The sequence below is a fragment of the Pseudofrankia sp. DC12 genome (genome assembly GCF_000966285.1).
Classification (GTDB): Bacteria; Actinomycetota; Actinomycetes; order Frankiales; family Frankiaceae; genus Pseudofrankia.
The window spans coordinates 1,386,262-1,443,932 of sequence record NZ_KQ031391.1 but is presented as its reverse complement, the minus strand read 5'-3'; the positions used below and the strand labels follow the sequence as shown (position 1 = coordinate 1,443,932).

At 67.9% G+C, this 57,671-nt stretch carries 34 protein-coding genes; 11 read left to right on the top strand and 23 right to left on the bottom strand.

Going from position 1 to position 57,671, the window contains the following annotated elements; all coding sequences use genetic code 11:
• Positions 1-26: 26 nt before the first annotated feature.
• The 3 genes from FRADC12_RS30925 to FRADC12_RS05840 form a co-directional block, all read right to left on the bottom strand.
• The gene (locus FRADC12_RS30925) at positions 27-1,181 is read right to left on the bottom strand and encodes a hypothetical protein (RefSeq protein ID WP_157488718.1); all 1,155 of its coding nucleotides are present in this window, start codon (positions 1,179-1,181) and stop codon (positions 27-29) included.
• Complete coding sequence (locus FRADC12_RS05845; RefSeq protein ID WP_157488717.1) at positions 1,178-1,744, bottom strand: DUF4365 domain-containing protein; 567 nt, start codon at positions 1,742-1,744, stop codon at positions 1,178-1,180. The genes FRADC12_RS30925 and FRADC12_RS05845 overlap by 4 nt, the downstream gene beginning before the upstream one ends.
• A 613-nt stretch (positions 1,745-2,357) precedes the next feature.
• Positions 2,358-2,669 (bottom strand): hypothetical protein, encoded by a 312-nt coding sequence (locus tag FRADC12_RS05840; protein ID WP_084010474.1) that lies wholly within the window; start codon positions 2,667-2,669, stop codon positions 2,358-2,360.
• A 196-nt stretch (positions 2,670-2,865) separates the two neighbouring features.
• Between FRADC12_RS05840 and FRADC12_RS05835 the strand changes: the two genes are divergently transcribed.
• Positions 2,866-3,072, top strand: a complete 207-nt coding sequence (locus FRADC12_RS05835; protein ID WP_045875864.1) for a hypothetical protein — start codon at positions 2,866-2,868, stop codon at positions 3,070-3,072.
• 217 nt (positions 3,073-3,289) lie between these two features.
• Here the strand turns inward: FRADC12_RS05835 and FRADC12_RS34795 are convergent, their stop codons facing one another.
• From FRADC12_RS34795 to FRADC12_RS05820, 4 genes are all read right to left on the bottom strand, one after another.
• Complete coding sequence (locus FRADC12_RS34795) at positions 3,290-3,463, bottom strand: zinc finger domain-containing protein (protein ID WP_502685303.1); 174 nt, start codon at positions 3,461-3,463, stop codon at positions 3,290-3,292.
• Positions 3,464-3,592: 129 nt separating this feature from the next.
• Positions 3,593-3,799 carry a hypothetical protein gene (locus tag FRADC12_RS32865; RefSeq protein WP_232303631.1) on the bottom strand — a complete coding sequence of 69 codons (207 nt, stop codon included), beginning with the start codon at positions 3,797-3,799 and terminating at the stop codon, positions 3,593-3,595.
• A gap of 38 nt (positions 3,800-3,837) precedes the next feature.
• Positions 3,838-6,081, bottom strand: coding sequence for a GmrSD restriction endonuclease domain-containing protein (locus FRADC12_RS05825; protein WP_084010473.1), 2,244 nt, complete (start codon positions 6,079-6,081; stop codon positions 3,838-3,840).
• Between the two features lie 261 nt (positions 6,082-6,342).
• Entirely contained in the window at positions 6,343-7,518 is a 1,176-nt protein-coding gene (locus FRADC12_RS05820) for a protein kinase domain-containing protein (protein WP_052710718.1), read from the bottom strand.
• A 227-nt stretch (positions 7,519-7,745) separates the two neighbouring features.
• Here FRADC12_RS05820 and FRADC12_RS05815 point away from each other — a divergent pair, with 227 nt between their 5' ends.
• Together FRADC12_RS05815 and cutA are read left to right on the top strand one after the other, a co-directional pair.
• Positions 7,746-8,174, top strand: a complete 429-nt coding sequence (locus FRADC12_RS05815; protein ID WP_045875861.1) for a helix-turn-helix domain-containing protein — start codon at positions 7,746-7,748, stop codon at positions 8,172-8,174.
• A gap of 40 nt (positions 8,175-8,214) precedes the next feature.
• Complete coding sequence (gene cutA, locus FRADC12_RS05810; RefSeq protein WP_084011269.1) at positions 8,215-8,538, top strand: divalent-cation tolerance protein CutA; 324 nt, start codon at positions 8,215-8,217, stop codon at positions 8,536-8,538.
• Here cutA and FRADC12_RS05805 read toward each other — a convergent pair.
• Positions 8,513-9,946 carry an NsdA family TPR-like regulatory protein gene (locus FRADC12_RS05805; protein ID WP_198152793.1) on the bottom strand — a complete coding sequence of 478 codons (1,434 nt, stop codon included), beginning with the start codon at positions 9,944-9,946 and terminating at the stop codon, positions 8,513-8,515. The two genes, cutA and FRADC12_RS05805, sit on opposite strands and share 26 nt — an antisense overlap.
• Positions 9,947-10,418: 472 nt before the next feature.
• On the opposite strand from FRADC12_RS05805, the gene FRADC12_RS05800 reads away from it, so the two are divergent.
• On the top strand, positions 10,419-12,185 hold the full coding sequence (locus FRADC12_RS05800) for a DUF262 domain-containing protein (RefSeq protein WP_045875859.1): 1,767 nt from the start codon (positions 10,419-10,421) through the stop codon (positions 12,183-12,185).
• A gap of 53 nt (positions 12,186-12,238) precedes the next feature.
• Here FRADC12_RS05800 and FRADC12_RS05795 read toward each other — a convergent pair whose 3' ends face one another.
• The 3 genes from FRADC12_RS05795 to FRADC12_RS05785 form a co-directional block, all read right to left on the bottom strand.
• Positions 12,239-13,057: an N-formylglutamate amidohydrolase gene (locus tag FRADC12_RS05795; RefSeq protein ID WP_045875858.1), complete on the bottom strand. Its 819-nt coding sequence runs from the start codon at positions 13,055-13,057 to the stop codon at positions 12,239-12,241.
• Positions 13,058-13,299: 242 nt separating this feature from the next.
• On the bottom strand, positions 13,300-13,800 hold the full coding sequence (locus FRADC12_RS28140; RefSeq protein ID WP_052710717.1) for a hypothetical protein: 501 nt from the start codon (positions 13,798-13,800) through the stop codon (positions 13,300-13,302).
• Entirely contained in the window at positions 13,788-14,123 is a 336-nt protein-coding gene (locus FRADC12_RS05785; RefSeq protein ID WP_045875857.1) for a hypothetical protein, read from the bottom strand. Before FRADC12_RS05785 ends, FRADC12_RS28140 begins: the two co-directional genes overlap by 13 nt.
• Before the next feature lie 294 nt (positions 14,124-14,417).
• Between FRADC12_RS05785 and FRADC12_RS05780 the strand changes: the two genes are divergently transcribed.
• From FRADC12_RS05780 to FRADC12_RS05770, 3 genes are all read left to right on the top strand, one after another.
• Positions 14,418-15,278 (top strand): helix-turn-helix domain-containing protein, encoded by an 861-nt coding sequence (locus FRADC12_RS05780; RefSeq protein ID WP_045875856.1) that lies wholly within the window; start codon positions 14,418-14,420, stop codon positions 15,276-15,278.
• Complete coding sequence (locus FRADC12_RS05775; protein WP_045875855.1) at positions 15,279-15,494, top strand: DUF397 domain-containing protein; 216 nt, start codon at positions 15,279-15,281, stop codon at positions 15,492-15,494.
• 533 nt (positions 15,495-16,027) lie between these two features.
• The gene (locus FRADC12_RS05770) at positions 16,028-17,041 is read left to right on the top strand and encodes an effector-associated domain EAD1-containing protein (RefSeq protein WP_045875854.1); all 1,014 of its coding nucleotides are present in this window, start codon (positions 16,028-16,030) and stop codon (positions 17,039-17,041) included.
• 339 nt (positions 17,042-17,380) lie between these two features.
• Here the strand turns inward: FRADC12_RS05770 and FRADC12_RS05765 are convergent, their stop codons facing one another.
• Positions 17,381-18,658 carry a hypothetical protein gene (locus FRADC12_RS05765; protein ID WP_045875853.1) on the bottom strand — a complete coding sequence of 426 codons (1,278 nt, stop codon included), beginning with the start codon at positions 18,656-18,658 and terminating at the stop codon, positions 17,381-17,383.
• Between the two features lie 550 nt (positions 18,659-19,208).
• On the opposite strand from FRADC12_RS05765, the gene FRADC12_RS05760 reads away from it, so the two are divergent.
• The 3 genes from FRADC12_RS05760 (at position 19,209) to FRADC12_RS05750 (ending at position 28,539) form a co-directional block, all read left to right on the top strand.
• Positions 19,209-20,597: an IS1380 family transposase gene (locus FRADC12_RS05760; RefSeq protein WP_045875852.1), complete on the top strand. Its 1,389-nt coding sequence runs from the start codon at positions 19,209-19,211 to the stop codon at positions 20,595-20,597.
• 1,022 nt (positions 20,598-21,619) lie between these two features.
• Positions 21,620-23,056 carry a restriction endonuclease gene (locus tag FRADC12_RS32860; RefSeq protein ID WP_052710716.1) on the top strand — a complete coding sequence of 479 codons (1,437 nt, stop codon included), beginning with the start codon at positions 21,620-21,622 and terminating at the stop codon, positions 23,054-23,056.
• 251 nt (positions 23,057-23,307) lie between these two features.
• Positions 23,308-28,539, top strand: a complete 5,232-nt coding sequence (locus FRADC12_RS05750; RefSeq protein ID WP_045875851.1) for a tetratricopeptide repeat protein — start codon at positions 23,308-23,310, stop codon at positions 28,537-28,539.
• A gap of 95 nt (positions 28,540-28,634) precedes the next feature.
• Here FRADC12_RS05750 and FRADC12_RS05745 read toward each other — a convergent pair whose 3' ends face one another.
• The 11 genes from FRADC12_RS05745 to FRADC12_RS05695 form a co-directional block, all read right to left on the bottom strand.
• Complete coding sequence (locus FRADC12_RS05745) at positions 28,635-30,323, bottom strand: Hsp70 family protein (protein WP_052710715.1); 1,689 nt, start codon at positions 30,321-30,323, stop codon at positions 28,635-28,637.
• Positions 30,320-31,093: a hypothetical protein gene (locus tag FRADC12_RS32010; RefSeq protein WP_045875850.1), complete on the bottom strand. Its 774-nt coding sequence runs from the start codon at positions 31,091-31,093 to the stop codon at positions 30,320-30,322. Before FRADC12_RS32010 ends, FRADC12_RS05745 begins: the two co-directional genes overlap by 4 nt.
• Positions 31,090-32,466, bottom strand: coding sequence for a hypothetical protein (locus tag FRADC12_RS05735; protein WP_045875849.1), 1,377 nt, complete (start codon positions 32,464-32,466; stop codon positions 31,090-31,092). Before FRADC12_RS05735 ends, FRADC12_RS32010 begins: the two co-directional genes overlap by 4 nt.
• A gap of 329 nt (positions 32,467-32,795) precedes the next feature.
• Positions 32,796-38,339 carry a DEAD/DEAH box helicase gene (locus FRADC12_RS05730; protein WP_045875848.1) on the bottom strand — a complete coding sequence of 1,848 codons (5,544 nt, stop codon included), beginning with the start codon at positions 38,337-38,339 and terminating at the stop codon, positions 32,796-32,798.
• Positions 38,336-39,304 (bottom strand): hypothetical protein, encoded by a 969-nt coding sequence (locus tag FRADC12_RS05725; protein ID WP_045875847.1) that lies wholly within the window; start codon positions 39,302-39,304, stop codon positions 38,336-38,338. The genes FRADC12_RS05730 and FRADC12_RS05725 overlap by 4 nt, the downstream gene beginning before the upstream one ends.
• On the bottom strand, positions 39,301-41,379 hold the full coding sequence (locus FRADC12_RS05720) for a hypothetical protein (RefSeq protein WP_045875846.1): 2,079 nt from the start codon (positions 41,377-41,379) through the stop codon (positions 39,301-39,303). The genes FRADC12_RS05725 and FRADC12_RS05720 overlap by 4 nt, the downstream gene beginning before the upstream one ends.
• A gap of 336 nt (positions 41,380-41,715) precedes the next feature.
• Positions 41,716-44,013 (bottom strand): UvrD-helicase domain-containing protein, encoded by a 2,298-nt coding sequence (locus tag FRADC12_RS05715; RefSeq protein WP_045875845.1) that lies wholly within the window; start codon positions 44,011-44,013, stop codon positions 41,716-41,718.
• Positions 44,010-50,714, bottom strand: coding sequence for a DEAD/DEAH box helicase (locus FRADC12_RS05710; RefSeq protein ID WP_045875844.1), 6,705 nt, complete (start codon positions 50,712-50,714; stop codon positions 44,010-44,012). The genes FRADC12_RS05715 and FRADC12_RS05710 overlap by 4 nt, the downstream gene beginning before the upstream one ends.
• Positions 50,711-52,912 (bottom strand): hypothetical protein, encoded by a 2,202-nt coding sequence (locus FRADC12_RS30920; RefSeq protein WP_157488716.1) that lies wholly within the window; start codon positions 52,910-52,912, stop codon positions 50,711-50,713. Before FRADC12_RS30920 ends, FRADC12_RS05710 begins: the two co-directional genes overlap by 4 nt.
• Positions 52,913-53,031: 119 nt before the next feature.
• Positions 53,032-54,417 (bottom strand): ISAs1 family transposase, encoded by a 1,386-nt coding sequence (locus FRADC12_RS05700; RefSeq protein ID WP_198152791.1) that lies wholly within the window; start codon positions 54,415-54,417, stop codon positions 53,032-53,034.
• 294 nt (positions 54,418-54,711) lie between these two features.
• A complete protein-coding gene (locus tag FRADC12_RS05695) occupies positions 54,712-55,488 on the bottom strand; it encodes a TniB family NTP-binding protein (protein ID WP_084011267.1) in 777 nt (258 codons plus the stop codon).
• Positions 55,489-55,717: 229 nt separating this feature from the next.
• On the opposite strand from FRADC12_RS05695, the gene FRADC12_RS05690 reads away from it, so the two are divergent.
• Complete coding sequence (locus tag FRADC12_RS05690) at positions 55,718-57,562, top strand: hypothetical protein (RefSeq protein ID WP_045875092.1); 1,845 nt, start codon at positions 55,718-55,720, stop codon at positions 57,560-57,562.
• Positions 57,563-57,671 lie beyond the last annotated feature (109 nt).

Genomic DNA, 57,671 nt, shown 5'->3' with positions numbered 1-57,671 from the left:
AGCGGACGTCGAGCGGCCGGAGGTGTCTATGCAGGGAAACGGATCTGCGTCTGGCCCACAAGATACCAGGAACGACGAACTAGTGACATTTCACCAGAAGCAATTACCGGCTGTCGCATTTCATGTGCATGAATGGCCAGCTTATACGCGTCGCCTGAGAGATTTATCTTTACGCGCCTCCTAATTTTTCCCAGGAACCCGTCAACGACGACCGTCCCGTCGTCATTTCCGTCTGCGCGTTCCAAGCGGATCACTTGCCCCACGATCTCATTTGCAACAACGAGAGGGCGTTTCTTAAGGGACGCGACAACCTTCTCGACCTGTTCGAGTCGAGGTCGGGGAACTTCAACATGAGCCGGAATATCTCTGTTGAAAGGAATCGATTCGGAGAACAAGAAGGAGAGATCGATGGAGCGCACGCCTTCCTGGCGCCCCATAGATCCGACGGATTCGACCATCTCGGCACTCACGCCACGCTCGACCGCTTCATCCAAAGAAATGTCTCCGCCTGGATCAAGCAGCTCCCGCGTAGCAGCGATACCGTTGGCCAGAGTTTCGACGACGTGACGCGAGAACGCTACTGGAGAATCTCCGGCAGGCGGATCGGAACGTACAACGTCGAGTTCGAAACGACTAGCTAGAGAATCCGCTTGTTCCTCGTGCCGGACGAAAATCGGAAGGATAAATCCATCCTGCATGAAGTGGCCAAGTCGCAGATCATTCATGACAAAATCGGTTGCCGCACCAGGCCGTTTCCCGGGATTGGAAGGGCGTGGCCGAATCGCACTACATGCCGCCACTAGCATGATGCGCGAGATGCCATCGAGAAGAGCTCGCGCCTCGCCCAGGGGAATCGACCCATCGGCATCGGTCTGATCGGTCCGAAGGAAGACGATGTCATTTCGCGCGCGCGCAATTTGAATGGGCAGCTCACCTTGGCTGATCTCGTGAACCAGCGAGACTACCTCAAGGGCATCTCTTAACCGCATCTCGAAGTCACGGAAGGACCTATTGTGAGGAACCATTAGACTTGCATCCAGCGAAGTATTTTCCCAGATGGCACTTCTATTTGGTTGGTACTCGATTCTCCGCCAACCGTGAGTGCGGAGAAAGAATTCGAGATCATCTGGGTTTATCTCAAGAGAAGCGAGGCCCTGGGCCGGGATTGAATCAAGACTCACGGTTTGCCCCCCTTCCCTATTCTTTGTAGTATTCCGAGAAGTTGTTCGACATCATAGACATTTTCTCGCGGCAGCACCACCGTTTTGGATGCCGAGGTGATCGGTTCGCGCCCCTCCAAGCAGGTCCAGAAGGCCCGACCATGAAGCAGCATGCGCTCCGGCTCGGTGACTAGCCACTCCTTGACCTCGGCGGGGACGAGGACGACCACAAGGATCTTCCTCGCGTAGGTGTCAGGGTCTCGAAGCCCATCGTAGTGATCGCGTGACAGCGACCAGTGGACGCCATCCTCCTTGAGGACGTCCTGAGACGTGCACTTCATCTGGACGTCAACCATGGACGAGGTGTACCGCCGATGGCTGGTCGCCTGCCGCACCGTGTAGTCAACGGTCTCCACATCCGATCTCAAATCGGAGATCGTGCATCGTGCCGCCGCAGCGATCGCATGCGTGAAGGCGATGCTGAAGGCCTGTTTGGACTCCGATGCATGGAGCGAGCCGTACGGGATACCTGAGGGCGTCCACATCGGTGGCCACTGGTTCGGTGGCTCACGCTCCCCCGTCACTCAACCCCCTAGGCATACCCAATGCCGGCAGATCAACACTTTACGTGGCAGTGTTGGACCTAGACGACTCGGTCAGCCACGAGCAGTAGGGCAAATCGGCAGGTCGCCACTTCCAGGCACTGCGGTGTTGCGGCGAGGTCGGTCGCCGGTCGTAGCGTCGGCTACTGAACCGATGGCCTGGGACCTGTCAGGGTGACATCGGCAGCAGGACGAGGACGGCTCGCGCGGCTGATCATGGGCCGACGACAGCCCGGTCTACGTTCCGTGACTGTCCTCGGGCCGGCCGCTTTACTGCGGCGGGACGTCCAAGGACGCTGGTGAACGGCGCGGAGCCCGTGACCTGGACCACCAGCAACCGTCCGGGACGGGCGGCCGAGGTCTACGGAACAAGAGGTTCCGCCTCGCCGCGCGTCGGGTCCCCGTGTCCAAAGTGCGTTCCGTCGAGGCGATCCGGCGTAGCCCCGGCGCTATACCCGGGCCGGCGGACGGCTGTGGACGACCGGCGACGTTCACGGACTCTCTGAGCTGGCCGGGCGGACGGCACGGACGCGCGCTACATCGGTGGACGGAGCGCCTCTCCTTCTAATTTCCGGTCGACGGAGGCCGTGGAGGATCACCGGGACAGGCGGAGGTCTTCTTCGAGGGCCCCGATGGCGTTGTAGATGGTGGTGGTAGGCCAGGGAGGTCTGTCGGGGCCCTGCCAAGTGAGATGCACTTTGGCCCAGCCACCGGTTGTCAGCTCGATGATGATGTCGTCCGTGGCCTCCGATCGGGCGATCACCTCGAAGGACACACGGTGCAGCGGGTGGCCGGCTGCCACCTCGTTGCGAAGCTCTGTCGCCAAGGCTTCGCGCTGCCGATGTTCGGTAGGGCTGCCGCAGCGGAGGTCCCACCACGGATCGACAAATACCGGTTGCTCGCTCACGGAGTCATCCTTGTGGCATCCACGCTCCTGATCAATGGTGAGATTCGCCGGGCCTGACCTGCGCCGGCGGACTTTGGCGGACTTAGCGCGTGGAACGTCAAGACAACAGGCCTAGTACGGCAGCGACTTTGACCGGCTTGTGGTCTCTGCGCGGGAGGCCGGCGCGGCCCGATGCGATGCGCGAGGCGGCTGACGCATGGCGCATGGGTGGGACGAGGCGGCCAACCGCGTCGAGCACTATCGACACCACGTTCTCGGCCTTCCTTACGGCACCCCCGCCCAGCCGGGCTCGGTCGACCCCGCCCGCCACGCCCTCGGCGACCGCCCCGCAGATCCGTCCGACGACGCCGCCTACGAATACGCCCGCGACCTCGTCCCGCACAGCGGCGGGCTCGCGCTGTAGCCGGTGGTGGACAGCGAGTCCTGGTCGTTCCTGGTCGTTCTTGGTCGGCGCCGGCGTCGGCGCGAGCGGGCTGGTGGCGACGTGCTGACAGAGCTGCCGTGTGTCGGCCCATTCGACGCGCTGGTCCGCCGCTTCGCGGCGGTACGCGCTGACGGGCCACGACTGCACGGGTGAAGTCAAACGGTCCAAGCGCCGGCTGGGAGGCCCAGGAAGTGCACTACCGCACTCCGCGCCACGGGTACCGGGGGCGGGTTTCGTCCATCCAGTCTCGGAACCGTCGAACGCGTTCCTGGTGGTTGGCTGCACGGGGTTTCGTTCCGTTCAGGCACGGGCTGGACTCCTCCGCTCCGCATTTCGGGCAGGCGACGCGTCTGCCCCGCTCGACGGTCACCGGACCGGACTCGTTGCCACCGACAAGCTCGCGCCACTCGGCATACAGTCGGTTGTATTCGTCGACCTGCCGCTGATATCGGTCCTCGTGCACGAGCGAGATCGGCGGGGTGTACGGCCTTGGTGGCTGCTAGCCCGGGTCGTGGCCGACCTTGGCGATGATCCGCGAGATCGGGCCGTCGTAGTCGCTGCCGATGCTGGTCACGGTATCTTCGAAGGGTCCTGGGCCGTTGATCGTGCGGCTCAGCCAGTTCTCCGGTAGCAGCACACGGTCGCCTGGCTCTAGCGGTTCTGCTCCGTCCCAGAGGTAGGCGTACTTCCCCACGCAGACTTTCATCGCCATGCCGATCCTCCACGAACACCGCTGCGCCGTCGTCAACGAAGCTTTACACCGTTCGTCTCGGCTCTGGTCCGCAACTCGGTTAGCGAGATTCGTTTGCCATCGACCTCGACTTGCCAGAGGTCCATTCCCTTGCGTGTCGGCCGACCACCGGTGATCTCCTGCAGCGCCGTGTCGGGTGAGCTACGGGTAACCCCGGGGAAGAGTTCGATCAGACCTCTGGAAGTGACCTGCGCCTCGTAGCTGGTTCCGTTGTAGCTTATGAACAGCGGCTGCCCGACCTGGATGACGCCTGCCTTCACCATTTTCGCGAGCACGGTGTTCCCTCCCGCAGTCCTGGTCTTGCGGGCCGTCGGCTGGCGGCCAGCGCGGGGCTCGGTTTCGGTTACGCGCGGGGCGGCGTCCGGAACTGCGGCTGGCTTCTGGCCGAACCCGAGCGAAGCCGGATCCCAGATGCGCTCACTGAGCGCCGTATAGAGCTTGCACCGCTCCCGAACAGTTTCGACGACGTCGGGATTCGATCCGAATGACCGGAAAGTCTTCTCCAGTCCATGCGACTCGATGAATCGTCGCTGCGGCGTGTAGTTCCTGCGATGCTCTGGGTTGAGTATGGCGACCAGGTTCGGCTGGCGGACGTAACGCTTGATCTTCTCGCTGTACGGTAAGTCGCTCAGACTTGCGTTGTCGCTGGCGGGCAGCAGGACGAGAGCGCCAATCTGGTTACGTAGCTTCTCGAAGTGGCGTGCTCCGAGGTTCTGGGTACTCGGGTCGAAGGTGACCGGCCAGAGGTGCTCAATCTGCCACCGCTGTGGAGTGCGGCCGGTCCCCTGCAGGTAGTCGCGGATGTCGTGCGGCTTGTCTGTCTGCTCCTCGACGTAGGACATCAGGCGGGCCAGAAGGTACAGGACCTGGTCGGCATTGCTCCGACGGAAGGCGAAGGCCTCCAAGTCCGTAAAGGGATCGTCCTCGCCGGATATCGCGTCGTGAAGCGCCTTCCCGACGTCCGTGACGTCCACGCATCTGCGCAGCGTCGGTATCAACGGGCTCAGCTCTTCGAACAGGTGCCAGTCGTCGACGTGATCACCGTCAATCGAACGGAGCACGTACCGGCGGTCGATGTAGTTAGCCAGCAACCGTGCCTTGGCGCGTACCGAGCTGAGATCGTCGCTGGGCGCGACGGCGGCCAGCAGCAGCGTGTACTGGCATTCCAGCCCATTGACGGCGTTGTAGTAGATGCTCTCGAGCTTGAACTCGGCGCGCGGCGCCTCGGCCGCCGACAAGAACGTCTGGTAGTACCCAGCCATCGCGGTCAGGTTGTTGATGAACGCCGCGTAGTCATCCTCATTCTGCAGTCGGAGGCGGTCTGTGTTCTCCCGAACCCAGGCGTTCGGGTTCCCATCAATCTCCTCGACCTCGTGCTGCGCTCCGCCTTCGAGATGAGCATGCTGGGCGACGAGTACATCGCGAAGAAACCTCTTCGGGACGTCTGGGTCCTGCCGAGCGGAGCCCAGCCGGTTGAGCATCTGCCGCCAGGCATCGTTCAACTCGTCCTGACGGTCACCAGCGCTGGAGAGCAGGAAGCTCTTGACGAGGTCGACCGAGGTCAGCCGTGCGCCGCGGTCGTTCATGGTCTCGAAGATCTTGAAACCATGTGCTCTGTTGACGGCTCGGATGGGGGCCATGACCACGCGGTCGCGGATCCAGTCGACAAAGTAGGGCAGTGCGGTGTCGTGCAGGCGGTCGCGAAGAAGGGCGTCGAGCTGCTGGCCGCGGTCCCAGAGGTTCCGCAGCGATAGCGACGCATTTAGCGGTAGCCGGTACCGCTGGTTGTTCTCGTAAAGGGCACGCAGCGGCCGCTCACGCTCGTCGGCGTGGATCCGGATCCGGAACTGTGCTCCAGAGCCGGGCGGGTGGTGCTCGATCATCGCGTTGAGCGCCCGCGCGGTCGAGTGCTCGCTGTACTCGACCGCGAGCCGGTGAAGGATGATGAACATCAGGTGAAGCGTGGTGAACCGCTGCTGGCCGTCCACGAGGAAGCGTGTCCGGTCCGACTCCTCGTGGTACACGAACGCCCCGAGAAAGTAGGGCTCAACCTCGAGCTGGCGCCTGCGACCGGCGGCGGGGTTCCAGGTCTTGGAGAACTCACTCCATAGATCGTTGACGAGCCGACGCACGTCGCTCTCGGGCCACGAGTACTCGCGCTGGTAGTAGTCGATCGTGTATATGCGGCTTTCGAACAGCTCCCGAAGGTTCTGGACTCCGGCCATGCCAGCGGTCATGCCCACCCCCGCCCACCGACGCGCCCAGGAACATTCTGGCAAGGTCTCTGACCATCCGTGACTAGATCGGCCGTATTCGTGACAGCAATCCGTGGCGGCAGACGTGCTGTACTCGACGTGACGGCGCAGTGACCCGGCTGGGCGAGGCGGGCGGGCGCTGTGGCGGCCGGGGACCGGGGGCAACCCGGGACCGACGAACACGCGGGAGCTCACCGGCTGAGGCGCCAGACACCGAATAGATCGTCACGCTCATGCCAGCGGTTACGTCCGGGTGGTTTGGAGTCGCTGGAGAAGATCAAGGAGTTCGGGGGCTGTCGGGCGGTCGGCGGGGTTCTTGGAGGTCGCGCGGGCTATGAGGGGCCGCAGGGTGTCGGGGAGGGCGGTGAGGTCGGGGGTGTCGGTGGTGACGCGGCGCAGGATGTGGGGCAGTGAGCCGCCGTCGAAGGGGGCGCGGCCGGTGGCGGCGTAGAGGAGGACGGCGCCCCAGGCGTGGATGTCGGCGGCTTCGGTCACGGGGTCGCCGAGGGCTTGTTCGGGGGCCATGTAAGAGGGGGTGCCGATGGCGCCTTGGGTGAGCATCGTGGTGGCGTCCAGGGCGCGGGCGATGCCGAAGTCGATGATCCGCGGGCCGAGGCGCGACAGCAGGATGTTGCTCGGTTTCAGGTCGCGATGGATGACCCCGGCGGTGTGGATGGCGCGCAGCGCGGTGGCGAGGGCTTGTGCGAGCGATTCGAGGTCACCGGCGGGTAGTGGCCCCTGGCTGCGGACGTGGGCGGACAGGGTGGGGCCGTCGATGTATTCGGTGACGAGGTAGGGGCGGGTGCCGGTGGTGTCGACGTCGAGGACGGCGGCGGTGCAGAAGCGGGCGACGCGCTGGGCGGCTCGGGCTTCGTGCAGGAACCGGGCCCGGAATTCGGGGATGCCGGCGAGGTCCGCTCGGATGACCTTGATCGCGACCAGGCGGCGTCCGCCGGGCTGGGCGGGGCCGAGGCGGACGGCGAGGTAGACGCTGCCCATGCCGCCGTGGCCGAGCCGGCCGAGCAGGACGTAGGGGCCGAGTTGGCGTGGGTCGAACTCGTCGAGCGGCGCGACGCCCTCCGGTGGCCCGGTCATCGGTGCGGGCACCGCTGGGAGGCCAGTGTTCCCGGTCTGGCCGGGTGGGTTTTCGTGGGTGGGTTCTTCGCTACCCCACGCTGGGCCGTATTCGGAGAGGTCCGGGACCCAGCCGGTCCGGGTCGGCGGCTTGGAGCCGGGCGACGGGACGGGCACGCTCTCGACCTGGCCGGGCGCGCCGGCGATCTGGCCGCTGCCAGCTCTGGCGGCCCCCCAGCGCCGGCCCGGCCCGTTGACGTCACGCAGCCCGGGCCAGCCGGGCCGCGGGTCGACGCTGCCGGCGTAGCGCGGCGGAACGTCTCGGTAGGCGTTGATTCTCAGCATGACGAAAGCACCACCCGTAATACGGCATGGCAAGGCCACGGACAGAAAGACAAAAGGACCTGGTGCAGGCCGGCGCTGCTACGGCTGGCCTCGATGCAGCTACGATGCTCCGTCTGGCGAGCGCTCGTCGAGCGGTTATCCAATGGTTGGATAGCGTCTTTGGATAAAAAGCGCGCGGTGGGGTTGGTGAAGGTCTTGCCTGTTCCGGTGGTCGATATCGTTGCTCAATGGCAGGTGACGAGGGTGGGACGGTTCCCGTGCCACGGGAGAACTGGCATGCCGTCGCGCGGGCGCTCAACGACCGGATGAGGGCTGGACGGGTCGGCCAGCAGGAGCTCGCGGACCTGGCCGGGGTGTCGGTGGCGACGGTGCGGGTGTTGCAGCGGGGTGGTGGCGGGCGTCGGGTGCAGGACGCGACGTTGGGTGCGGTCAGCCGTGCGCTGGGCTGGCCGGTCGACTACCTGCTGTGCGTCGCGCTGGGCCGGCCGCTTCCCGAGAACGGGGCCGAGCCGCGCGCGGTCGTCACGGACCCGCAGGTCGAGATCCTCGTCGTCCTGCGGCGCATCGAGCGGCACGTCGAGACGCTTGTTCACGGCCTGATCCCCGCGAGCACGTCAGGTGCGGCCGAGACCACCATCGACGCGGACACGTCCTGAACGGCGACCGGCGGCTGGCGGTTCGGCGAGGATGGGCGGCGTGCCAGATCTCGTCGAGGTTCACGTGACGGTCGCCGACCGGACGGAGGCGGAGGAGATCTGTTCCGCTGTTCTGGCCCGTCGGCTGGCCGCGAGCACGCAGATGGTGACCAGGATCAGCTCGCGTTACTGGTGGCGTGGCTCGCTACAGACGGCCGACGAGTGGCTCGTCTACATGATCACGACTGTGGGTCGTTTCGACGAGCTGGCTGAATGTGTGCGTGGCCTGCACTCGTATGAGGTTCCGCAGATCCTGGCGGTGCCCGTAACGGCCGTGACGGCTGATTTCGCGGAATGGGTCAGGCGGGAGACCCAGGCTGGCTGAGCCGTGCCGACGCGATATCGGCCAGGATCTCCCGCGCGCCGGGGTGACGGCTGGCAGTCAGCGCACTTTCCACCCGGGCCAGATGCCGCAGGCCCCAGGTTGACTCGGCGCGCTGCGCGGACTCGAGCGCCCGTCGGGCGTAGGTCAGACCCTCGGTTGCATCACCGAGGCTGAGCTGGGCGTGCGCGATGTCGGCGTAGACGAGGGAGACATGCTTGAAGCCGGGATCCTGGTCGGCCGCTGCGAGCGCGGCCTGGCCGGCCGCGAGGACCCGGTGCTCGTCGCCGAGCCGCACCCAGGTCGTCAGCTGGAACGCGGAGAACCGGCCCGGGTCGAAGAACCGCGTCCAGGCCCGCTCCCGGTTGGGCCGGGCTGCGGTGTAGATCTCTTCGGCTCGTGCGAGCAGCGTGCTGGCGTTCGGATCGCCGAGGGCGGCGAGTTCTTCGGCCTCGCGGCAGATCAGCCACGAGCGGGTCGCGTCGTCGCCCTTGCGAGGCAGATATTCCTGTGCCTGACGGATGAGCCGGACAGCTGCGGCCGGATCGCTCACCGCGTAGGACTTGTACGCGTAGGCGCAGGCCTCGATGACCGGATGTCCGGCCTCGCGGGCGGCCAGCGCGGCGACCCGGTCGAACGCGGCCGAGTTCGCCGGCTTCTTCAAATCCCAGGCAAGCCACGAACACAGGGTGGCCGCTTCGCCCGCGGTCGCCGCGAGCCGGCGGCGCAGACCGGATGGCGGGTTTCCCGCCAGCAGCGCGCTCAGCTCGTTGAGATGTGTCGTCAGCGCCTGGTAAAGCGCCCGGGCCGGAACCGTGTACTCCAGCCGGTGGAAACCGATCGTCCTTGCTTCGAGCCGTTCGACCGCGTCCTCGTCGAGACCACCGGGACCTGTCAACGCCCGGGACAGCCGTTCCCATGGCTCGGCTGCCAGCTCGCCCGTCATACCGGCTGCGAGTAACAGCATCGTTCGGCGGTCCACCTGCGAATCGAGGCGGCCCGCGACCCACGCGAGCGAGAGAAGATCCGACACCTGGAGGCCTCCATCCACCTCGTGCAGGCCATTAGCGGTCAGCAGGGCTGTCTGGCTCGAATCGGCCGGCGCGGCGGCGCTTGTGAGCACAGGGGCGAGGCCGAGGGTGATGCGGGCCTGGTCCGGCATCCCGAGCCCGTCGGCGATCCGCTCGAAGACCTGCAGCTTCTCGACGAGCCCGGTGCCGTTCATGATCGCGCTAACCCGGCCCTGGCTGAAACCCGTCGCGGCACCGATCCGCGACTGGCTCGCCCCGGCATACCGCCGGACCAGCGCGAACACCTCCGCGATATCCCGCCTGCGCAACGCCGACAGCATCTCGGGCCTCTGCCACAACGCGTCGGGAACGACCACCGGACCGGGCGCCTCATCGACCATCGGGGAAACCTTGCCCTCGCGTAGACCTTGCGGCTACTCATGGTCACTGCCTCAAATGAGTGCAGTCAAGGGGCTGGCCCATCCCACGATGGGATACCAAGACGGGATGGTCGGATCGCTCGCAGTCAAGGCGATCATCGGGCGGACCAGCCGGAGGGCATGGACCTCTGGCTCACCGAAGTCGATGGCCAGCGCCTCTCGCTCGACCAGCTACGGGCACGCGCCGAGAACGCCGGAGTGAAGCTTCGGTAGTTGCGGAACGACTCGGCCCGGCAGCGCGTGGCGATGCCTCGCACGCGGGCCCCGCGTGACTCCAGACGGGAACTGGCACGGGACGAACAACGGACGACGTCGGCGCACGGAAGGCAACTATTTTGTCGTACCTGGGCAATATCATCTGCTCGTTTGTAGATTGGGGGTCGTCGGTCACCGGGCCGCGCGCCGCCCGCGGCAACCCGAGGAGCGTGCCCGCATGACCTTCCAGACACCGGTGACGGCGGAGAACGTACTTACCAAGATCCATTACAAGGAGTACCTGCTGCCCGCGATCCAGCGGGAGTTCGTCTGGAGCGCCGACCAGATTCGCCGGCTGGTCGACAGTCTGATGCGCGGCTACCCGATCGGCTCGTTCCTGTTCTGGCAGGTCAGGCCGGAGTTCGCGAAGGACTACGCCTTCTACGACTTCCTCACCCACTACCACGAGAGGGACGCGCCCTACGCGACGAAGGCGACTGTCCCGGCCGGCCACGGCGTCATGGCGATCCTCGACGGGCAGCAGCGGCTGACGGCGCTCAACATCGCGCTCTACGGCACCCACGCCGAGAAGCGGAAGTACCTGCTCGCGACGCATCCGGACGCGTTCCCGAAGAAGGCGCTCTACCTCGACCTGCTCGCCGCGCCGAAGGACGACGACGACCTCGGTCTGCACTACGAGTTGCGTTTCCTCACCGCAGCCGAGGCCAAGCCCGCCGCCGGAGAACCCGACAAGTGGTTCCGCGTCGGCGACGTGCTCACCCTCCCGGATGGTGGCAAGCCGATGATCGCCGAACTGAAGAAGCGAGGGATCGATCTGGGCCACGATCACGCCTACGACAACCTTTACGCCCTGTACGAGGCGTTGCGGAAGACCCAGTCGATCAACTACTACCTGCTGGACGCGGGGCAGAGCACCGACGAGGTGGTCGACATCTTCGTTCGGGTCAACAGTGGCGGCACGGCGCTGTCCCATTCGGACCTGCTCCTGACGGTCGCCACGAACCTCTGGAGGACCTATGACGCGCGCGAGGAGGTCCGCGAACTGGTCAAGGAGCTGAACAGCGGTGGCGGGCGGCGGTTCGACTTCAGTAAGGACGTGGCACTCAAGACCGCGCTGATGGTCGCGGGCGGGGACATCAAGTTCAAAGTCGGCAACTTCACACCGCGGAAGATGGCGACCGTCGAGGCGCAGTGGTCCGAGACCAAGGACGGGCTGGTTCTCGCCGCGACGTTGCTGCACGCCTTCGGCTTCGAGGCCAAGACGCTGACCGCCGATAGTGTGATCATCCCGATCGCCTGCTATCTGCGGCACCGCGGTCTTGACGACAGCTATCGGACCTCCGTCACGGAGGAAGCGGACCGTGCCCGGCTGCAGAACTGGGTCGTCCGTTCCCTGCTCAAGCGAGGCGTCTGGGGTTCGGGCCTCGACGGGCTGCTGACCCGGATCCGGCAGACGATCGAGGAGCACGGCGCGCGCGGATTCCCGGTCGAGGAAATCGAGCGCGAGATGGCGTCGCTCGGCAAATCGCTCAGTTTCGACGAGGCAGAGGTCGAGGACCTGCTCGGCGCGAAGTATGGTAACCAGCGGACCTTCGCGATCCTGGCGCTGCTCTATCCGGGCCACGACCTGACGATCCAGTACCACCAGGACCACTTCTTCCCCAAGTCCCGGTTCACTCGCAAGCAGCTCGCGGACGCCGGCATCGCGGCGGACAAGATTCCGGCATACGTCGATGCCGTCAACCTGCTGCCGAACCTGCACCTGCAGGCCGCCATCCCCGGAATCCAGAAGAGCGCCACGCTGCCGGCCGAGTGGCTGGCGCAGAAGCACTGGACCGAGACCGCGCGCAAGCAATACCTGGCCTACAACGACCTCGACGGCCTGCCGCTCGGCCTCGCTGACTTTCTGGACTTCATTGACCAGCGCCGCGACCGCATGCGAGCCCGCCTGACCAACCTCCTTGGAGTCCGGGCGCGGCCGTGACACCTGGGGCCTGACAGAAAGCCTTGACGGGCAATCCTATGGCGCTCCTGGGCCTAAGCGGACGTTGCCGTGTCAACAAGCGTCGCGAGTGCCCTCGTGACGGTGTCGACACCCGCATTGACGGCGCCGCCGGGTTCGGTCATGTAGAGGTCTCGACGAATCTCGATCATCAATGCCATCACCTGATCGGTCTGCCGGTAGTGCTTGAGAGGGACGTAGGTGCCGCCGAACGGAGTGTTCACGTCGAGGTCTCCGACGAGGGAGAGCGCCCGGGTCGCGGCGTCGTGCAGCCAGTGGGGAGTGTGGAACGAGTCGACGCCCAGGCAGACGGCGGGACGGTTGCCGGTCGGGTGGAGCTCGTAGGGCAGGGGCCGGCTGGGGTAGGAGTGGACGTCGAGAACCACGGCGCGGCCGACCGCGGCCAGGCGCGCGTCCACGAGGTCGGCCATCGCCGACGCGTAGGGGTGGTAGTGCCGGGCGAGGAGGTCCTCGATGTGGTTGGGATCGTCGGTTCGTAGCGGGACGCCGTGCGAGGTGCGCAGGTAGACGGCGCCCATACCCACCGCCCGCATATCCTCACGGTCATCAGGAAACCTCTCGGGGTCGACGACCAGCCGGGACAGCCTGCTGCTGAAAATCCACGGGGCCAGCCCGGCGGTCACGGCGGCGCGATTGGCGATGAGCCCGGTGTGCGCATCGGTCATGTGATCCAGCTCGGCGGCCAGCTCGGCGTCGTCGAGCAGGATCCGTTCCCTGGCCTGGGCCGTCAGCGTCCGAGATCCATGGGGAACGTGCAGGATCACCGGGGACTCGGCGTCACCGGGAGTGACCTCGAAGCACGCACTGGACCCATCCGGAATTCCGATGATCATTGATCTATTCTTGTCGACACGGCGACCTCCCGCCCGGGCCGCATCAACCTCACCGTTCAGCCCTGAGCATCCCCGTCGTCGTTCATCCCGGCCCCGGGCACGCTGGTAGGTCCCTCCGGAGGCGCGCCGCAGTACGGCGAGCGAATTTTCAAGCGGGCTGGGTATCGGCGCGGCCGGGTCTTGGCCCTGTCCAACCAGATCGGGCGATCGTGCGGGCATCGAAGGCGGTTGCGGTGTGGCTGTCATGCCGCAGCCGAGGTGACCGCCGGATGAGAAACGAGTGGTTCCCAAACGATCAGTTCGACAGCCGCGTCGCCGCCGAGATCGGCGCGGACCTGGTGCCGGATCGCCATACGAGCGCGTCCCATTGGCGGGCGGACCGGGCAGACCACCGGCGGCGGTGCGCCGGCCGTGCGGTGCGCCTGCAGAACTGTGGCGGTGGCGAGCGCGAGAGCGGTCAGGTCAAGCGGGACGCCATCCGGCCAGATGACGATGGGGCCGACCCGGGGATGGTGCTCGGCGAGATCAAGGGCCGTGCGCACCAGACGTGACCGGTGCAGCAAGAGTCCTGCGGGGCCGGGCACCTCCCCGCTAGCGCCGCCGCCAGCCCAGGGCGAGCGGGACAGGACGAGGCCGTCGGATTCGAGCATCGAGAGCGCGGGCAGGCCAGGCATCTCCGCCGTCATTGCCACGTTGCCACGTCCGGCGGCGCTGGTGAGGCTGGTGATGGTCACGGACTGCACGAGCCCTCCTCGACCGGGGTTTGCTCGGTGGCGCGGTCCGCGAGGTGCGCGGCGACAGGCGCCATGGCTACGGCGATGGGTGCGGGTCGGGCGCCTGTGACCCCAGCGGTCCGAGAGGGGCGAGCCGGGGTCGTGTCGAAGACCAGCGGGCTGACGAGGTAGTGCGTCAGGCCGTGGCAGTGCGCGTAGTCGCGGGCTGCCGCCGCCGACTCGAATGGGAGAAACACGGCCGGCCGCTGGTGCCGCTGTCCGTTGGGCAGTGCAACCACGCCGTAAACCTGGCCGTCCGGGTCGGGCTGGGTGTCGTCGCGGGCGGTGGGCATCTCCTGCCTCCTCGCATACGTGGGCTGTCCGGCCTGCCGTCGTCCGGCGGCGCCGGACGCAGCTGGTCACGTCGGCTGGTCTCCGGCGGCCCGACCCGGCAGCGTCAGGTCCGACCGGGCGGGTAGGCGGACCTGCGCTTGCGGGTCGGGCTGATCGGTGCCGGCTCGCCCAGGATGGCGCACGTATGCGACGTACGCAAGTACGTACGATAGATACGCGACGGGGTGGAACGTGGGGGAGGGCGCGGGCTGGCAGACTTCGCGGAGACGTGACGACGCGAAAGAGGGAGGGCGATGCCGAGCACGCCGGGCCCGACCGTGCGCCGGCGCCGGCTGGGCGCCGAGTTGCGCCGGCTGCGCGAGGCCGCCGGCCTGACCGTCGACCAGGCGGGGGAACACATCCACCGGGCCGGCCCGACCATCAGCCGGATGGAAACCGGGCAGTTCCGGTTCGTGCCGCGCAACGTCGCCGACCTGCTCGACCTCTACGGCCTCGCCGACATTGACCAGCGCGAGGCCTTGCTCGCACTCGCCAAGGAGAACCGCAAGCCAGCCTGGTGGCACTCCTACGGGGACATCGTGCCCCGCTGGTTCCAGATGTACATCGGCCTCGAAGCCGAGGCTTCTACGGTCGCCACCTTCGAAAGCCTGCTGGTCCCCGGTCTGCTGCAGACCGCCGACTACGCCCGGGCGGTCATCCGCGCCGCCTCCCCGGCAATGCCCGCCACCGACATTGACCGCGCGGTGGAGATTCGGCTGACCCGCCAGCAGGTGCTGAACGCCGACCCGCCGCTCGACCTCTGGGCGATCATGGATGAGGCTGCCGTCCGCCGCCACGTCGGAGGCCCACCCATCATGCGCCGCCAACTCGACCAGCTGATCGCACTGTCCGAGCAGCCCGGCGTGACCATCCAGGTAGTGCCCTTCACGGCCGGCGCGCACGCCGGCATGATCTCCAACTTCACGCTTCTCGGCTTCGCGGACACCGGCGGTGCCCCCGAGACCGTCTACATCGAGGCACCCACCGGCAGCCTCTACCTGGAGAAGCCCATCGAGGTCCGCCGCTACGACGCCTGGATGAACCAACTCCGCGGCCTCGCCCGCGACCCCGACGGCACCCGCGTCCTCCTCGACGCCGCACGAAAGGAGATGTGAATGGACACTCCGACCGGCCATCCGACCAGCCTTGTATGGCGCAAGAGCAGCTATTCCGGCGGCACTGGCGGCAACTGCGTCGAAGTGGCCACCCTCCCCGACGGCGGTCGCGCCGTCCGCGACTCCAAGGACCCTGACGGTCTCACCCTCCGCTTCACCGCCGCCGAGTGGACCGCGTTCCTCGCCGCTGCCCGCGAAGGCGAGTTCGGCGACTGAACTTCCGAGAGACGCCGCTCCGCCTCCATTCGCCAGGAGTTCCGCAGGGTGACGCGAACGTGGACGACCAGCCCACCGATGTCACGTATAGTATCCGATTGCAACCCGAGCGTAAGCTTTCGACGTGGCTGGACCTGTCGTGGACGGTGGCGCCGCGCGGCGCGGGCAATTCTGATTAATGATCTTGGCCAGCTTGTGCTGATCAAGCGGACCAAACCGGACCAGGCGCCGTACTGGACCGCACCGGGTGGCGGTGTCGAGACTGAGAGGCCGGGGCGCAGTCTGTGCGGGTAGAAACGAACGGCAGCCGGCGCGGACGCCTGGCTGGGGTTCGGCCCGATCTCCGCGGGAACCTTCCGCAGACGCCTCCACATCGGCACCCGCACCGCCCGCGACCTCGTCGGACAGCTCACGGACGACAGTCGGAGCCGCCTGACCGGCCGGTCAAGTGATCAAGAGCTTCTGCTCACCGCCGGGTAGAACGCTCTACTCTGGGAGACCTGGTCACGACGCCAGCTGAGCGGAACGCGAAGATGATCGACGTGACGGGTCCTACCGACGACCAGATCCAGGAGTTCGCCGACCTATTCTTCGAAGAGACCTCGGCGCGACAACTGCTCGTGCGGTCGGGGTTCCGGGTTGGCATGCAACCAGTCTGGGGCCGAGGAGGCACGCCGCTGGTGTTCTGGCGCGAGGTGTTCGGCGCCCTCGAGCGCGGGGCGGTCATCGATGGGCCGAAGAACCTCCTGCGCCACGCGCGTCAGGAATTGCCCGCCAACAAGATGCTGATCGAGATGGAAGCCGCATTCGCCCGCGCCGACAGCTCGACGCGCAAGGTGGATCCGCCTTCCACTGATAGACCGCGCCTCAGGCCGCCGATCGCGACGGCCGCCGGCTGGCACGGCGAGCGAAAGCCCGACGCCCAGCCCGCCCCAATTACACAGGAGCCGCCTCTCTCCGACCCCGAAACGCTCGACTGGGAGGATGCCTGGCAGTTCCCGAATAGTCTGATCCAGGTCTGGGTCGACGGCGCGGAACTCGCCTGGGCCGCACATGCCTGGAGCAGCCTCACTGAGGCGGGCCTGACTCTCTACCGGACCGAGGAAGACCGCATCGACTGTCTACTGCGGGCGGTCGCCCTCGCCGCGTTCTACCGAGACTTCTGCTCCCAGGCCTTCGAGGAGGGCCACCTCGGTGACTGGGACGACCTGGTGGTAATCGACGTTGTCGGTGAGTACCCGTTCGACGAGTTCACCCTCGGTCAACTGGCACAACGGCACGACATTGGAATCGACAACGAGTACGGCGACGCCCCAGGCGTGGTCCTAGCCCTACTCGTACGCAGGCAGTACTGGGTCGTGGCGGGTGCGCTGCGCGCCGCCTGGGGCGACGCCTACCTATTCGCCGCTCTATGCCACGCGCAGCATGGCCTCGCGACCTACCCGCTGACCGACGAGCAACTCCACGACGCAGTAAACCAGGACGTCACGATTGACGACCCCCGAATTCCCACCTACGACTGGATCGTCAACCTTCCATCTCATTGAGGCGAGGACGGTGAAGCCTGTATCGTGCCGGAACTCCGCTTCACGTCGTTGGCATGCGATTTCGCCGCCTTCTGCGATCGCTCGTAGCGGTATCGCTACTGACCTGACTTCCGTCAAGATCGCGGCGCAAGGGCGGCGTTAGGGCGCTTAGCTGCGAGTTTGCCCTCCAGGAATGCTGCCCTCCGCCCTTGCCCAGGCGATCGCACCTGGGAGAGACGCCCAACGTCCGACCCTCAGCCCACAGGTCGTACGCAAAAGACCCGGCGCGATCACCTCCCGACCGTACCGCCGCCGCTGCAAGCGCTGCCATTGGTCAAGAGGTCGAAGAATCCCGTCACGTCAGTCCAAAGTCACCGTGAAGATCGACCCGTCCGTCGTCGCTGAATGCGCTTCACGGGGGTTCGGGTCGGATGAGGCCCCTGCTCCGGGCTGACGGGCGAGCCGCTCGGCGAAGGCAGCCTGCGCTTCGACCACGTCCTCTACCGCTGCCTCGGAAAGGCGGTGGTCGATCGTCTCCTCTACGCCGTAGCTGACGGTCAGTCGCTGGCCGTTGAACTCGAAAGAGACGCTGGTCCCCTGCGCGATGCCATATGGCGTGTCGTAACTGGCCCGCTGGCGGGGCCTGCGGTCCAGGCGATTCCGCATGACCTCGGGCGCCCACCGGTCGACTGCGTCGAGGTTTCCTCCAAAGTCGGCGAGCGTCGCCCATGAGCTCCGCAGAAGTGCGTTCACCAGGACGGATGCCTCGACATCAGGTACTGCTTCGGCCAGGCGGAAGCCGCGAGACTCGTCCATCGTGGCGGCGTTCGCCCCGTAGGTGGGCTCGTTCTCGTCGAGCAGCGCAATCGCCTCGTAGCGCACCTTGTTGTTGGCCGACACCGTGCTCACCGCCAGACCAGAGAGAAGGCGCTTGCTGACCCGGATGCCCTCCAGTTGTTTGGCAGCGCTAGCCAGTTGTGGGACGGCCTTGGCCAGGTCGCTGTTGCCCTTGCATTCGAGAGCCCGAATGCGGTGTCGTGGGCTGCCGGGCGCGGCGTTCGCGACAAGAAGGTAGTCCGGGCGGCGCTTCGAGGCGGACTCCACCGTGTGGGAGTCGATCCGCCCCTCGCTGAGCGCGACATCGACGTCGACGGGCCGGATCGTGAGACCCCGTCGCCACGACTGTTCGAACCAGCGCTCGGCGAGCAGTACCCCGAAGCCGATCCCGAGTTCCTCGGACGTGACCCGCCGCTGGTTACCCATCACCTGCTTTCCGGCGTCGCTGACAGCCAGCAGCGGCCACGGCGTGTTGGCCTGGGTCACGAAGAAGCCGAGGTAGCGGACGATGCCCCACTGCAGATAGAAGTCGAGCAGGTTGTCCTGCAACCGTGGCCGGGTGGCATAGGCCAGTCGGTGAAGCGCCTCGACAGGCCGAACGACGACGCCAGACTTGAGCCCGTCCGCCGGCGAGGTGACCTTGGATGGCATCTCGAACTCCGGATCGGCCTTGGCCTTGGCGGTGAGCGCATCTCGGACCTTGCCGGCAAGCACGCCGTCGCTGCGGCCAGGGAACGCCACCTGCCTATTGACGATCGTCAGCGCCTCCGCGAGATCCACGCCGCCGATGATGGCAGCCACGCTGCCCAGCGTGTGACGGATCGGCGTACTTCGGTCACGGAACGACCCGCCGGGCAGCGGCCACCTGTGTCACGCGAGAGCAGCTGCCGGTCCGCCCCGGGCTTTCAGACGAGCGTAAGATCACTTTCATACGGAGGTGGTGGGTCCTCGTGTCCGTCCCGGCCGGGCACCGTAGGCGAGCGGTAAGGCGGCGGCGCCCTCGTCGTGGCTGGTGAGTGCTACCGTCCCGCAGCCCCGCCCGCCACCTGCATAAAAGCGGACGGCTGTCCGGCAAACTACCCCAGCCCCGGAGCCTGCAAGCAGATAAGCCTGCGGCAGGGCGGGATCTCGTCGATCAACGCAGACAGGCGGACGGCGGCCCATTCCACCGGCGTTATCGGGAGTTCGTCGGAGGACGCGTCGGCCCGACGCCGGTTTCGCCTCGCCCCTAGCCCGGGGCTTTCACGCCGGTGATCGTCTGGTGGGTGTGTCGGAAATGGGAAAGTGCTCCTGAGCTGGGAGGATCGGGTTTGTCGAGGACCTGATCCATCCATCACCAAAGAGCACCTTCATGGTGCAGAGTACCGGTGTCTACCCGTCTGTCCGTGTGGACGTCGCCGGGCGGGGTGTCGTGTCGTCGGCGGGCGGGGTGCTGCTGACCGAGACGGTGTGGGTGTCCGGGCTGGGACGGGAGCTGTCGGCCGGGCTGTCGGGGTGGCGGTCGCCGCTGGCGACGCACGACCCGGCGAAGGTGCTGCTTGATCTGGCGGTGTCGCTGGCGTTGGGCGGGGACTGCCTCGCGGACGTCGCGCTGCTGCGTGCCGAGCCGGAGCTGTTCGGGCTGGTGGCCTCGGACCCGACGGTGTCACGGACCATCGACCGGCTCGCCGACGACGTGGACCGGGTGCTCGCCGCGGTCGACCGGGCCAGAGCGATCGCGCGTGGCCGGGTGTGGTCGGTGGCGGGTCGCCGTGCGCCAGACCACGCGGTGTCGGCGGATGACCCGCTGGTGGTGGATCTGGATGCCACTCTGGTCACGGCCCATTCCGAGAAGGAACAGGCCCGGCCGACGTTCAAGCGGGGATATGGCTTCCACCCGTTGTGGGCGTTCATCGACCACGGTCAGGCTGGTGGCGGGGAGCCGGCGGCGGTGCTGCTGCGCGCGGGTAACGCCGGGTCGAACACGGCCGCCGACCACATCACGGTCGCCAACAGAGCACTCGGCCAGCTGCCCAGGCGGCTGCGCCGGTCCCGGACGGTGCTCATCCGTGCGGACTCGGCGGGCGGCACGCACGCCTTCGTCGACTGGCTGCACCGGCGCCGGGTGGGCTACTCGGTCGGGTTCACCCTGCCCGAGGGCGCCGCCCAGCTGATCGACAGGCTCCCCGCGGCGGCGTGGACGCCGGCCTACGACGCCGACCGCAAGCCCCGCCCCGGCGCGTTCGTCGCCGAACTGACCGGCCTGATGGACCTGACCGGCTGGCCACCGGGAATGCGGGTCATCGCCCGCAAGGAACGCCCACATCCCGGCGCCCAGCTACGGATCACCGACGTCGACGGGAACCGGATCACCGCGTTCGCGACGAACACCGTCCGCGGCCAGCTCGCCGACCTCGAACTACGCCACCGCCGCCGCGCCCGCTGCGAGGACCGGATCCGCGGCGCGAAAGACACCGGCCTGACCAACCTGCCCCTGCACGACTTCGCGTCCAACCAGATCTGGTGCGCCCTCGTCGCGCTCGCCCTCGACCTGACCGCCTGGACCCAGCTACTCGCCCTGCCCGATCACCCTGCGAGGCGGTGGGAGCCGAAACGGCTGCGCCACCGGCTGTTCTGGCTAGCAGGACGGCTCGCCCGGCACGCCCGCCAGACCGTGCTGCACCTCGCGGCCCATCACCCCTGGGCCCCGCTGGCCGTCCAGGCGATCAACACGCTGCGCGCGCTGCCCGCCCCGGGATAACCCGGGCCACCGACCTCCCACACCGCCGACCAGGAGAAACACCGTTCCGGACGTGGACCGGACACCCACCCCGCACGACAACGGGGCACCCGGCCACGGCCGCACCCAGCCCGACCGGCAAAACTCAACATCAACAACGGCGGGAGGACAGCCCCTGATCACGCCTGACCGAGGCACGAAAGATCTGGGCTAGTCCTCATGATGACGTCGGGTGTCGCCCCGCGCACGCCGATCGGGGCACGGCGGACGTGGTCCTCGTCCGCCGTCCGGGTCAGGACAGTCCCGGAGTTGACCCCACTGCCTGCGTCGCGAGGTGTTCTGAAGGCGGAGCTCCGAGACACTGTGGTCGCGGGTTACGGCTCGCACTCCGGGTGAATGGCGACCTCGCGCTGGCGCCGCTCCTCGGCGAGGGCGGGTAAGCGTACCGCTCACAACGCAGGGAACGAACGTCGCCAGCTCGCCCGCTCCGGAGGCGAACTTTTACTAAATGGCGAGATTGAGGTCGAGGTCGGTTCGTGGCGATGTCTGCGGAGTCTGAAGATCGGTTCAGTTGGTGCGCGGGCGCTCTTCGGGCAGCTTCGAGCAGAGACAAGTCGGCGATCACCCGTGTGGGGCGTCGACACGACGACCATCGGACCTGAGCCCGTCGGGCTGGATGCATCCGGGGAGCTGCAGCGCTTCTGATCTGGGCGAGCGGGCTCAGCCCGGCGAGAGGACTGGTGACGTGAGCCCGTCACCGGTGGTCCATTTCGGTCTTCTGCAGTGTCGGTGGGTCATCTTCGCGGAGTGGACTGGGCTGATCGCTTGCGGTCGTTATGCTGAGACCCCGTGGTGGTCGCCGACGGGAGCGATGGGCGATGGCGCAGTCAGGTGGCGGGCAGTCGGAATGGCAGCAGCGACGCGCCGCGGCTGCACGGTCTGAGCGGGAGGCCGCGCAGCAACGTAGACGCGAATCGGCTGCGGAAGCGAAGCGGGAAGCGCAAGAGAAGCGTGACCGGGATCAGGCCCAGCGTCAGCAGTCCGTGGACAACGACAACGCTGCTGCGGCCGCTCATATCGCTGAGCTGGGCAGGAACCTTTTGCTCAACGGCTTAGGGTCACCCGTCTTCACTGTGGCCGCGCTGGAGATCGTAGCGGAGCAGTCCGTCTTTCGGCCGGGACAACTTGCGGTCGCCGGCACGCCGCCGGAGTGGGAGGACTACGAGCCTCCCACTCCTGGTCGGGCCAGTCGCCTGGTGGGCGGGTCGGGTCGATACCAGCGGGAACTCGACGCGGCCCGAGCCCAGTGGGAAGCCGACACCGCCGAGTTCCAGCGGGCCGAAGCCGACCGGCTCCGGGAGCTCGATGCTGCTCGTGCCAGACACGATCAGCAGGCATCCGCGGCCCACGACCGTGTCGCGGCGCACAACGCCCGCCTCGCAGCGCAGTGGGCGGCGTGTATGGAGGGTGACCCAGAAGCAGTCGAGTGGTTCGTCGGCCAGGCGCTTGCCTCTACCACCTACCCTGACGGCTTTCCTGTAACGAGGAAGATCGCCTACCGGCCCCAGGAACACGACATCGTCATCGAGATCGAGTTCCCGCGACGGTCCGTCATCCCCGAGGTCCGGGAGCATAAGTTGTTCAAGACAGCTCCCGAGGTCAGGCCTGTAAAATGGAAAGAGCCTGAGGTTAAGAAGCTTTATGCGCAGCTCGTCGCCTGGATGACGCTGCGGATAGTCCATGAGGTTTTCGAGGCCACGAAGGCGCTCGATCTCGTCGATGTGGTTGTCTTCAACGGTACCGTCATTGACGTTGCCCCCACGACCGGCAAGGACACCCTCTACCATCTGGTCAGCCTCGAACCCGAACGGCCCTTGTTCGAAGCGAGCCTTGAACTTGATCGCGTCACCGACCCGATCGGATGCCTGCGTGAACTGGGCGCGAAAGTCTCGCCCAATCCTTACGACTTGGAGGCCGTGAAACCCGTTGTGACGTTCGACCTCCGTCGGTTCAGGCTCGCCAACGACGCGACCGAGCTAGCCGATCTCGAATCCCGGCCGAACCTCATGCAACTCACCCCACATGACTTCGAAAGACTCATCGAGAAGCTGCTCAAGGCCATGGGCATCGAAGCGTACCGAACCGTCGACTCGCGCGACGACGGCATCGATGTCGTCGCGACCAAAGACGACATCATCTTCGGGGGCGTCTGTCTCGTCCAAGCCAAACGCACTAAGAACAGAGTCGAGCTCGGAACAGTGCAAGCAGTCGCCGGATCGATGAACGACCACAATGCTGCCACGGGAATGGTCGTCACCACTTCCTGGTACGGCCCATCGAGCATCGCGTTTGCCAAACGTAACCGCATCACCCTCATTAAAGGCGCAGAACTGAAACACATGATTAAGAGATACCTCGACCTCGACGTCATCCCTGGAGTCGTCGAACCTCGACGAGGGCGCGGGACGGAAAGCGCCTGACGCGGTGGAGACGGTCGCCTCGGATGCGCTTCCGCGCATGGAGCGCGGTCTACTGAGGACCAGCGCGCGGTCGTTGCTCCGTTCGGACTCTGCGGGCGGCGCTCTCCTGGTCAGGGCTCGTCTCAGTCCGCGTCACCGACAGCACCAGGGCGACGGCCACACCGGAGACCGGCATGCCGCAGATTGCGGGTCGCCCTAGGATCAAGCGCCTCGCTGGCCTCGTCGAAACCGCGCGGTGAGATGATCTGCTTATGGCCAACGGGGGCCGGCCCGACGACGAGCCGCGCTGGGACGTGTTCGTTTCCTACGCATCGGAGGACGGTGGCTGGGCAGAGTGGATTGCCTGGCAGCTTGAGGATGCCGGCTATTCAGTGTTCCTGCGGGCCTGGGACGTCCTGCCGGCCGACCACTGGTTCCGCCTGACCGACGATGCCATCCGCGGAGCACGGCTGACGGTCGCGGTCGTGTCGGAGGCGTATCACCGGTCGCCCCTACGGGGCGCAGAGTGGCAGGCCGTCTTCGTTGGCGACGGCCTCGGCCAAGTCCGGCCACTCCTTCCGGTCCGGATCACGAACCTGCCTCTGGCCGGGCTGATGGCACCGCTGGACCCTGTAGACCTGTTCGAACTTGAGGCACCGCAGGCCATCAACGAGCTGCTGGACGCAACCCGGGGTGCTGTGGCGCCCGGCCGGACTTGGCCCGAGGCGGCGCCGTTGCCGCCGGGAGCACGACGCCCGGCGGGGGCAGCCGGGTTTCCAGGCCGGGCCTGGCTGCGCAATTTCCCGGTCGTCGAGCCGCTGTCGGCGCCATATCTCCGGGCGGACGAGGATGACGGGCCATTGGCCGCAATGGGCGCCCGTAGGGGACTTGTCCCCTTCCAGGGTCGCGATGAACTCGACGCGCTGCTGGATTGGTGTATGCACCTGCCTACCGACACGTCTAGGCCGCGGCTGCGGATCGTGACCGGACCAGGCGGATCAGGCAAGACCCATCTGCTCGCCGAGCTGACGGCGCGGCTCGCCGCGGCCGGATGGTACGCCGGGTTCCTAAGGGACGGCCTCTCAGGCGACAGCCTCGACTGGCTGTCGACACTGACCGGCCCGGTCGCCGTTGCAGGCGACTACGCCGAGGCAGCCCGGCCGGAGGACATCGTCGCGGCGGTCCGCGTTCTGGAACTGCGCAAGGGCGGGCCGACCTGCCTGATCCTCGGCGCCCGCGCGGTCTCTGGCTGGTGGACCGATGACCTCAGGCCGGCGCTGCGTCGCGCTGGCATCTCGACCGGCGTCGTGGCCGATGAACTACCGGTTCACCATCCCAGTGCGGCTCGGGTGTTCCGTCGCGCCCGCGCCGCGTTCGCCCGCGACGCGGGTGAACGAAATCCGATCTCCGGGCTGCCCGAGCCTCCGATAGCGGGTGGCTGGACGACGCTGGACCTGGTCATGTTCGCGTGGCTGGACATCCACCACCCTGGTCGCAGGCCGACTGCGAAGGCCGAACTGTACGAGGAGATTCTCGGCCACGAGTTCGACTATTGGACCCGTGCATACGAGGCCCAATTCGGCGGTCGCAGGCCGCCTCGGGCCGTACTCCGGGCAGCCGGCGCTGCGGTGACGCTGTTGGCTCCGCACCCGAGTCGTCTTCCCGCCCTTCTGCGCCACGCTGATGGCCTGGCCGACGACGATCGGTTCCGCAGCGAGGTCGTCGAGATCCTTACCCGGGTTCTGCCTGTCGATCCGGCAGGCGTGACGATCGCGCTGCGCCCCGACCCGGTCGGTGATCACCTCGTCGTCGCCGGCTACGCGAACGACCCGAACGTGCTCGTCGGCTGGTTGACCGAGGCCAACGACCAGGAACGTCTCCACGCCTGTGTTGCCTTCGCCCGCGCCGCGACGAGCGGCGCCGACAGGACGACAGTCGCCGGCCTCGCGCGTCTCGTGGTCGACCAGGTATCCGGCCTCTGGCAGCAGGCCTTGACCGTGGCCCGTGCCCAGGGCGGGCCGTGGTTGGACGCACTGCTGGCGCTCGCACAGCGACCGGACTCGCCGCTTCCGCTGCAGCTACTCGCCAGCGACATTCCCCCGGGCCATACGACATTGCGGTCGCTTGCGCTCGCCGTCGCGGACCGCCTCGTGCCCACCTCTCCCGAAGGGACCTCGGCCAGCGGCGAACCAGCGACGGCAGAACGAGCCGACGCGCTGCGGATCCTCGCGGTACGGCTCGCCGACGACGGCCGATACGCGGAAGCGCTGGCTGCGGCGCGCAACGCGGTCAACGACTTCCGCCAGCTCGCCGCCGGAGATCTGCAGGCTCATGGGCGCGGTCTAGCCTCCGCGCTGACCAATCTCGCCAGCTTGCTCTCAGAATCCAATGACCGGACGCACGCCACGGTCGTCGCGCTGGAGGCGGTCGCGTTGTACCGGTCGCTTGCCGAAACCGGCGAAGCCGCAGCGAAGGTCGGCCTGGCCATCGCGCTGAACAACCTCGGTCACCACCTGATGGAGGCCGGTGATCGCGAGAAGGCTGTGGCAGCCGCACGTGAGGCCGTCGAGATGTTGCGGGAGCTCGTCACGCTAGACCCCGCCCTCGAGGGCACCCTCGCGACAGCGCTGGCCACGCTCTCGCTTCAGCTCCTCATCGCGGGCGAACACGATCAAGCACTTGCACGTGGGTGGGACGCCGTGGGTCTCCTCAGTCCGCTAGTCGATGTGGACCCGGCCGCCCATATCCCAGCTCTGACAGACCTGCTGATGACGCTGACCCGCGTGTTCCTCGAAACTGGCGACCGCGCGAAGGCAGTCCTGGCCGCCCGCGACGCGGTAAATCTGAGCAGACAACTCCACACGTTCCACCCGGCCGCATGTCGCGACGTTCTGGCCCGATCGCTGGACGCCCTCGCGAACGCACAGCTACTCGCGGGCGATCGGACGTCAGCGGTGGCAGCCGCCCGCGAAGCGGTCGCGCTACGTCGTCCGAGCGCGGGCACCGAGTCTGCAGCCGAGCCGGGACTGGCCGTCGCGCTCAGCAACCTTGCCGCCTGCCTGTCCAGGGCTGGGAAACGCGACGAAGCGGTGGAAGCGGGCCGCGAGGCGGTCGACATCAATCGGGAACTGAGCGGTTCCAACCCTGGCGCCCATCGAGACGACCTCGCGACATCGTTGAGTAACCACGCCATCCAGCTTCTCGATGCTGGTGACAAACGGCAGGCGCTGACCGTCGCACAGGAGGCGGTCGAACTCCTTCGGAGAACTCTCAACCCCACGTCCTCCGTCATCTTGGGACGGGCGCTAAGTAACCTCGGTACCGCAGCCGCCGCGAAAGGAGACCGGGTGCTGGCCCTGGCAGCGGCACGGGAATCCGTCGAGATCCTCGAAGGCGTCACCGCCGCTCATCCTGGGGCCTATCTGCCGAATCTCTCGGATGCGCTACACAATCTGGCTAACCGGCTCGCGGAAGCCGGTGATTACCTTGAGGCCCTGGAAACCGGCCGCCGGGCCGTCGAACTACGGCAGGCTCTGGCCCGAGCTGAGCCTGATGTGTTTCTGCCCGAGTTCGCCGGATCGCTCACCGACTATGCGAGCAGGCTCTCGGAGGTCGGTGAGCGTACGGAAGCCATGTCCGTCGCTCGTGACGCCACGCAGATATGGCACCAGTTGGCTGCCCGCGACCCGGACGCCTTCCTGTTCAACCTCGCCCGGTCCTTGCACAACCTCACCCATCGACTCGCAGACGCCGGCCATCCGGACGAAGCCTTCGCGGCAGCGTCCGAAGCCGTCGAACACTTCCGCCGCCTACGCGAAAGCAACCCTGCCGCGTTTGAGCCGTATCTCGCCGGCTCGTTAAGCGCATTCGCACAGACACTGTCCGCGGCCGGCCAGCACCCCAGCGCCCTGGAGGTCGCCGGCGAGGCCGTCGACCTGCGACGACGCCAGACGGACACCCAGCCAGGTCTGCCCACGCCAGACCTCGCTGCGGCGCTGAACGATCTCGCTGTAGCGCTCACGAGAGCAGACAAGAAACCCGAGGCGCTGCCCGTCGCACGCGAGACAGTAGAGATTTATCGCACGCTCGTCGCCGATAACCGGACCCTCTGGTTGCCTAACCTGGCAGGGAGTCTGAGCAACCTCGCCCCTTTACTAGTCACGGTCAGCGAAGCAGAAGAAGCTCAAAACGTCGCGCGTGAGTCCGTGAATATTTACCGAGAAATCGTCAAGGTTCGACCGGAGATGTTCGTTCCGGTGCTGGCGGGGGCTCTGAACAACCTTGCCTACGTGCTGCGCGCGACGGGTGACCTCTCCGAGGCGCTGGCTGCGGCCAAAGAAGCTGTCCAGATCTACCGGCAGCTGGCCGAGACAAACTCGGCCCTATTCCTCTCGGACTTGACGACGTCGCTCACAAACCTCGCTGACGCGCTCTCGGCCCAAGGCGATGTGGACGCTGCGCACGCCTTGTTCGAACTCGATCCCGGCAGCCCGCTAGCCGAACAGCCTGCAGCAACCGGCTACCTGCACGCGGCTCGCGCATCCTGGCGGGCCGGTGCGGGAGATATCGACGGGGCACTCGACGACCTTGTGGTCGCCGCGCGAAGGATCGACGACAGCCCCGCGTCCACTGTCGTCACGCAGGGCCGCCGCCTCGTACGCACAGCCATCGGATTCGTCCTGAACGTCGACAGCGACCTTGCAGCACCATACGCCGAACGACTACCCGCCTGGGCAACACTTCGGGCTCGCGAGGACACCATCGACGCGATCCGAGCCTGGGCAGCAGTTGGCAGCTGGAACGAACGCGAACAGATCCTGGCCGCGGCAGCTCCGCTCCTCACACAGCCCGACCGGCGCAACGAAGTCGCCGTCCTCGCCGTCATCAACCCTGAACACCAGCCGATCCAGAATCTGGCCGCTATGCTCGACGAGATCGTCGCTGATGGCCTAGACGCCGTACTGCAACGCTACGGCGAGGCCGCCGCCTTCAAGGAGCTCCTCGAAGGCTGGCTCAACGCGCCGACCTGGGCCGATTCACGCGACTACCTAACCGCCCATCCTGAGCTGACGACCGATCCCAGAACACACGCGACCCTTGTGGCCAATGCCGCCAAAAACCCAGTGGCGGCGCAGCACCTCGGCATCCTCAACCTGCTGGCGAACCGCACCACAGACGACGTCTTCGACATCGTCATCGACCCAACGGTCGCGATTGACGAAGCGACGGACGCCGCCACCATCGGCGACGCCGCCACCCTCAGCCATCTAAGGGCCGCCGCGCCCGCCATCGACCAGGCACCCTTCAGCGGACCGTTCCTCGCCGGCATTCAGGCTCTACTGACCGGCGATCCATCCAACGCCGTGACAGCAATCACATCGGCCATCTCACAGGGCACTGCTCTCCAGCGTGGCGCGGCCACCGCCCGCCTGCGTCGTCTCCGGCGGACCCGCCCTGACCAAGTCATTGACCAGCTCATCACACTTATGGAGTCAGCGGCCTAGAAATGCCGCCGGTGACCACGACAACAACCGACCATTCAGCGCGCCAAGACCAGACCCGGCCGCCACCGGAGGAAGGCGTAGCCGACAGCGGGCAGTCAAAGTCGTCGTTGAGGTCGGCCATTCACGGTAAGGTCGCCATCCAAGAGGGGCAAGACGTGGCCCGGGACTGGCGCCTTGGCCTCTACCAGCGGCTCGTCTGTTCCAGCCTCGGCGAAGGGAACGTCCGTGTGCCCGAGGAGCCGGATCAACTCCTCGCGTAGACCGGTCTGAAGGGGAGTGCCATCCTCGCCGAAAGAATCGAGTTCGTCCGAGAGCAGTTCCCGACCGCTCTTCTCGTGGATGACCGTGACCTTGAGGATCCCGCTGTGGTCATATCGAAACTTCACGATGACCGCGTTGGCCTCCGGATCGGCTTCCCGCCGCGGCAACGTTACCTGCAGGTTGCTCAACGGGAAGGCGCGGTCGCTGTCGGCCGGGAAACCCGCCTCGCCCTCGACAATCTCGATATTGAGCGCATACGCGTGGGGCCGGTTTGGTACGAAGCGCATCTCGCCGAGCGCGACCAGGGTGCGGTTGCGCCCGATGATGGGCTTGAAGCCTCTCCGAGGGCCAGCGTCGAAGGCGGTGCCGAGATCGTAGTTCGTCACGAGAGCGAACTGGCCATGCTGGTCAGGGTCGTCGAGTGCGGCCCCGTAGATAGCCGCGCCTCGCGCCACCGCCGTCATCGGATGGCACAGCTCGGCGGGAACGATGCTCTCCGGTGAGAGCACCTTCCCGACAGCCTCGCGCGCCTCGGGGATCTGCGACGTGCCACCGATCATCAGGACAGCGTCGATCTTGTCGGAGCCGATGCCGGTGTCCTCTAGGCATTGGTACAGCGGCTCCATCGCCCTTGTGATCAGCGGAGTGACGGCGTCGATGTACTCGGCGCGTGCCACCGTCAAGCTGACTCCGCGTGCGGGCAGGTCGAAGGCCAGCTCGCTGGCGTCCGGCTGCGAAAGGGCGATCTTCGTAAGTTCAACCTCACGCCGCCAGCGCGCGCGCTCCACCTTCGACAGATTCTCCGGGGTCTGTCCGAGTTTCGTGATGAAGATCCGCGCCAACGCTTCGTCGAACTCCAGGCCGCCCAGGGCCGCGATGCCGCGTGAGGACCGCTCCTCGAAGAACTTGCCGTCGTACTCGAGGACCGTGACGTCGATGGTGCCCCCGCCCCAGTCGAAGATGAGCAGGCGGCCCTCGATCGCGATGTCGTGGACGTAGGAGACGGCCGCAGCGGTCGGCTCATTAAGCAGCGCCTTGACCCTGATGCCCGCGAGCCGGGCGGCGGCCCGGGTGCGGTACCGGGCACCGCCAGTGGCGTTCGCCGGCACGGTCACCACCGCCTCGTCGAGCTCGAGGAAGCTGCGGCCCGCAGCCAGTTTCATCTCCGCGAAGAGCGAGGCTGCCGCGGCAGTGCTGCGGAACGGCTCACCGCCCAGCCAGATGTTGTGCTCCTCCAGTCGCGGCGTTCCGTCGTCGACCTGCTGGCTGCCCGCCGATCTCGTCCCCAGCATGCGCTTTACAGCATCTACCGGCTCGCTGCCGACGGTCTTCGCGGCCCAGCCGAAGCACAGCGTGCGCTGGAGCGGGCGTATCCCGAGCACCGACGGGAACAGGTCCTCGAACTCGGGCTGGCGCCACTGCGCGGGGACCTGCCCGCTGTCGACCGGCACGATCTCGACGTCCTGGCCGTTGGAGCGGGCCAGGACCGAGTTGCTCGTCCCGAAATCGATGCCGAAGGTCACGGGGCCTCCTCCCGTCCGGTCGTTGCTGCTTCGTCCACAGTCGTCGGCTCGTCGGTGTCCGTCCGACGGGGTGTCCGGTGCGCGCGGGAGGAGCGGCCGTGGAGTTTGCCCCCTGGGGGTGATGCTTCGTCGGGCGCCGTGCGGATCCAGCCACGTTCGATGGTGTGCCCGGTCTCGGCGTCGACGTATGCGGGGCTGACGAGTTCGTACCGTTGCCCCTGCTTGGGCGCCTCAGAGGAGCCGGTGGCGGTCTCGACGAGGTTGAACGACGAGACGTCGGCCAGGTCTGAGATCCTGCGGAGCCCGGCACGTTCGAGCTCCTGCTCGATGCGGGTCCGCAGTTCGGTCAGGCTTCCCGCGTGTGCTGCGGCACGGTCGATGACGACCAGTTGCGCCAGGTGGCGATCTCGCGCCCGCATGCCGTCGATCACGCCGGACCGCACCGCGTCGGCGATCTGACGACTCGTGGTCTGGATTGCTCGCGTTAGACCTTCGGCGTCCGCGCCCGTGCCCAGCGCGGCGTCGGCGACCGCGCTCAGCCTCTCGTCCAGCCGGGGCTCCACAGTTGCCAGAACGGAGGTGAGAAGAGCACGGGCGTCGAAGGTTCCCGGTTCGAACCGGGGGTGGCCGACGCCGACTCGGACGACGATTTGCGGTTCTCGCTTGTTGTGGTTGTCCGGGCGCCCCTTGTCTGGGGACTTCGCCTTGCCTTTGGTCGGCCGGCCCTTCTTGGGCATGTTCCAGGCATTTCCCTTGGAGGCGCCGTTCACCGGTTGTCATCCTCTGACGTGAGGTCGTCGTTGATGTCGGCCAGGACCGGCAACCCTGCATGGTGGCGGGCCGCGTTGATGAGGCCTATGGCGGCTTGATCCATGGAGAACGCCTTCTGCTCGGCTGTCGCCGGCGGGTTCCGTCGCGGCATCGGCTGGGCACCGCGTGCTGCGGGCACCGCACCTGCCGGTGGGTCCTGCCAGCGCTGTTGGTTTAGCGGGACGAGGAACGGTCCGGACGCTGCGTGACCACGCTCCATGGCCTGAACGGCGTCCTTGGCCTCGTTGACTAGCGCCTCGCCGTCTTCATCGAGCTCACGGCGCAGAGTGCGCCAGGCGCTTCTCCAGACGTCGGTGGGCGCCTGGTCCGGCACGCCGAGGACTAGGTAGGGATTGAGCACATGCCCGGACTCCAGACCGGAGTTGAGCGTGCGCAGCACCGACCGGTTGTGTTCCAGGCTTCGGCGGGCCGACGACGACAACCTGTCTTCCGGCAGATGTCGGCTGTCGAGTCCCGGGCTAATCTCCTCGAGTGCCTCCGTCGCGTGCTGCCCGCTGCGGTCCTTTCGCATGAGGAGGTAGGCCGCGATGTTGCGGGCCTCCCAACCGGCGGGTGACGGCACGGCGCGGTGCTGGATCGCCTGCACACGTACCTGTTCGAAGAGCCTGGCAGCGTTCATGGCGTTGCCGCGGATTTCGTAATGGTGGGCGCCCCGGAGCCCGCGCAGCATCCGCCGCACGCTGATCCAGGAGCCGAATCCGTGGTCCTGGCCGGTCTGGCTCTGGGCCTGGCCCGGCGTCAGCCGCTCGAGCATCGGCCAGAGCCAGGTCTGGCCGACGAGGGTCGACGGGACCCGGCGGGTTGCCTTCACCCGGTCCAGGTCGTCGAGCAGGCTGAGCTGGACGGGCTCCAGTCCACGCCGGTCCTTGAGAACGGTTACGTCACCATCTCTGACCCGGTGCCAAAAGTCGCGACGTGCCTGCTCGTCGGTCCAGCCGAGTTCCGACAGATCGTCGTCCGTGACGTCGCCTGGACGGAGTCGTGCCATCAGGTAGAGCCGGCGGGCTCCGTACATCGGAACTGCCTGGGCTCCAAGCCGCCGGGTCTCGATGAGGTCATCGACAAGCGGCTCCGGTAGATACGTGGCGAGCGCGCGCTGCTCGGCTGAGCTGATTAGCAGGTGATGGTGGAGCCGCTCGTAGCTGACATAGCGTTGCCAGACAGTGTCAGCAGTGCGCAGAACGGGGGCGGCACGGTCGGAGAGGTCGTCGTGCGCACTGCCCAGGGTGGGGATGCTGCCTCCAACCAGCTCCGATGCTCGCGAGGCCTCCAGTTCCGGGAGCAGGCCGGGGATCGACGGGAATGCGTCCACTAGAAGTCGCATCGCGGTAACCGGTGGTAGTGGGCTGACTGCGTCGACTGCGAGGCGTGCCAACTCGTGGGCGGAAGCATCGGCGTGCCGGTGAACCAGCGTGTCGGCTGGATATCCGGCGCTTCTGACAGCCGCGGCCAGTGCAGTGGCCGCATGGGACGCGGCATCCCAGACCGACCGCGACGTGAAGCCGTCAGGTATCGCGGGTGTCTGTGGGTCGTTGCGCCGGGCCTGAAGATCGCGGCGACGTTGCAGCTCTCGTCGGAGTGCCTCCTCGCGGGAGGTCGACGCGGGAGCTGGCTCGGCGTGGGAGAACAGAGGCCCGGTCGTCACTCGCCCTCCGCGAACTCGACCAGCGTGCTCGTGACTGCGCCGGGTGTCCGGTCGAGTCTGAACGCGTCCACGAACGCGACACGGGTAGCCACCCCTGTGGTGTAGACGTAGTCGCGCAGCTTTTCCAGCCGGGGCGCCAGCGGAACTCGGCCGCTCCAGCGAGCCAACCCGGATGCGGCAGCCGATCCGGCGAGCGCGCCACCGGACTCGAGCGGATGCTTCACGACAACCACGACGGGCTCTTCTGACAGGTCGCCGTCGGCGACCGCGATCGGCCCATGCGGTGTGTCCCGCATTGTGATGTGCAGGCTAGAGCGGTCCTGCGCCCACTTGTCCAGCAGCCGAGCATGCACCTCGAGGTCAGTCTCGAGCGTTCCGCTCCGTAGACCTCCGAGGAGGTCGTCCGCGAGCCTCCAGTCGAACAACGGATGTAGCCGCATGTTCGAATAATCCCGGAGGCATCGGTAGCAGGAACCGCGGCAGGTGTCGGCGTGGTCCGCTCGGAGTTCGGCGACATACCTGTCGACGGCCTGGAGGAAGTCGTCGATGTGATCAACGGAACCCAGGTGCGTGCTGAACCCGGCGCCGTTCTCCAGGGTGTCGGCCAGGTAGGCGAAGACCGGCGAGGGCGCTGAGGCCGAGCCGTGTATGCCGGCGCTCAGTTCGTCCGGCTGCACGTCGAGGTAGGGTGCGGCGGCGCGGCGCAGCAGCGCGGACAGCGAGTACCAGGCTGCGCGCCGGCCGTGATGACTTTCCCGGAAGCCGTCCACCTGTCGATAGGGGGCCATGTCGAACCGCAGGCCGCGGGCGGGGTCGAGTGCGGCACGGGCGCCGACGAACATCATGTCGGTGTGCTCGACCGCCCCCAGCGCCGTCTCCACGTCCGCGGGTGCCGACGGGTCGCGGACGACCACGTAGCCGCCCCAACCGGTCGTCGTGTCGCGTCGGAACCGGAACAGCCGGCCGCTATTCGGGTTGACGGTGTGCCGGTCGCCGGTGCCGCAGTGCACGACGAGCCAGTCGTCGACGGCCCGCGCGACGCGAGGAGCGTCCCGTTCGAGATCGGTCGCCGTACGTGAACTCGTCGCACCGCTGATCCCATCGCGAATGCCGTCGTAATCGCGAGGCGTGCCGGCGCGGAAGCCGAGCGGCTCGCGGACGGGAAACGCCGTGTAGTTCCGCTCGGAAGCGCCGCAGGCCGGGCAGGTCTCCGGCTTAGGAGCATCGCCCAGGACCTGGATATGCGCGCAGAGTCGGCACATCGCGACCTTGGTCTCCGTGCCGAGCGGCTCGTCGACCGCCGCCGGCCGGAAGCCGCCCGGCGCGAACGACGCGATGCCGTTCGACTGGTACCAGCGACCGTCGCGGGGAGTCTCAGCGCCGGGAGCAAACTTGCTGAGGGCCACCGCGAGGCCCCGGTCGATGGCGCCCTCTGGCGGCCACGGGAAGCTGTTTGTGGGGCGCCTCGTGTAGAGAAGCCGGACACGGGTCGGGAAGCCGAACATCGGCAAGAGGCCTCGTTCGGCGAGCCGCTGGCTGAGGTCGACGTGACCTGTTGCTGTCGCGGCCTCGGTGTCGACCTCGGCGAGCAGTTGCCGGACGCAGCTGTCCGGATCGATCGAGGCGACCGGCTCGGGCGTGCCGGCCAGCAGCGCCTGCGCCGCGGACGCGATGTCGTCCCCGTGGCTGTCGACCCAGCGGCCCACGAAGCCGCGGTGCGCTGTCCACTCGGCCGCTAGGCCGAACTCGCCATGCACATTGCGTGTGAGGTCCGGCTCGTCGTCCGAGCCCGTGGACTGGGCGGCGAGCGCGGCGAACGCCTGCCGCAGCACCTCGCCGAGCAGGACCCGCTTGAAGATCGAGGGCATGTTCAGCGCGAGGTAGGGCGGCGGGGTTGGAGCGTTCGTGATCTCGTCGGGATGTGCGAAGTAGTGCTCATCGTGGCTGCGACCGCGGCAGACGGTGATGGCGCTCGCGGTCGGGCTGGCGCGCCGGCCGGCCCGGCCCACCCGCTGCTGGTAGTTGAACCGGGTAGGCGGCATGTTCGCGAGCATCACGGTGTTCAGCGCGCCGACGTCGACGCCGGCCTCCATGGTCGTTGTCACCGACAGCACCTCGATACCGTCGGCGATGGCCACGTCCTGATCGCCGAGGAAGACGTCCTGAAAGCCGGCCTGTCGGGACTGAGCGTCAATTCGATCGGTCTGTCCGGTGAGCTCGGCGGCGCGCAGCGGGAAGTCGCCGGTGCGAGTACGTGCCTTCCATGCGTAATAGTCGTCGTCCGTGCCGCCGAACGGCCGGGCCTCGGTGGGCAGGGGCGACAGGCAGCGCGTGCACGCTCCGCCGCCGCGATGCAGGTGGGGACGCCGGCAGGTCGGACAGATCCAAGCCCGGCCATCCCCGAGACGAAGCGCCACCTGGGCAGGATCGACGCAGTACTGGACGACGGCCGCTCCCCAGACAGCGAGGACCCGGGCCTGGATGGACTCGGCGTCGGTATCGAGGTTTCGCGCGACCTGCTTCCAGTATCGGTCCAGCGCGCCCGGAGGCTTTTCCGAAGCAGCCCGCTGCCCCGTGAACCGGCGCATCTGCCCAAGGATCCGCAGACTCGCGCGCGCGATGGCCGTGTCAGTGTCCGTAGGAAGGTCGAGAGGCTGTCGGTCGCCCGTCACGCATAGCCAGCCGAGTCCCAGCGACTCGAAGTCACGGCCGGTGGCGCCGAAAAGCCCTTCGATGAGCTCCTCGCCGAGTCTGCCATCGAGCTGGTCGAGGAACTCAAGTTGCGGCTGGGTCAGCCCTGCGCGCAGCTGGCGACCGTGCTGCCAGTCGAACAGCGCGGTCCAGCGTGCCCCGTCCCGCTCCTGCAGGGACGCGGCCGGGCCGCCTGGGTTCGTCGCGGGGCCGTCGGTGCCGAGTAGAAGTCCGCGCAGGTCGAATCGTAGATCCGCCAAGGATGGCAGTCGGCCGAGTACTTTCTCGATTTCGGGCAGCCGATCGGGCTCGGCGTCGATGTCGTCGGTAAGGATCGCCTTCAGCATCGTGACCTCGCGGGGATGCCGCTCGGTCAGCCGGCGCAGGGCAGCCCGCACCTGGTCCCGGTCCACCGATTCTTTACGGTAGTGGGCCTTGACCAATTGCAGGTCCGTATGGGGGTCGCCCTGGGCGGCAACGGCCTCGGCCGCGCGGAGGCGGAGTAGGTCCTGGTAGTGGCGCAGAGCAAGACCGCTCGCGAGTTCGGAGGCGTCGTCACGGCTGTCTGAGAAGGCGATGATCTTGCGCTGGTCCGCGGGGAGATGACCAAGCGCCTCGGTTGTGATCACCTGGTTGACCTTCTCGAAGCCGGTCCGCATCCGACGGATCGGCGCGGTCCGCAGCCGGACCGGGTCATCGATGCCAATCGGTTCGAACGCACCCGTGCGTGGATTGCGCTTGCGATGGGTCTCCCAGTCGGCTGCGCACGCCGGGCAACGGGCCGGAAACGCATGCAGATCCTGCAGCGTCGCGGCTGGCAGTCCGTCCTTCGGCTGGACGGGGACCGCGTGGAAGGACCAACCGGTGAAGCCCGGCTTGACGTTGGCCAGGCGCCCGGTCGAAGGCTGGTAGCTGCTCCGCCGGAACTGGAAGCTGACGGTTGCACCCTTGTTCGCCAGCGATCCTGTCCACTCATTGTTGTCAAGCCTGGTCGCGCTCTCGGGCCGAGGCCAGTAGACGACGTAGTTGCCGGCGTTCGGTGTCGCGGACCCCTCATCCGGTAACTGGTCGAAGTCGGGAAAATCGGTGTGCAGGAAGTCGCGGAACGATGTCTTCCCGAGCTTCGCGGGGACGGCGAACCCGCCTAGGAACAGGTCGCCACAGTTCTGGCAGAAGAGCAGCTCGAGGACCCGCGACCCGCAGCTGCATCGTGGCGTCGGCTGGCGGAACAACCGGCCCACTCGCCGGCGTGCCGAGCGCGCGACGGGCACATCGGGGCAGTCGGGGTCCGAGCAGGCCCAGAAGCCGTCGATGTTCCGGAAGAACATGTGTGCCCGGATCTTGGGCAGGCCCGAAGTATTCGCAACGCCGAGGGCGCGCAGCAGCCCGTGGAGTGCGACCGTCCGACGCCTCGCGTCCGTCACATCGGGGAACAGGCGATCTGCGGCGTTCGTCAGCGCGATGGCCGTCGGCTCTCCAGCTGGCGCCAACGTCCGCGCGAGCGCGTCCGCCCCGGCTGTGCCGACGAGAAGCGCGGAGGCCCCAGCCGGGTCGAGCTCCCCGTCCGCCGCCGCCTCGAGGCTTGCCACATCGCTAGACAGGTCGACGACCTCCTGTCCGGAGCCCGGCCGCGGTCTCGGCAGAACCAGCTCACCGGGCACGACGAGGTGCCGCCCACGGGGCAACGCGAAGAATGCCTCGACGAAGTCGTCATCGCGCCCAGCCTTCAGCGACGCGGAGGCGGCCAGCACCCGCAGCTTTTCCGGCGCCTCGTCGAGGCCCAGTCGGTGCCGCAGCTTACGCAGCAGGTAGGCGACTTCGGTCCCTGCCGTGCCGCGGTACATGTGCAGCTCGTCGAGGATCAGCGTGAACCGCGCACCCGGGGTGGTGGCCAGCCAGCGCCGGGTCGACTCGAAGATCTCGGCCTCCTGCCTGCGCAGGAGCATGATGTTGAGCATCGAATAGTTGGTGACCAGGATGTCCGGCGCGGCGCGCTGCATGTCCCATCGGGCGTGCATCTCCGCGCCCCCGACCCTCGCGATGAAGTCGTGCGCCTTTCCGCGAAGACGGTCCTGACGGTCCGCGAGCTGGCTCAGGTAGCCACGTAGTCGTTCCGTGGCCGGCTTTGATGTGGGCTGGCCCGGGACGGGTGTCGCGCCGGTGTACCGGCCGAAATAGAAGCGGTGACCGGCCCGGTGGCGGTCCAGCCAGTCACGGGCCGGATCACTATCGAACGCGTGCCGTAGCCGTACGAGCTGATCGTCGGCGAGCGCGTTCGTCGGGTACAGGATGAGCGCGCGCATCGCCGGACGATGACCGGCCTCGTTCTGCCGACTCGGCGTGTAGGCGGCGCCCGGACCTCTGGTCCACCAGGCCGGTTGCCGCGCGCCGCGCCCGCCCCAGCTCGCAGACTCCGCGATGAGGTCCGCGAGGACGGGCAGTAAAAACGTCTCGGTCTTGCCGGAGCCGGTGCCGGCTGTGACGACGACGTCCCGCCCGTCCCGGCAGGCAGCGACCAGCGCGTCATGCTGGTGCTGGTAAAGGGTGTCCACATCGTCCGGCAGTGCAAATCGCGCGAAATCTGCCGCCTCGGGATGGGCGCCGGCGACCCGGAACGACTCCGATAGTGGATGGTCGTACAGGGCGTACTGCGGACGCAGCTCAAGGAGCGGCTCACGCCAGGCGCCACCGTCCTTGTCGAGCAACGCCCGCCGTTCGGCGGTGACAGACGCATCCTCCAGAGCGAACGGCGTCTCGTAGTACCGCAGATAGGTCTCGCGCAGGGCTTTGAACGAACCGACCACATCCCGCGCCAGCCCGCCGCCTGGTCGCTGCCCCTCGCCGGTCATCCGGGATCCCTTCTCGACACTTCGGAGAGGCGCTGCCGCAGGGACGTCGCGATCCTTTCGCCGACCGGCAGCGGCACATTGTCATACGAGACTGTCCTCGCGGTGCCATCGACCCGCGGCCGCAGCCCGCTGCAGAGGACGGCTGCCCTCGCGTGCAGCGGCGGCAGCGGCGCGGCGCGGTCATGGGTCAGACAGCCGATCAGCGAACGACCGGCTCCGGGTTCCGCGGCCCAGCGCAGCACGGAGATCCGATCCGCGAGCTCCAAGTACACCCCGACCTCGTGCTCGACCGTCCGCCAGGCACCGCCGCGGCGTACCTGAGTGAGACGGCTCCAGTCGGCGCTGCGCCATCGATAGAGGCCGTCGGCACTGTAGAGAGCTGTCGGCTCGTATCGGCCGTCGGCGAGCGAGAAGCGCTGGACTGTGAAGGCGTTGTCCGAAGCCGGCGGCGCCGCGAGGGGACCTTCTTCAACCTCTTGCAGCAGCCCTGCCAGCTGGAGTGCGGCACACGGCGTGAACGCACAACCCAGTCGACGAGCGTCGTCGGGAAGCCAGGCCGGGTCCTCGTAACGCAGCACAACGGTGTCAGGTACCGGGATCTCGCCGGACATGGCCGGATTGGCCACCCGGATCAGGGTCGCCCAGGACTCCGCGTCGGTCAGCCCCCGGTCGAAGGATGCTGTCCGCCGCCCGACGACGACGGCTAGGCCGTCGGAGTACGGCAGCCGGGTCAGCACGGAGGGCGCGACCGACCACCGGTCTCGATGCCAGTCAACGTCGAGATGGCCGAGCGCAGCGAGATCCCGCACCCACCGGGACTCGGCGCCGGGCGCGCAGTCAACGCCGCGGCCCAGCGCGGCCCTCCTCACCGAGGTGCGCAGGTCGCGTAGCCGTCCGGACCCGAGCTCGCTCACCCACCGCAGCAACAGATCGCCGACCGACAGCGCGTATGTCCCGCTGGTCATTCCGCCGTCTCCCTGTTCAGCTTCTCGGCCAGCCGCACGTAGCACTGCCACCGAGGGTCAGCGGACCCGTCGGCCGCGCCGAGAACCGTCTGTGCCCAGATCCGGTTGCCCGCGGAGGGCGGAAACGCGGGTTCGGTCGGCTGAACGGGTTCGGCTCGCCACGCGCCTTCGCGCAGCTGCAGGATCCAGCCGCCGCCGACGGGAACAGTCACCTCGAAGCAGGTCGAGGCGGACGACGGCGGGCCCAGCCGGGACCACCACGCCGGGACATCCGGCTCGCTTATCTGCCAGACGCGGCCATCACCGGAGACGAAGCGGGTCTCCTGCGCTCCGCGCCGACACAGTGCGATGCGTGGACTAGGGGACCTGTCGGCGGAGTCCTGGGCATCGGCCAGCCAGGCGCCTCGCAGTACGGGCTCCCCGGCGGGGACGACGGTCGGGTAGCTATGCGCGGCCGGGAAGCCGACGACGTCTGCGGGTTCGGCCACGTCGGGAGCGCCTTCGGCCGTGTCGAACGTCAGCTCGGCATCCTCGACAACGATGACATGGCGCCCGGCTGGCAGGCTACGGCCGCGTAGGGGGACCGGAGCAATCCATCCATCGTCGGCGGGCGCCAGAACCAGACGGTCGCTGTCAAGGAGGATCTCGACCTCCGCCTCACGGGCGCCCTCGGAAGGCCGCCGGTCCGCAACGACCAGCTCCGGCTCGCCGCCGACCAGGTAGAGGTGCTTGCCGAGGTCCGGTGCCAGCCGCAGACCGCCTTCCAAAGTTGACCGGAACCGCAGAACCGGCGCTGCGGCCAACAGGGGCCCCTGCACTCCGCGGATCGCCTGTCGCAAGGTCAGCGCGTCGTCGAAGCGCACCCCGTGATGGAGAGTCCACCCCGCGGGTACCCAGGCGAGACGCCCCGCAGCCTTGGCTCGTCCCGGCGCCGCCGCCTTGTTCAGGACCTCCTCGACATCGCGCGCCGCCTCGGGCGCGGCCAAGATCATATACTCGTTGCCGGGAACGAAACGATCCACACTGCTCAGGCAATCGAGCGCCTCGTTCTCGGTGAGAAGGACCAGCGGCGACGCTGGCCGGCTCAGGGCGAGCGCATCCCCAATTAGACATACTCCCGCGCGCAGCGACCCGCCGTCCGGCGCGGGAAATCCACGCACCTCGTAGTACTCGGTGTCCGCGATTCGATGCAGCCGAACACCGTCCGGGAGGTCGTACCGGTCCGTATCTTGGCGCGGCACGCGGGCGAGCCAGGTCAGTTCCCGGTTCTCGAACCGGACGACGAGGTCCGCCGTGGGAAAGCCTTGGCGGCGCTGGGCTGGAGAGCCATCCCAGGTGCTCGCGAACTGGTCCAGGAGCCGCTCGACGACGGGTCGGGTCTCCTCGTCTTCGACGGCCAGACGGAAGTCCCGAGAGAACCGGTCATACTGGTCCCACAGGAGCGCGGCGCTGACGATGACCGAACCCGGCTGGGGCCAGGCTCCATTGCCCCGCCGGAGCAGGGTCTCGAAGAGCCGGGGCAGCAACTGCCGGTCGGAGCCGCGCAAGACCGCCTGGGACAGGGCGTAGCCGATCCTCGACTGGTTGACCGGCAGGTAGTCGCGCATCGGGATCGTGCACAGACCACGGGAGGTCCCCCAGCTGAGCTGCCACCCGGCGAGGGCTTCCCACATGTCGACCAGTGCTTTGTAGTCGTCCGACGTCAGGGCTCCTTCCTGCCCAGCCAGCATCGTCGAGAAGTGGTAGTGGTAGTTGGTCTTGCGGCGGACGCCATCATTCGCCATCCGGGTCGCGGCGATGACCGCGCAGGCGAGCAACGGCAGGACGGGCGGGGCGGCCTCTTGCCGTGCGTGAGTGCTTACCAGTGCCTCGACGACCCAGTACGGTCTCGCGGAGTTGGGACGGACCACCCGCCGGACCGCTTCGACCAGTGGTGTCTCCAGCCCCCATTCGTCCTGGATCGCTGCCGCCTCGTCGTCGTCGACATACAGAATCACCGGCTGGTCGGCCCAGTCCAGGTTGAAGAATGTCTCCTCGAGGACGATCTGCCATTCGAGGTAGCGTGCGGAATCCATCGCCCGGTGACCGGTTCCTTCCCCCGTGTGGCTCCGCCGATAGGGCCAACGATCCATCGTACGGTTTCGTCGCTGCGGCTCCGTTGTCGGGGGTGGACTGGCGGTCGGCTTTGGGTACAGCGTCAGTCTGCAGTGGTTGTTCGGTGGGAACACTTCAGGCATTTCGGGCGGACCTCGCCCGCTCTAGCGGCGCATTAATGGCGCGCAGTCGAAGGGGACTCGGATGGGGCCATTCGTGATGTCGAGGCCGGGCGGTCCGTGGAAACCTCGACGACTGCGCTCACGTCGACGGGCGAGCCGATGCCGCCTCTCCGCTCTGGTGCCGCTGCCCCTGGCTCACCCGGTGTCCTCCGTTCGGGAAGGCAGGAAAGGGCTGGCGGTTACGTTGTAACTGACGACGAGGGTGTCGCGGGCTCGGGTGGCGGCGACGAAGAGCAGGGAGCGGGCCTTGCGGAGTTCCTGCGCGTAGCGGGCGGGGTCGTCGGTCTTGTAGCGGTCGACGGCGGCTCGGGGGATGACGCCGGCCGACACGGCGATGATCGCGAGTTTCTGGTACTCGAGGCCTTTGAAGCGGTGCATGGTGCCGATGTGGATCTCGCCGTCGCCCTGCGGGCCATCCTTGGTGAGTTCGGCGCAGGTGAGGCCCTCTCCCGTGAGGTGGTGGATGGCTTCGGCGACGCGTTCCCGGTCGGCGACACAGACGGCGATGCGACCCGTGGGATCGAGGTTGAGGGCAGCGAGTTCGGCCCGCCACATGGAGAGGGTGTCGACGAGGCCGCCGAGTTCCTTATCCCAGGACTTGTACTTCTGCACCTCGGGTACGAGGCCGCGGAGGATCGACCGGTAGCCGGAGAGAGTGTCGGTGCCGTCGTCGAGGTCGTCGTACGTGGTGTGGGCGGGATCGACGATGTGCTGGGCCCATTCGAGGATTTCGCGGGTGCTGCGGTAGCTGAGGGTGAGGCGGGTGGAGCGGCCTCGGATGTTGATGCCGAGCGGGCCGAGGGTGACGTGGTGGTCGTAGATCCGCTGGTGAGTATCGCCGGCGATGAACAGGTCGTTCGGGCTGGTGAGGTCGGCCATGGCGCGCAGCATTTTCCAGTGCGCGGAGCGGAGATCTTGGGCCTCGTCGACGACGATGTGGCGATAGCGCCAGGTCAGGTTGCGCCGCCCGGAGCTGTCGTCGTCTGCGGGTGAGGTGGCGCGTTCGGCGATGCGGCGGGCGCGGTCGGTCTCGTAGCGCGCGGCGCGTTCGGCAGCCTGGCCCCAGGTTTCGATGCCCAGCTTGTCGAGGCGGGCCGTGAACTGTTCGACGAGTTTCCAGACCTGGTTGCGTTCGAGTCGGGTGAGGGCCGTTCCCCGGCCGGCGCGGCGAACTATGAAGTATTCGGCGCGGGTGGTGACGGACTGGCCGAGGACGACTTGGTCCCATTCGTCGAACAGGAACGGCGCCTCCCAGCCGGTCTCGCCGAGTTCGGCGAGGAGCTGGCGAAGCTCACTGGCGGCGACCTGGTCGCTGACGCGCTTCTTGCGGTGCTGGGCGGAGGTGTTCTCGCCGAGGACGCGGGCGGCGAGCTGGTCGATGTGGATGACGTCGATGCGGGCGAGCAGCGCCGGCTCGACCAACGACGCGAGGCGCATCCTCAGGTCGGTGGCGAGGTTCGCGGTGTAGGTGGTGAGCAGGATTGGCTTGTCGTTGCCGGGCGGAAGCTTCTCTGCGAGGTGCTTGACGCGGTGGAGCGCGACGATGGTCTTGCCGGTTCCCGGGCCGCCGGAGACACGAGCGGGGCCGCGGTAGTGAGCGTGGGCGACGCGGCGCTGGGTGGGGTGCAGGAAGACTTTCCAGGCGCGGAAGTCGCCTTCCTCGATGGCGTGTTGGAGGGTCTCGTCTACCGCGGTGACCTGGGTGCGCCGTAGCGCGGTGGCGAGGTCGGTGAGGTCAGGTTCATCGTCGAGGCGGACCGGGGCGGTGATCTCGGTGCGAACTTCGTCGGGGGTCATACCCGCGGCGAGCGCGTAGAGGATGTCCTTCGACAGCGGCGGGGCGCCGGCGACCAGTAGGTCCAGCTCGGCGTCGGTGGTGACGACGAGGGCCAGCTCGACCAGCGCCTCGGCGACGCCGAGGCCGAGCAGAAGCTCGGCGTCGTAGTCGACGAGCAACGGCTTCGTGGGCTCGGTGCTCACCGGAGCCGCTTCCGACACAACAGCCGTGCCTTGGGCGCTGGTCCCGGCGGGGCCGTCGTCGAGTCCGTTCACGGCGGCGCTGGTGATGCCGGCGCGGCGGACGCTGCTGTCGCCCAGGACGGTGAGGTCGACGCATTCGATCTCGCCGGTGACCCGGTTGATGTCGACCTTGAGCCCGTCGTAGACGTCCTTGCGATCCCGGACGGCGATGACCAGCCAGTTCTGCGTGCCGTCCCCGTCGACGCCGGCGCGCAGCAGCAGCGCCCGGTGGTCGGGGCCGACCTTCGCCCGGTAGACGTGGGTATGGCCCTTGAGTGGCTTGAGGTCGAGGCCGGGGTGGTCGGGGTTGGCGCGGAAGTGGTGGCAGAAGTTGAAGTAGTCCGCCTTCGCCTTCTGGCTGAGCTTGTACAGCTCCTCTTCGGCCTTGCGGTACATGGTGACGCGGGCGGTCATCGGGCGCCTTCCGGGTCCGGGAGGAGCAGCGTGCGCAGGTCATCGAGGTGCTCGAGCCATCCGGCGGCGGTGTCCACCGTCCAGCCGGCAACGAGGTACGCGGCGTCGCGCCGCTCTCCTTCGTCGTCGCCCGGCTCGTGGGGTGTGACGACGGCGGCCTTGGCCGGCCCGTCCCAGCCGAAGTCAGCAAGCCAGCCGCCCGCGCCCAGCTCGTAGCCGAAGACGGGAGCCGGAGCGCTGCCGCCGGCGAGGGCTTCGGCAAGGCGGAGCAGGTCGGGGTTGTCGGCTGGGTCGTCGCGCAGGATCTCCAGGATCTCGGCCCACCCGGGATCTGTCGGCGCGCTGGCGCCGTCAGCACCGGTTGGGGTGTCCACCGGGCCAGGCGGGCTCGGGACCACGGCGGGCGGTGGGAAGGCCGGGGCGGGGACTCCGGACAGGGAATCGAGCTCGCCGGTGCCGTCGCAGGCGCGGAGGACTTCCACGGGGAAGTCGGCGGCCTCGCTGGTGGCGAGTTGGACGCCGTCGCCGTCGCCGACGGCGAGGAACTGGGTGAGGTTCGTCCAGTAGAGCCAGGCCCGCCAGCGCTTCCGGTGGTCAGGATCGTCGAGCGCGGCGTCGCGGTCGTCGAGGACGGCGAGCACGGACCAGCGCAGCGCCTCCGGCTCCGACATGTCGAGGATGACGACGAGCGGTAGCCCGGCCGCGTCGCGTGCGCGGAACACGACCAGGTGCCCGGGCGGTCCGTCGGGCACTGCTGCGGTCCGCCCGGCGTCGCCGGCCAGCGCGCGCAGCTCGCCGCCAACCGCGCGGGCGACGTCTTTGGGTAGACCGGTATTGACGACCGGATCGGTGCCGGAGGCGCGGAGCAGACCCATGGCCATCGCGTTGGCCAAGCGGAGCCAGCGGGTCGGGGCCGGAGCCCTCAGGTACGCGATCAGGCTCGCGATCGGATTGGTGAACACCGCGGGCGCAAGCTGGGCGCGCTGGCCGCCAAGCTGCTCGTAGGCCTCCCGGGCCGCCTCCTCGGCCTGCCCGCCGTAGGGCGGCCACACCGGCACCGCGTCCCGACTGCCCCCGAACAGGTCAAGGTCGTCCCAGGTGATCTGGAAGACGACCTCGCGGCGGGCGCGCAGCCGGGCGCGTTTCGCCGCGTCGCCGGCGATCCGGTTATGCGCGCGGGTGGCGTGGAACCGGAAGCCTTCGAGATAGACGTGGACTTTTTGTCTTGGCCCGTCGACGCGGGTGAACGTGAAGTCCGGCCTGGTGCCGTCGACTGCCTCCTGGGCAGTGAGCCGCCAGTGGACGACGTCGTCGCCGGCGGTGAACCGCAGATGCCCGCTGGCGTGGCCCTCTTCGTCGAGCGCGACGTCGTCGGCGATCCGCGCCCAGGTCCGCAGTGTGGCGAGGAACCGGGCCTCCAGGTCGGACTCGACCTGCTGGTCGAGGCCGACGGTCCCGGTGTCCTCGATGGCGGTGACCTCCCAGCCGTCGTCGCCGTTGGTGTCGAACAGCAGCGGCTCGAGCATCGCCAGCGCGGCCTGGCGAGCGACGACGTCCTGTCGGCGTTCGGGGGTGTAGCGGTGCAGGCAGCGGTGGCAGGCGCGGCGCTGCTCCTCGGCGCACGGGCAGGCGAGTAGCGCGTTGTAGGCGGCGCGCAGGGTGTCGCGCATCGCGTCGGGCGCGGTGAGGCGGTCGAGGTAGCCGGTGCCGCCGGGCAGCGAGTCGAACAGGACGAGGAACCAGCGGCGCTCGCCGGTGGCCCGGTCGGGCATGGACGCGACTGTGGTCGCCAGGTGTTGCGGGTCGCCGCCGAAGTGCAGGTCGACGCCCATCCGCAACGCGGCGCGCAGCGATTCGACGCGCTCGTCGATGTCGGCGCTGGCCACCGGCAGAAGGACCCGCAATGCCTCGGTGCGCAGTTGATGGGCGAGCAGCACCGGCTCCTGGGTGACGCCGGCGTCACGCTTGCCACGGCGCAACGGACACCACGGTCGGTGATGGCGCAACGCCGGGTCGCGCGCCGCCGACGCGGACAGCGCGTCGGAGTGCGGGTTGAACACCGGCTGGCCGTCAGCAGTCGCCGCGCCGCAGCCGGTGCACACGTGGAACGGTGCGAGGCGCAGCTGGTGGCCGGCGAAGTGGTCACGGGCCTGGGCATCGAAACGCATCGGGCCGACGTTGACTCTACGGATCATCGCCGTGCGGCAGTAGTCGACACCGAAGGTCTGGTGGGCGTGCCGCCACGACCCGGGTTCGATCCGCTCGGCGGGAAAGTCGACGGCGTCGACCTCGGTGTAGAAGCGCTGCTCGCGCTCGTCGTGGTCGTCGCTGATCCGGGCGTCCTCCTGCTTGTCGCGGGAGGTGACGGTCACCGGCTCGACCACCTGGAACAGGCACGAGCCGTCGTCGGCGATGTGGACCGAGCCGCACCGCGGGCACGCAGAGCGATCCTCGGCGGCGTTGTCGGTGCGGACGTAGCCGCATTCGGGGCAGAACCGCCACCGCAGCCAGTCCCGGCGTCCGTCGGTGGCGATCTCCAGTCCGGTGACCTGGTGGCGGTAGCCGTTGACGTAGAAGCTGTTGCCCGGCGCCAGCTCCGACAGAGCGAGCCGCCGCGGTCGTTCGTACTCGACCGTGTTCGAGGTGAAGCGGGTCTTGCCGGTAACCGGATCGACGCTTTCCGGGCCGTACAGCGTCGCCGACAGCGTGGTCGCCGTGTCGATCAGCGCATAGTTCGGCAGCAGCCCCAGATCGCACAGCGCGTTCGAGGCCGGGGTCTGGCCGAGGTCGAGCAGCCGGCGACCGACGCCGCGGTGCTCGGCGTCCAGTTCGGCCTTCAGCGCGGCCTGCTCGTCGTTGGTGTCGTGCAGCTCGTCGCGGGCCTCGCCGATCGCGCGCAGCCGGGCCCGTAGCGCCTCCTCCTTGCCGCGCCACTCCCGCTCGGCTGCCTCGACCGCGCTGGCGAGCCCGTCGGTCGCGTACTCGCGTAGCTCGGCCTGAACCTGCTCGCTGACACCGGCAGGGAACAGGCCGAGGAAGCGGTCGGCGAGCTCGGCGCCGTGGGCGAGCGCGGCGGCCACCAGATCGACGAGGTAGCCCGACGGGCCGAACAGCTTCGGCGCCCGCGCCGGCAGCGGACGCAACGGCACCTCGTCCGGCCGCAGCAGCCTGCCGGCGGCAGCCAGGTCCAGCAGGTGCGCCAGGTACTGACGGCGCAGGATCTCCACCGCGGACAGGTAGCAGCCCGGCGGAACGATCGTCCCGGCGATCATGTCCTTCGGCTGGTCCAGGAAGTACAGGTCACGCCGCTGCCGGTCGAGGATCGTCAGCAGGAACGCGTTGCCGGTCCGACGCCCGGCCCGGCCAACCTGCTGGGCGTAGTTCGCCGGCCGGCGCGGCAATGCGGCCAGCACCACCGCCGACAGATCGCCTACGTCGATGCCGAGCTCCAGCGTCGGCGTGCACGACAGCACGTTCGGCGCCTTGAACCCGACGCCGTCGCGGAACGCCTTCTCAACCTTCTCCCGCTGCGAGCGGGTCAGCATCCCGGTGTGCTCGGCAGTGATCACATGGTAGGGGCCGGCCGTCCGGTAAAGACGCCGGTAGTAGTCCTGGGTGTAGTCACGGTCGCGATGGTGCCGGCCGAGCCCGTCCGGCTGGTCACCGGCGACGAGCCGGCCGCTGCGGCACCGGTAGGACGGGCACGGCTGGCCACGCCACTGGTCGAGCAGCGCCGGATGCACCGTCTGCTCCCAAAAACACACCGGGCAGCGCACGAAGGCGACCTGTACCTCCTCGTCTGTGAGCAGCTCCGCGTCGATGATCCCGGGCAACAGGCCGTAGATGCGCCCCGACGTGTCCAGCGGCGTGTGCACCGCGAGCAGCCCGGCACGGACGAGCAAGGGCAGCAGCTCTCCCCAGAAGTCGCCGGCCTGGTCGCGGGTCACCTCCAGGCAGCGCTGCGCCCACCGCTCGTACCAGGACAGCCGGCCGGTGGCGACGTCGAACTCGCTGCGGTTCTTGGGCTTCGCCAGCAGGAACTTCGGCGCGGCGATCCCGCGTGGGAACGCCCGCATACCAAGCGGCCGGCCGCCCCAGACCTGGTAGCGGTTCGTCCCCGCCTCGTCGAGGTAGCCGCCCAGCCACTGGTGCGCCACCGCGCCGCGGGTACGCAGACGTTCCAGGAACACCCGCAGCAGCGCCAGGTACCGAGCGTCGTCCTGTTCCCGGACCGGCATGTCCTCTCGACCGAGCCCGCGGTGGATCTCGCGGGTCAGCGCGACCGCGCCGGCCGGATCCGGGATGTGGACGTGCGCCGCGGCGGTGCGGGTCAGCTCCAGGGTGCGGCCGTTGCGGGAGCGGAACCCGAACTCCATCAGCGTGTCGAACGCGAGCCGCTGCCCGATCAGATCCCACGTCGCCCGGTCGCCGCCCTTGCCGGACAACAGCCGCTCCACCGGGCGCAGCCCATGCAGGTCCGGCGGGACCACGGCCGACAGCGTCTTGTCCTCGGCCGGCGCCTCATCAACCGCCGTGATCACATCGGCGATCAGGTCGTTGAGCGCTGTCGGCCCGTCCTGCGACAGCCGGCTGACCAGCAGCGCGCGCAGCGAGAACGTGAACGACCGGGTCGCCACGAACCCGGCCCGGTGCGCCGCGTCCTGGACCGAGTCGTTGAACATCAACGTCTTGTCCTCGCGCAGCGATCGGTCCAACTCCCCTGCCGTGAACAACTGCGTGATCGACGCGGCGGCGATCGCAGCCGGGCCGGTGCCCAAGAACCGGATCGCGTTGCGCTCGCCACACGCCGGGCACCAGTCCTGCTCGGCAGCCGTGTTCGCCGAAGCCCCCAACTGCACCAGCACGAACGCGCTGTCCGGCGCCGGCCGCGGCGTTTGGGTCTCAGGGTCGTAGTCCCGTTCGAGAACGGGTAGGCGCAGCCGCTGCGTGACCGTCTCCAGGACCTGCACCTCCCCGCCGACCGTCTGGAGTGCCGAGCCACTGAGGCGCGCACCGGGCAGGCCGGCCCGTGCGCCCGCCGCGGCCTCCTCTTCGGTCGCCGCGATCAGGGCCCGGACCCGCAGCTTGTCCGGCCCGGCCGACGCCCGACGGATCTTGAAGGTGTCGAACTCGATGACCGTGTCGTCGCTCTCCGGCGAGAACACCGCCCAGCCCGACCGGCCACACGCCCGGCAGTAGACGGCCGGCAGGAACACGTTCGCGGCCTGCCCCGCCGTCGTCGTCGCGGTCGGCGTCACCCGGCCGCCATCGTCCGGTACCGCTGCCGTCGAGCCGGCCACGTCCCACCGGAACTCCGCCCGCGGCCACGGCAGCACCCCGCGCAGCAGCCGCGACACCGACCGAGCCCACTGGTGCGCCTCGACATGCACAAACGGCCGCGCCGTCGTCTCGCCCCGCGACGCCGGATCGCGAGCCCACGACAGCAGGGCGACGAACCGCGCCAGCGCCTCGGCCGCCTTCTCCGGCCGGCGCATCACCGCCTCCGACCAGTTCGACGCGCCGTGCCGCCACATCAGGTCCAGAACCTCCGGACCTGTCCGCACCTCGTCCCCGAGCGCGATCAACACCGCCCGAGTGAGCAGATGTCGACGCAGCCGCTCCGCCAGCGCGAACGGATCCAGGTCCACCTCGCCGGTCACCGCCACGGCCAGCCGAGCCAGGCCATCGTCGCTCGTCGCCGGGTCCGGCAACGCAAGCAGCTCCTCCGGCGTCGGCAACGGCTGGTGATCCAGCTCACCCGCCGGAATGAACACGTCCACCGACTGCCGGTTCTCCCCGATCACCGCGTCCGCGGTGAGCTCGGCGCCGAACACCTGGCCTGCCACGTCGAGCAGGTCGCGCAGGCCGGCCTCGCCGGTTGACGACAGCGTCGCGGACGTCGCCACCGGGCACATCGCCCCCAGCGGCCGGCCCGGCTCCGCCGCGCCCACCGCCGAGGCGAGCCGGCGCAGCAACATCGCCACGTCCGTGCCCTGGGCCCCGTCGTAGGTGTGGAACTCGTCCACCACCACGTAGCGGATGTCCGCGCCCGCCCACAGCGCCACGTCCTCGCCACGGTGCAGCATCAGGTCCAACATCTTGTAGTTCGTGATCAGAATGTCCGGCGGCGACAGCCGCATATCCGACCTGCTCGTGAGCACCCGGTCGTAGGTCACCGCGGCCTTGTCACCGATATACAGGCCGGCCCACACCCGGCTCAGGTCCGCGTCATGAACCTTGAGAAGCCCGTTGATCCGGTTCGCCTGGTCGGTTGCCAACGCGTTCATTGGATACAGGAACACGGCCTTCACCCCGGCCTTGCCGGCGGCACGCTCGCGGCGACAGTGATCCAGCACCGGGTACAGGAACGACTCCGTCTTCCCCGACCCGGTACCCGTCGTCACCAGTGTCGGCTCCGGCACGTGTCCGTGCGCCGACGTCAGCCGCGCGAACGCCGCCGCCTGGTGCGCGTACGGCCTGAAGCCGTCCGGCCGCCACTCCAGGTGCTGCTCCCAACCTGGACTGGCCTGCGCGAACGGCGTCCGGATCCGCAGGAACGGGCCCCGGAACATCCCCGAGGCCTCATCGCCCAGGAACCGATGCAGCGCCTCCCGCACTCCCTCGTCCGCCAGCGCGTACGTGGTCGTCAGGTACTGCAGCAGGCTCTCCTTCAGCCCCCGAGCCTCCAGCGTCGGCCTCACCGCGCCGGCACCTCACGCTTCTCCGGGTCCCACTCACCCCGCACGACCGCGTCATCCAACCGCTTCTGGAACACCGCGTGCGCCGCGCGCATCTCCGTCTCACGGTCTGCTTTGTAGAAGGGGGCTGTGTATCCCGTTGGAGCGTCCTGGTGGCTCTGGCTCTCGAGATAGTTCTCGAATTTCATCCAACTATCTTCTGACTGCCGTTGCCCCTTGGTCCGCGAGTCACTTGATATCTTCCATCCATGCGCATCGAACCAGGTAGCTGCCTCAAATTTCTGCAGCACGGGAAATCTGCCGCGGTAGGCGCCGATAAGCGCGTCTGCGTCCATTCCGAGCCAGACGGAAACTAGTGCGTCGATCTCAACGAGCGCCGATCGGCGAGCACGTTCAGTCCGCAAGGGGGTATTACGGGTCCAGGTCGGAGCGACTTCTTGCAGGGCGGGCATCCCAAGCCATTCAAATGCCCAGCATTCCCCGGACCAAGCCTCGTCATATAGCTCCGTCCAAATGTCGACGTAGGCTGTCGTTAGACAGTTCAATCGAAGAGTTCGGAGTAGCAAACCCGAGGCCAGTGGATGAATCCGATCAGGGGCCGGCATAACTATAGCGTCATTGACGTGCAGGTGGCGACGCCCGGTTGCTCGAAGGAAGTAATCCAGCGGAATGGAGGTCCAGAAACCCGCAAGGAGCGCAGTCTGTCGCAGTGTCGACAGCGCCGTCGTGCGGATACCATCGACGTGCGTCGGACCGGGTGGAATGAGAGCCGCGTAGAGTGCGCGCTCGGTATCAGAGGCGACTTGGTTACGCCAGGCTAGCCTGTAGAACGATGTGTACGGGCGGATCGCAGCTTCTGTCAGTCTCGCTTCAATGACCTGAGAGGCTTCGATTTCCGAGACGCCAGAGTCCAACGCGATCTCGTCTCGAAGGTTGCTTACCGTAACGCCATCATCCCGCATTGTCGATAGCAGTCTGTAGTCAACCCAACAGTCTTGGTTGACGGCAGTATCGAATTTCGCCCGATTGCCATCAATTACTTCATACTGGGTGTCAGGCACAAAATTGTCAGGGATTTCGACAAGATCTAGACCGTAGGCATCATTAGTGTTCGCGTCGTGGCGCTTGAAGATAGGCGTGGCAGGACCCAACTGGATCCCCTTGAGGATAACGTCATCCCATCCGACTTGTTTCGGGCTGCCATCGGGGGGCGAGTCCGCGATCTCTCGTTTGTAGTCAATCAATAGTACTTTCTTCGCGTCACCCTCATTGAATCCATCGGAAATTGGAGGCGAGAAGTCACCCAGTCGAACCGGGAAGTCAGCCAACGCAGCGATAGCATCCGCCTCGCCGGTGCTTACTGGAAATAGCAGGCGAGCCTCGCCGTATGGTCGATCGATGTCGTTCCGAAGCCGTTGCCATACCTGAAGGGTAGCGGGCGTGACGTGCACGATTCGCGACCGATGCGGACGCTCGTCGAACTCTGCATTCTGGTAGCGCACCCCAGGGAGTTCGCCGGAACCATCGTGCCCATTCGACAGGCGCAAGGCCTCAACCGAGACCAGCCATGAGAAGTGATCGAAGCTCACCTCTTGCGGTGCACCGTAGACGTTGACGCTAAAATGGCGCGAATGGCCTACAGGTTCCGGGAAAAAGCGTTGCCCTGCGTTGACGAAGTCTGCGTGGACGCGCAGTCGTTGGTAAGAAGACTCGCGCAGTCTCGCTTCACTGTTTCCCGTCAAATGGGTGCTTGGATGGAGCATTCCAATGACACCCGATGTCGTGGTATGCGTCCAAACCTGGCACATAAAAGCCCGGTACAGGTCGGGCTTCGTGCCCGTCACGAGTGGATAGATCTGAGATGACCCAAGAAATGCGACTACCGCGCCATTTTTTGTCAGCTGATCGAGAAAATATCTACGCACTAGCGGCTGGCTTAGCAGTTCTGTGCGGCGGAGCACCCTATCGCTTTCGGATGGCTCTTCCTCGGTTTCGAACCAGGGTTGGAACTCTGCAAGGACAGCATCTTCTTTCCACCGCGGTGGAAACCACGGTGGATTGCCAACTTGAATTTCGAATCCGCCTGCGTCGTTGAAGACGTGAGCGAACTCCAATTCCCAGTGAAGGAACCCTTCCCGGTTGGCGATGTCCTCGACGACATGTAGCCAGGGGAAGCGCTCCTCGGGGTCACCGAGGCCCATGCCCATGAGGCTGGGAAGGGCTGCCTCGTAGTCCTTGAGCCGGTCGAGGGTGGTGACATCCTTGAAGATTGTGTCGTCGGGGATGTCGCACGGCGTACCGCAAAGTCTGTCTGTGCTGGTCAGGCGGGGTGTTTGAGGCCGAGGACGTTCAGGAGTAGGGCTGTGTCGTGCTTGAGCCGCCGAATGGTGGGCTTGATCGCCTTGTGGCCGGCGAGCCGGATCAGGCTGATCGCTGTGTTACGGAGCGTGGCCATGACTCGGGGGAGGTCACCGGTCCTCACCTGAGAGGCGTCCTCACGGTAGGTGACGTCACGGACATAGTGGACCTTGCTCTCGATGGCCCAGTGGCCCTTCACGTAGCCCGCGAGTTCCTCGGCGGTGACCTCGTCGGGTTCCAGGCTGGTGATGACGAACACCGACACCGCGGTGGTCACGGTCTGCGTGACCCGCCTGGCGCCCTTGCCCTTGTGGACGGTGTGGGTGGCGTAGCGCTCGATGAGCGCGACGGTGCGGGCGCCCGGGTGGCGGGCGCGGATCTCGGCGGTCGCCGGAGCGCGGCGGATCGTGCGCAGTTCCTCGCGTCCGTGGCCGTGGGTCTCGGCCGCGTGCTCGACGGGCAGGTTGTTCCAGTCCGCGGCGGCCTCGCAGTCGGCATTGAGTGCCGGGGTGTTGAGTTTGACGGTGAACACGAAGTGCGCGCCGAGCGCGCGGATCGCCCTGCCGTGCGCGCGTACGGTGTGGCCGGCATCGACAGTGATCACGGCGCCGGCCAGGGGCTGGTAGGCGTCCAGGGCCTTCAGTAGCGGGACCAGGGCGGGGACCTCGTTGGTCTTCTCGCCGATCTCGTGCTGGGCGACGACGACGCCCTCGTCGTGGGTCGCCACCGAGAGCAGGTACGTGCGCGTCCCGTCGCGCGCGGCGCCGCGCAGCGCCTTGCCGTCCGCGGCGAACGCACGCCGCGCGGCGCGCTGCTCACGCCGCCGCCCCGCCCGGCCCGCGTGCGCCGGTTGCCCGTTCCCGTCCGGGCCGGCAGGGTCGTCGGGGTCGGGGCGTTCGCCGTGGACGCGGCGCACGCGGCCGGACAGGTGGGCCCCGACGGTCTCGTCCAGGGATGCCGCGCTCAGCTTCGCGAGCACGCGCAGCACCGTGTCCTGCGACGGGGCCTCGAACAGGCCGGTCGTCGGCGAGGTCCGGGCGCCGCACGCGGCGAGCAGCACCTGGTCGGCGTGCTCGACCGCGACCGCCACGTCGAGGACCTCGGTCTCCCCACGCAGCACCGCCCCCACGCACAACGTCAGGATCACCGGGAGCGCGTGGCGCACCCCGCGCGGGTGACGCGGGTCGACCACCGACGCGAACGCCTCGAGCAGCGACCCGCCCGCCAGTGCCCGCACCGCCACCGCCCGCGCGACCAGCGCATTCACTGTCACCTGCGCGCGAGCCAGGGTCTCCTCGCGTTCGGCCGCGGCCAGCGCCCTCGCCACCTCGGACCGAGCCGCCGTCACCACAGCCTTCCTCGCCGCGGTCGCCGCCCTACGGGCGGGACGTCGAGGGGCCGCCGTCGACCGGGAGCTCCGCGAGACGGGCATGCGAGACTGGACGGGCAACGGGGCCTCCGGCGGACATCGGACCTAGGAAGCCCCTGTCCTAACCGCGCCCCGTTGCCCTTCTCCCCGCCGGCACGCCGAACGTGACAACCCGGCATCTCCCGGACAGACCCGACCTCACCGGTGTCACTGTCAGTCATTAGCTCAGGGGGCCGCGAGCCGCCCGCGCCTGGCGCCGTCAGCGACGGACAGTCACCAAACCAAGATCATAAGATCAAGGCGGCGGCAGGATCCTCCCGCCATGGCGCAGTGCCGAAAACTGGCCTTGACCTGCGACAACTGACTTTGCGGTACGCCGTGGGTCTGGGTGGCGCGACTGCTGCCGTGGCCTTCGAGGAACAGCCCGGAGGTGTTCAGGTCGACACCTGTGTAGACGAAGGTGGCGGCGGTGTGGTTGGCCAGGTATTTCAGGTGGTCGTTGACGACCTTTCCTTCGCGTGCTGACAGGTCGAGGAAGTGGATGTCGTCGATGATGACGAGTTCGACTCCGCAGAGCCGCATCGCGTCCAGTACGGCCTTGGTGATCTCGTTCTTGGTGGCGTGGTTGGAATGTGGGTGGCCGAGGTAGTCGGCGAGCAGGACGGAAAGGTCTTTCGGGGTGGCCTGGGAGGGGATGTTGAGGTAGACGACCGGGGTGTAGTCGACCGTGTAGCCGTCGACGATGTAGGGCAGGCCGTCGGGGCCGAAGCGGTCCGGATGCCGGCGGCGCAGGCTGTGTTCGAGGTCGGCGGCGAACATTTTGACCAGGGTGGACTTGCCGACGGTCGCTGGGCCGTCCAGGACGATGCCGCGGCGGGCGCCGGCGGCTTGGCGGGCATTGGTCCGCATCCGGCGGTAGATCTGGTGGTGAATGCGTTTCATCTGCTCGGTGCGCACGATGACCAGCGCGCTGTGGTAGTCCTCTCGGGCTTCGTCGAGCAGGGTGCGCTGGTCAGGGTGCATCCGCTGGTAGTCGGCGTGGGTGGGCATCGCCGGCGGGACGGGTGGGGCCAATGCCGTTGTAAGGCGCTTGATCGCGAGGTGTGAGGTACCCGGCCGCGCCTGAGCTAGCGGTGACGTTGGGTGACGGTCGGGGGTGGGGTGGGAGGTCGCCGGAGCGGAGGATTTGGGTGCTGGGAGTGCCCGGATTGCGGGGTTTGAGCGGATCTCCGGGTGAGGTGAAGGGTGTCGAAGCCAGTTCCCTGACCCGGAGTCCGCCGTGTCCTGTTTCTATCCTGTCGTCCCGTCGGTCGCGCTGCCCGGGGTGGCCTTCGGCCGGGTCGGTGCCGGGCTGCTGGCGGTGCGTGCCGAGGACCTGGCCGCGGGGCCGGTTCGCACGGCCGGGCGCCGCGGCGGCGGCCGGGCGCCGGCCCGCGACCGCCGCGGCCTGCTCACGCTGGCTGAGGGCGCGCTCCCGGCCCGCCACGGCGACCAGGTGATCGTCTACCGGCCGGTGCTGGCCGGGACGCTCAGGGCCTACGACAACGGGGATCTGGCCCTGTCGGGCCGGGCGGCGGACCACGTGTCGCTGGGAGCGGCGGAGGCCGAGCTCGACCGGCGGCTCGGCCCCGGCGCGCTCGACCGGCTGATCGCCGAGGCGTTCACCCAGTTCCAGGCGACGACACCGCCCGGCAGCGACGACGCCGCACCTGATGACGCCGTGCGCGGGCAGGAGACGGCGTTGGCGTTGACCCGGGGGGTCGTCGTGCGGGCGCTGGTCCTGGGGTCGTGGATGGCGGGCACCGGGTGGGACGACGTGCTGGCGGCGTTGTTCGCGCCGGTCGCGGACGTCCCGTTCACCCGCTGCTCCGCCACGCCCGGCGGGCCGGCGTTCTCCCGGGCGCGGCGCGGCGTGCCGGGGGTGGTGGTCGCCGCGGTGTGCGAGGCGGTCCTGGTGGTGCTGCGCGCGGAGCTCCTCGACCCGCACGACCCACAGGCGCTGGCCGCGGGAGCGTTCCGGGTCGCCGGCTTCGACGGGACCCTCCTGCGGCTGCCCGACACGGCGGCGAACCGGGAGCGCTTCGGGGCGGGCACCGACCCGGCGCCGTTCCCGCACGTCCGCCTTCTGATCGACGTCGACGCTGGGACGAAGACCCCGCTCGGCTACGCCCACGGCCCGTCCTCGGGCGCGAAGGACGCCGGTGAGCAGACGCTGCTCGAGCAGGTCGCGACCGCCACCCCGGCGATCTGTCACCCTGGGCTCCTGCACGTCGGGGACCGTAACTTCCCCGGCGCCGAGCGGCTGAGGCGGCTGACCGGCGCCGGGATGAACCTCGCGGTGCGGCTGCGCGCCGGGATCACCGTCGACGTCGACACGTGGCTGCCCGACGGCTCGGCGCTCGTCGACCTCGGCACCGACGACGTGCTGCACGGCTGGCGCGACGTCGAGTGGGACGTGTTCGCCGACGGCGTCCACACCGGTGAGACGTTCGCCGTGGCCACGAACATCACCGACCCCGCCGCGCTGCCCGCGCTCGCTCTCACCGCCGGCTACCGGGCCCGATGGGGCGCGACCGAGACCCCGATCCGCGAGACCAAGGCCACCCTGAACGACTCCGGACCCGGAGCCGGGCCGATGCTGCGCGCCACCGACCCGTTCGAGGTCGACCAGGAGATCCCCGCTCTCCTGCTCGGGGCGGCTCTCCTGCGCGCGGTGCAGCGCAGCGCCGCCGCGCAGGCCACCCCCGCCCAGCGCGGCGCCCGCGCCGGGCAGCCGGTCCTGGCCCGGGAACTGTCCACCAAGGCCACGGTGCTCGCGCTCACCCGCCACCTCGGCGCGGCGACCCCCGGCCTGCCCGACGAGGTCGTCGCACACCGGCTCGCCGCCATCCACAGCGCACTCAGCCGGCGGCGCAACACCCCCGACCGCAACCGCACCCGCGAACGCCGGGCGAAGAGCGTCTCGGAGTTCCCCCACGCCGGACCCGGCCTCACCACCCGCAAGGTCGTCTACGAGACCCGGATCTGCGGACCGATCACCGACACCCTCACCACGGCGGCCCCAACACTCACGCTTCCCGATGTCACCGAACGTGACCACACTCAGCCAGCCATGGCAGCCTGACCCACGCGATCAAGAGAGTTTCACTGGCATTGCGGGTGGGGCGGCGTCGAGGTAGGCGCGCCATTCCTCTTTGGTGCGGGGTTCGGCGAGGCCCGGGTGCGCGAAGTGC

Coding starts and splice junctions, on each gene's coding strand:
- FRADC12_RS05760 (WP_045875852.1), top strand. CDS start 19,209: ATGGTGCAGAGTACCGGTGTCTACCCGTCTGTCCGTGTGGACGTCGCC.
- FRADC12_RS05725 (WP_045875847.1), bottom strand. CDS start 39,304: ATGACCAGCGGGACATACGCGCTGTCGGTCGGCGATCTGTTGCTGCGG.
- FRADC12_RS05720 (WP_045875846.1), bottom strand. CDS start 41,379: ATGGATTCCGCACGCTACCTCGAATGGCAGATCGTCCTCGAGGAGACA.
- FRADC12_RS05800 (WP_045875859.1), top strand. CDS start 10,419: ATGACCTTCCAGACACCGGTGACGGCGGAGAACGTACTTACCAAGATC.
- FRADC12_RS05780 (WP_045875856.1), top strand. CDS start 14,418: ATGCCGAGCACGCCGGGCCCGACCGTGCGCCGGCGCCGGCTGGGCGCC.
- FRADC12_RS32865 (WP_232303631.1), bottom strand. CDS start 3,799: ATGAAAGTCTGCGTGGGGAAGTACGCCTACCTCTGGGACGGAGCAGAA.
- FRADC12_RS05715 (WP_045875845.1), bottom strand. CDS start 44,013: ATGACCGCCCGCGTCACCATGTACCGCAAGGCCGAAGAGGAGCTGTAC.
- FRADC12_RS05785 (WP_045875857.1), bottom strand. CDS start 14,123: ATGCCCACCGCCCGCGACGACACCCAGCCCGACCCGGACGGCCAGGTT.
- FRADC12_RS05805 (WP_198152793.1), bottom strand. CDS start 9,946: ATGGTCGATGAGGCGCCCGGTCCGGTGGTCGTTCCCGACGCGTTGTGG.
- FRADC12_RS05730 (WP_045875848.1), bottom strand. CDS start 38,339: ATGACCGGCGAGGGGCAGCGACCAGGCGGCGGGCTGGCGCGGGATGTG.
- FRADC12_RS30920 (WP_157488716.1), bottom strand. CDS start 52,912: ATGGGCCTCGGTGACCCCGAGGAGCGCTTCCCCTGGCTACATGTCGTC.
- FRADC12_RS05835 (WP_045875864.1), top strand. CDS start 2,866: ATGGCGCATGGGTGGGACGAGGCGGCCAACCGCGTCGAGCACTATCGA.
- FRADC12_RS05750 (WP_045875851.1), top strand. CDS start 23,308: ATGGCCAACGGGGGCCGGCCCGACGACGAGCCGCGCTGGGACGTGTTC.
- FRADC12_RS05775 (WP_045875855.1), top strand. CDS start 15,279: ATGGACACTCCGACCGGCCATCCGACCAGCCTTGTATGGCGCAAGAGC.
- FRADC12_RS05820 (WP_052710718.1), bottom strand. CDS start 7,518: ATGCTGAGAATCAACGCCTACCGAGACGTTCCGCCGCGCTACGCCGGC.
- FRADC12_RS05795 (WP_045875858.1), bottom strand. CDS start 13,057: ATGATCATCGGAATTCCGGATGGGTCCAGTGCGTGCTTCGAGGTCACT.
- FRADC12_RS05770 (WP_045875854.1), top strand. CDS start 16,028: ATGATCGACGTGACGGGTCCTACCGACGACCAGATCCAGGAGTTCGCC.
- FRADC12_RS05825 (WP_084010473.1), bottom strand. CDS start 6,081: ATGACCGCTGGCATGGCCGGAGTCCAGAACCTTCGGGAGCTGTTCGAA.
- FRADC12_RS05815 (WP_045875861.1), top strand. CDS start 7,746: ATGGCAGGTGACGAGGGTGGGACGGTTCCCGTGCCACGGGAGAACTGG.
- FRADC12_RS05695 (WP_084011267.1), bottom strand. CDS start 55,488: ATGCCCACCCACGCCGACTACCAGCGGATGCACCCTGACCAGCGCACC.